We start from the raw sequence: 55,543 nt of genomic DNA, 5'->3' as shown, positions 1-55,543 counted from the left end.
CACGTCCGTGGCCGCCGCCTGCCGGCAGCTCGCCGAGCAGGGCCTGTTCATCGGCACCGCCGGCAACCTCTCGATGCGGGTGGGCGACCTCGTCGCCGTCACCGCCACCGGGCTGGTGCTCGCCCAGGCCACCCCGGACGACATCAGCGTGGTCGACGCGTCCGGCACCGTCGTCGAGGGCGAGCTCGCCCCCACCTCGGAGGTCGACCTGCACCTCGGCGTGCTCGCCCACCACCCAGCCGGGGCTGTCGTGCACACGCACGCCCCGTGGGGCACCGCGCTCTCGCTCGTGCTCGACGAGCTGCCGTGCGTGCACTACCAGCAGCTCGTGCTCGGGGGAGCGGTGCCCGTCGTCCCGTTCGCGGTGTTCGGCAGCCCCGAGCTCGCCGCCTCCGTCGACGCCGCGCTCACCGGGCGGCAGGCGGTGCTCCTGGCCAACCATGGGACGGTGACCACCGGATCGGACCTGTCCGCCGCCGTGCAGAACGCCGTGCTGCTGGAGTGGGTGTGCGCGCTGTACGCCCGGGCCCGCGGCGTCGGCGAGCCCCGGCCGCTGACCCCCGCCGACCAGCAGGCCGTCGTCGTCGCCGCCACCGCGCGCGGCTACGGCCGCACCCACAAGGCGGCCCAGGCATGAACGTCCCCGAGACCGTCGAGGCGCTCGGCGCCCCGATCGCCCTGGGCCGCACCGCCCAGATCTACGGTCTGCCCGACGCCCGGGTGCTCAAGCTCTACGCCGCCGGCGTCCCGCTGGCCGAGGTCGCCACCGAACGCGCCAACTGCGACGAGGCCGTCGCCCTGGGCGCCACCCCCATCGTCTGCCACGGGCAGGTGGAGATCGAGGGGCGGCACGGCCTCGTCTTCGACGCGGCCAGCGGCGGCTCGCTCAACTCCCTCGCCGAGCGCAACATCCTCAAGCTGCGCGAGGCCGGCCGGGTCCTCGCCCGCGAGCACGTGCGCGTGCACCGCTGCCGCACCGACGCCCACGACGACGTCCGCGAGGTCGCCGTCGGGCTGCTCGACAGGCCCGTCTTCGACTTCCTCGGCACCGACGGCCGGGCCCGCACCGCCGACCTGCTGCGGGCGCTGCCCGACGGCGACGTGCTGCTGCACATGGACTTCCACACCCAGAACGTGTTCGCGCAGGGTGCCGGCTGGGCCGTCATCGACTGGCAGACCTCGATGCGCGGGGCCGCCGCGTGCGACGTCGCCTCCACCATGCTGCTGCTGCGCGACGCCGAGCTGTGGCCCGGCACCCCGCGGCTCAAGCAGCTGCTCTACGACACCGTCCGGCGCGCCCTGGCCGCCGCCTACCTGGCGGAGTACCTGCAGCGTTCCGGCATGGACCCCCAGGAGGTCGAGCGCTGGCGCCTGGCCGTCCTGGTGCTGCGGATGGGCACCTGGCAGATCGCCAGCGAGCAGGAGCGGTTCGCCGCCCAGGTGCGTGAGCTGATCGGAGCGAGCTGATGACGACGACGATGCGCCGGGCCGTGCTCGACGAGCTGCCTGCGGTCGACGGGCGCGGGGTCGACGGGCCCGGCCTCGACGTGCTCGTCGTGGGGGCCGGCATCACCGGTTCGGCCGTGGCGTACGAGGCTGCCTCGCGCGGGCTGAGCGTCGCGGTGCTCGACAAGGGCGACGTCGGCGCCGCGACCTCGGCGGCCACCGGCAAGCTCATCCACGGCGGGCTGCGCTACCTCAAGAAGCTCGAGGTGGGCCTGGTCTACGAGTCGCTCGCCGAACGGCGCATCATGGCCGACATCGCCCCGCCGTACGTCTACCCGTGCCCGACGGTGCTGCCCAACACCGGGCTCGTGGAACGGCTCGGCCTCACCGCGTACGACGTGCTCGCCACCAGCTGGCGCAAGCCCTGGGACCCGGACAAGACGCTGCCCCGGCACCGGCACATCCGGGGCGCTGAGGCCGCCCGTCGCTCCGTGCCCGAGGTGAGCGAGGCGCTGCTCTACCACGACGCGATCATGCCCGACCCGGAACGGCTCACCCTGGCCTTCCTGCGCTCGGCCGTCGCGCACGGCGCCCACGTCGCGACGTACGCGCAGGTCAGCGAGCTGCTGGTGGAGGGCGCAGCCGTCGTCGGCGCCCGGGTGCACGATCTGCTCACCGGGACCGAGCACACCGTGCGCGCCCGCGTCGTGGTCAACGCTGCGGGCCCCTGGGTGCACGACCTGCTGTCCGCCTCCGCCGCCACGGCCGGGGTCGCCGGACCGGAACCGCAGGTGCGCTCGGAGGGCATCTACCTGCTCACCCGCCAGCTCACGCCGCAGATGACGCTGTTCTACGGCAAGCACGGGCACTTCAGCTTCGCCCCGTGGCGCGGGCACTCGATGATCGGCCCCACCGAGACGCCCTACCACGGCGCCGTCGACGACTGGCGGCTCACGCAGCGCTCGATCACCGACTTCCTCGACGTCATCAACCGCATCGCGCACCTGCCGCAGCCGCTCACGCTGGCTGATGTGCAGTACGCCTGGGGCGGTCTGCGCCCGCTCACCGAGACCGCCGGGGCTGACACCTACGGCGCGTCACGGGCCAGCGAGACCGTCGACCACGCGCACGACGGGCTGGAGGGCCTCGTCACGGTGGCCGGCGGCAAGTACACGACGAGCCGGGCCTTCGCCCAGCACACCGTCGACCTGCTGAGCCGCAAGCTGCGCACCCCGGTGCGGGCCAGCGCCTCGGCCCGCACCTACCTCGACGCCTGCGCCATCCCGCGGCTGGAGCCGCACGTGCGGGCGATGGTCACCCAGCACCCGCACGTCGACCCGCGCACCGTCGAGCACCTGGTGCGGCACTACGGCACCGATGCACCCGCCCTGCTCGCGCTGGCCGCGACCGACCCGGCGCTCGCCGACCCGCTGGACGAGGACGGCGAGGTGCTCGCCCAGGTGCTGTGGGCCGTGCGGCACGAGATGGCCCCGCACCTGGTGGACGTCTTCCTGCGCCGCACCGGTCTGGGCACCCTGGGGCGTCCGTCCGACGACGTGCTCGCCCGGGCCGCGGCGGTGGCCGCCACCGAGCTGGGCTGGGACGACGCCCGGGTCGACGACGAGGTCGCGGCCGTCGTCGCGGCCACCGAGCTGCCGGTCGACGTGCGGACCCCGGCCGCCGGGTAGGGCCGCCCTGGCGCGGCGCCGCCACCCGATGCCGGCCGCCCGTCCGCAGCGCCGCTCGGGCGGGGCCCCGACCAGTCGGAGCCCCGTCCGAGCTCAGCTCAGGACGGCCGAGTAGCCGTTGATCGCCGGCTGCCCGCCGAGGTGGGCGAACAGCACGGTGGAGTCGGCCGCGATCTCGCCGCTGCGCACCAGCTCGATGACCGCGGCCATCGACTTCCCCTCGTACACCGGGTCGGTGATCATGCCCTCGGTGCGGGCGGCCAGCCGGATCGCGGCGATCGTGGTCTCGTCCGGGATGCCGTAGGTGCCGGCGTGGAACCGCTCGTCCAGCTCGACGTCGTCGAGGGTGAGCTCGCGGCGCAGGCCGATCTTCGCGCCGGTGTCCTGGGCGATGCGCAGCACCTGGTCACGGGTCTGGGCGGGCTTGGCCGAGCCGTCGATGCCGAGCACCCGGCGGGGCCGGGCGCCGTTCTCCTCCGCGCGGGCGAACCCGGCGACCATGCCGGCCTGGGTGGACCCGGTCACCGAGCAGACGACGACGGTGTCGAAGAACACCCCGAGCTCGGCCTCCTGCTGCGCGACCTCATCGGCCCAGCCGGCGAACCCGAGCCCGCCGAGTGGGTGGTCGCTGGCCCCGGCGGGGATCGCGTAGGGCGTGCCGCCCTCGGCCTCGATCTGGGCGAGCGCCTGCTCCCAGGACTCCTTGAACCCGATGCCGAACCCGGCCTTGACCAGCCGCACGTCCGCCCCGGCCAGCCGTGAGATGAGGATGTTGCCGACCTTGTCGTAGATCGAGTCGGGCCAGTCCACCCACGACTCCTGGACCAGCACGCACTTCAGGCCCGCGTGCGCGGCGACCGCGGCCACCTGGCGGGTGTGGTTGGACTGCACCCCGCCGATCGAGACGAGCGTGTCGGCCCCCTTCGCGAGGGCGTCGGCCACCAGGTACTCCAGCTTGCGGGTCTTGTTGCCGCCGAACGCGATGCCGGAGTTGCAGTCCTCGCGCTTGGCCCAGACCGCGGCGCCGCCGAGCTGCGCGGTGAGCCGGTCGAGCCGGTGCACGGGGGAGGGGCCGAAGAGCAGCGGGTAGCGGGGGAAGTCGGCGAGCGAAGTCATGGGATGTCCTGTCGTCTCTGGGATGTCAGTGCAGGGCGATGGGGTGGTTCCGCGGCTCTGGGAGAAGGGAGGACGTGTGGTTCGGGGCGGCCGGCGTCACAGCGCGGACCAGATGCGGCCGGTGATCGCCACGGCCTCGTCGACCCGACCGTCGACGACGGCCTCGATGAGCTCGTCGTGCACCGCCGCGGAGGTCCTGCCCTGGGCCGCGGTGAAGCGCCGACGCTCCAGCCGGCGGATCGTCGGGGTGTAGCGGTCGATGGTCGAGGCCACGGCCCGGTTGCCGTACCGCGCGACGAGCACCGCGTGCAGCGCGTCGTCCGCATCGAGCGCCCGGTCCGTGTCCCCGTCCTCGATCGCTGCTCTGAACTGCGCGTTCGCCGACCTCATCGCCTCGATGTCCGCGCTCGTCGCCAGGGCAGCGCCCTCGCGGGTGGCCAGCTGGTGCATCGCGCCGACCACCGCGAGCGCATCGCGGACGGCCGCGAGGGTGACGGGGGTGACCCTGGTGCGGCTCTGCGGCTTGGACTCGACCAGCCCCTCCTCGACCAGGCGCGCGAGGGCCTGGCGCACCGGCGCGACCGACAGCCCGAGGTCGCTCGCCAGGCGCGTGTCCTTGATGACCTGACCCGGCTCGAGGCGTCCGCTGACGATCGCGTCGCGCAGCAGGTCGGTCGCCTGGTCGCGCAGCAGGACGCGCTCGGTGGTGCTCACGTCTGATATTTCAGTCGTGCGGGAGAGGGGCTGTCAAGAGCCCCGTCGGAGGGTTCAGCCCAGGCAGCCGGCCAGGAACGTGTCGACCGCGGGGGTGACCACCTGGTCGCCGGGTGCGCCGAGCAGCGCGTTGAGGTCCTGGTGGCTGGCGTCGGGCGCGTCCACCAGGGTCGCCTGGTGCGGTCCGGCGGCCGTGACGGCGTGCGCGTACGAGGTCGCGTCGGCGACCCGCGCGGGCATCCCGCGGGTGACCACCAGGGTGGCCGGCACCGGGCCGCCGACGGCCTGCAGCCGCAGCGTCGGCGAGGCCTGGGCGAGGGTCGCCGGGTCGTCGCCGAACGCCGTGCGCACCATCCCGGAGATGCCCGGGTCGGGTGCGGTGAGGTCGTAGGACGCGGCGTCGAGCGTCACGAGGCAGGCCAGGTCGGTGCGCTGCCGGCTGTGCGCGGCCAGGTACACCGGGTCGGCGAGCACCTCGGCGGCCAGGTGCGCCCCTGCCGAGTGGCCGAGCAGCGCGATGTGGGCCGGGTCGATGCCGAGCTGGTCGGTGCGGGCGAGCACCCAGTCGAGCGCCGCGGCCACGTCCTGCGCCGGTTCGGGCCAGGTGGGGGCGTCGGTGGCGAGCCGGTAGTTGACCGAGACCAGGACGCGGTCGTGCTGCGCGGCCCAGGCGGCCTTGGTCGTCATCGTGTCGTTGGCCTTGTCGCCGGTCTGCCAGGCGCCGCCGTGCACCCACACGAGCGCGGCCCGGCCGCCGGTGGGGGCCGGGCCGGCGGGGGTGTAGACGTCGAGGCTGAGCAGATTCGGGTCCACACCCGCGATCTGCTCGTACGGGTAGGTCACCGGTGTGGGTGCGGACACGGTCGGAGCCGGGGCGGCGGGGGCGGCGGGGCTGTCGGCGCGCGCACCGGGGCGCTGGCACCCGCTCAGGGCCAGTGCCGCCACGGTGAGCGCGCAGGCGAGGGCCACGGCGCGGGACGAGCGGGCGGTGCGGTTCGCGTTTCTCATGGCTCCGGGGTGCTCGGTGGCGGGGTTCGTCCGTCGACGGCCGGGTGGTCAGCGACTGCCGGCGGACCTGAGCCTGTCACCCGGGCCCGGCGGTTCGGCCGTGCACCACGTCAGCGTCGTGTAAAGGTCGCCCGGTAGTCGGCAGGGGGCACGCCGACGGCGGCACGGAAGTGATGGCGCAGCAGTGCGGCGGAGCCGAAGCCGCACAGCCCGGCGATCGACTCGAGGTCGCGGTCGGTCTCCTCGAGCAGCGCGCGGGCGTGCTGCACGCGCTGCGCGGTGAGCCAGCGCGCCGGGGTGGTGCCGGTCTGCTCGACGAACCGCCGGGCGAAGGTGCGCGGCGAGGTGTGGGCGCGCCGGGCGAGCGAGCTCACGGTGTGCGGTTCCGCGAGGTTCTCGGTGGTCCAGGCGAGCACGTCGCGCAGGGCGTCGTCGTCGCACGCGGGCACGGGCGCCACGATGTACTGCCGCTGGCCGCCGTCGCGCTGCGGTGGCACCACCATGCGCCGGGCGATCGTGTTGGCCACGGCCGCGCCGTGCTCCTGACGCACCACGTGCAGGCACGCATCGATGCCGGCCGCGGTGCCGGCGCTGGTGACCACCTGCCCGTCGTCGACGAACAGCACGTCGGGGTCGACGTCGAGGTGCGGGTAGAGCCGGGAGAGCGTGTCGGCGTACCGCCAGTGGGTGGTGACCTTGTGCCCGTCGAGGACACCCGCGGCGGCGAGCACGAACACCCCGGAGCACACGGAGAGCAGCCGGGTGCCGCGCGCGTACGCCGCCCGGACGGTGTCGAGCGCGCGCTCGTCGTAGGCGCCGGTGCGGATGGTGGTGGCGGGGACGGTGAGCAGGTCGACGTCCACCAGGTCCGCCAGCGTGTGCCGGGTCTGGAGGGTGAGGCCTACCGCAGCGCTGACCTGCGGCTGCGCCGAGGCGATGCGCAGCTCGACGGGTGGCACGCCCTCATCGGTGCGGTCGATGCCGAACACCTCGCAGACCACGCCGAACTCGAACATGGCGAGGCCGTCGACGAGCAGGGCGCCGACTGTGCGCAACATGGCGGTGAGCCTAGAGGTGTTGGCAGGATCTTGTCGATCGGTGTCGTTGCTGCCGCTGGTCGGCCGTGCCCGGCGCGCCCAGGCTGGTCGCATGTCCTCCTTCCTCGCCCTGGTCGCCGTGGTGCTGCTCGCGGTCCCGTTCGTCGTCCTGCTGCGCCGGCCCGGGTGGGGCGACGTGCGCGAGAGCCACCCGGATGCCGACCGGCTGGCCGCCGAGCAGGCGGCCGCGCGGTCGCGCAGCAGCGACGAGGACGCGGGGCCGCCACCGACCTGGCGGCCGGCGGCGTGAGCCGGTCGGGCGCGCCGGATCAGGCCCGGCCGCCCTCCGCCACCTGCTCGCGCAGCACGCGCGCCTCCCACGGCTCGAGCCGGCCCCACGCAGCGGCGGGGTAGTTCGACAGCACCGGGACGGCGTCCCGCCAGGTGTCGAGCTCCGCCGGCAGGTCGCGCGGCAGCCCCGAGCAGTTGGCCACGACGAGCAGCCGCGGGTGGCCGGCGAGCCGACGTTCGAACACCCACAGGTCCGGGTCGTCGGCCAGCAGCAGGTGGAAGGTCCCGTCGACCACCACGCGGTCCTCGTGCCGCAGCGCGATGAGCGCCCGGTAGTGCTCGAACACCGACCCGGCGACGCCCACCTGCGCGGCCGCGTTGAGCCAGGTGCGGTTCGGGTTGACCGGCAGCCACGGGGTGCCGGTGCTGAACCCGGCCTGCGGTCCGTCGTCCCACTGCATGGGGGTGCGGGCGTTGTCCCGGCCGTGGCTGCGCAGCCCGTCGAGCACGCGCTGCGGGTCGGCACCGGCGGCCTGCGCCTGCGCCGCGTAGTTGATCGACTCGATGTCGCGCATCGCCGTGACGTCCGGCCACGGCGCGTTCGTCATCCCCAGCTCCTCGCCCTGGTAGACGAACGGCGTGCCGCGGTGCAGGTGCAGCACGGTGGCCAGCGCGGTGGCCGACTCGCGCCACCAGCGGCCGTCGTCGCCGAACCGGGAGACGGCACGCGGCTGGTCGTGGTTGGACCAGTAGAGGCTGTTCCAACCGACCTCGCCCAGCCCGTCCTGCCAGCCGGCCAGGCTTGCCTTGAGCCGGGGCAGGGCGAGCGGCACCGGCTCGAACTTGGTGGCGCCGTGGTCCAGCGAGACGTGCTCGAACTGGAACACCATCGACAGCTCCTGGCGTGCCGGGTCGGTGAACAGCCGGGCGTCGGGCACCGTCACCCCGGGCATCTCGCCGACCAGCAGCAGGTCACCGGCCCGGTCGGCGAACACCTCCTGGTACATCTCGTGCAGGAACTCGTGGATGCGCGGACCGCTCGCGTAGTGCGGGAAGCCGTTGCCGTAGACGGCGCCGGGGGACACCTCGCCGTCGGGCAGCGCCGGGTCCTTGGAGATGAGGTTGATGACGTCCATCCGGAAGCCGTCGACGCCGCGGTCGAGCCACCACCGCATCATCGTGTGCACCGCGGCCCGCACCTGCGGGTTCTCCCAGTTGAGGTCGGGCTGCTTGGTCGCGAACAGGTGCAGGTAGTACGCGGCCGTGCGCTCGTCCCAGGTCCAGGTGGGGCCGGAGAAGAACGACTCCCAGTTGGTCGGCTCGGCCCCGGGTTCCCCGCCGGTGGTCCCCGGGCGGGCGGGCCGCCACCAGTACCAGTCGCGCTTCGGGTCGTCGGCCGACGAGCGGGCCGCGACGAACCACGGGTGCTCGTCGGACGTGTGGTTGACCACGAGGTCGAGCACGATGCGGATGCCGCGCGCGTGTGCCTGCTCGAGCAGCCGGTCGAGGTCGGCCGGGGTGCCGAAGGTCGGGTCGACGTCCTGGTAGTCGCTGATGTCGTAGCCGTTGTCGGCGTGCGGCGACCGGTAGACCGGGGACAGCCAGATCGCGTCGATGCCGAGCGCGGCCAGGTGGTCCAGGTGGGCGGTGATGCCGGGCAGGTCACCGATGCCGTCACCGTCGGAGTCGGCGAAGCTGCGCGGGTACACCTGGTAGACGACCGCCGACCGCCACCACGGCGCGGCGCCGGCCTCGGCCTCCGCCGCGTTCACCGCGCACCGTCCAGGTCGACGACGACCAGCTGCCACACGTGCAGCGGCGGCAGCGTGGCGACGGCGTCGAGCCCGTCGAGCCGCACCTCGACCGGCACGAGGTGCCCCTCGGCGTCGGGGTCGGCGACGAGCACCCGGGGCACGGCCGCACCGGCGCGCCGTACCCGCAGCGTGCCCGCACCGGGGTCGCCGACCTCGGCACGCGGGGCGTCCCACTCGGTGTCGGGCTGCCCCGTGAGGTTGACCAGGTGCACGACGAGCCGTCCGTCGACCTCGACGACCCGGCGCCACACCCCGCCCGCCGTCGCGACCTCGGTGGTCGGTGCCTGCGGGTAGGTGACGTCGAGCGCCTCGTTGTACGCCCCGACCCAGGCACCGGTGACGTCGACCGCGCGCGGGTCGAGCAGCAGCTCGTCGTGCGCCAGCAGGAAGTCGTACCAGCGGTGCAGCAGGTCGAGCGTCGAGGGCTCCGCCGCGTGGTTGCGCACGTAGTACGGGTCGACGAGCACGTGCCCGCTCTCGCCGGCGAGCAGCTGGGTGGCCCCGTGCGAGAAGAGGGTCGCCATGGTGAGCGCCGTCGCGGTGTCGGCGGCCTCGACCGGTGCGGTGTCGTAGACGTGCTGGTAGGCGGCGACCACGACGGGACGGCCCTGCCCGGCGGCCCGCGCCCGGGTGACCACCCGGGCGAGCGAGTCGAGCGTGCTGTGCGGCGGCCACACCTCGATGTACACCGCGTCCTGCGGGGCGTCGGCCGTGGCCCAGGTGGGGAAGTCGTTGACGTTGTTGAACACCAGCCGGGAGCCCGGCAGACCGCCGCGGGCGGCCTCGACGACCGATCGGAACGACCGGGCGAGGTCCACCGGGCTGCCGTCGACGAGCTGGGCGCGCCGCGGGTAGCCGTACTGGTCGAGGTGGAACCCGTGCAGCCCGACGGCGGCGACCGAGGCCTGCAGGTCGGCCACGAGGTGCTCCTGCCAGTCCGGGGCCGCCGGGTCGACGAGCTGGAGGAACCCGCCGAGCGACCACGCCGTGCCGTCGGCCGCCACCATCGCCCGGTGCGCCCAGCGCTCCCACTCCTCGTTGCCGACGGCGTACACCGCGGCGTAGCCGAGCGCGTCGGAGCCGAGGCCCGCGAGCCCCTCGACGAGCCGCCGGACGGTGGCCAGCGCGATGGGCTGGTCGAGCGCATCGGTGTACTGCTCGCCGCCGCCCACGAGGTCGGCGTGCCGGTAGGCCCAGTCGTAGAGCTGGACCGCGTCCAGGTGCAGCAGCCTCACCAGGTCGAGCACACCGTCGACGTCCTTGTCCGGGCGGTACGACGCGACGAACCCGTACCGCATCCGGGCCCGCGGTGCGGGGGTGACGAGGGCAGCGGTGCGGGCCGCCGTCGTGCTGTCGGTGCTGGTCAGCTCGATCCCGTAGCCGCCGGGCGGCAGCGTGCCCAGGTCGACGAGACCGGGCCCGTCGACCGGCGCCGAGGCCACCTCCGCGCCGAGGTGACGCACCACGAGCCGGCCCGTCGTACGTCCGCGCACCTCGACGACCACGGGGTGGTCGGGGGCGTACCAGGTCCTCGTGGGCAGGACGAGGACGGACGGCTGGGTGGTCATGGTGCTCCTGCAGGTGGTGGGTGAGGGGGCCGGTGGTCCCGAGGTCAGCTCTTGAGGGCGCCGTTGGTCAGACCGGCGACGAGCTGGCGCTGGAAGACGACGTAGACGATGACGACCGGGACGACGGCGATGACGGAGGCGGCGAACACGAGACCCCACGAGGTGCCGTGCTGGCCGCGGAACAGGGCGATGCCGATCGGCAGGGTGCGCTGCGACACGTCGTTGATGACGGTGAGCGCCCAGACGAACTCGTCCCAGCTGCCGAGGAAGGTGAAGATCGCGCACGTGGCCAGCGCCGGCTTGGACAGCGGCACGGCCAGGTCCCAGTACCGGCGCCACGGCCCGGCGCCGTCGATGAGCATCGCCTCGTCCAGCTCGGCCGGGATCTGCTCGAAGAAGGCCCGCAGCAGGAACGTGGAGAACGCGATCTGGGTGCCGACGTAGAACGGCACCAGACCGGGCAGCGAGTTGAGCAGCCCGAGGTTCTTGGCCAGCAGGAACTGGGGGATGATCAGCAGCATCGTCGGGATGGTGAGCCCCACGACGACCGCCGCGAACAGCACGCCGCGCCCCGGGAACCGGAACCGCGCGAAGCCGTAGGCCATCATCGAGGCGAGCAGCACGGTGCCCACGGTCGTGGCGACGGCGACCATCGAGGAGTTGAGGAAGTACCGGCCGAAGCTGTTCGCCCCCCACGCCTGGGCGTAGTTGTCCAGCGTCGGGTCGCTCGGGATGAGCCGGGGCGGGTACTCCAGCAGCAGGGTGTGCGGTTTGAGCGACGTGGACACCATGAACGCGAACGGCAGGGCGAGGACGAGCGCGCAGCCGATGAGCAGGGCGTAGCGCACCGCCGCGACCGTGACCCGTCGCCGCCGGGAGCCCGCGATCATGCCGCACCGTCCCGGGTGGCGCGCCGGGCCCACCAGTACTGCAGCCCGGAGATCACCAGGACGAGCCCGGTGAGCAGGAACGAGATGGCCGAGCCGTAGCCGAAGTCCAGGTACCCGAAGGCCTGCCGGTACATGTAGGTGAGCGGCACCTGGGTCTGGTCCAGCGGGCCGCCGTCGGTCATGAGCAGCACCGAGGTGAACACGTTGAACCCGCCGATGACCAGCAGGATGACGACGGTCGTCATGGCGCCGCGGATGTGCGGCAGGGACACGTGCCGGAACCGGCGCCAGGCGCCCGCGCCGTCGAGCGCGGCGGCCTCCTCCAGCTCGCGGGGGACCCCGGTGAGCGCGGCGAGGAAGATGAGCATCGACCAGCCGACGCCCTTCCAGATGCCGAGGGCGCTGATGGCGACCATCGCGGTCCAGCGCTGCCCGAGCCAGTCGACCGGCTGGTTGAGCACCCCGAGCACGTCGACGAGCAGGTAGTTGACGATCCCGTTGTCGGTGGCGAACAGGTACTGGAACAGCAGGGAGACGACGACCCAGCTGGTGACCACCGGCAGGTAGAAGAGCACCCGGAACAGCGTGCGTCCCGGCAGTGCGGTGTTGAGCAGGACGGCCAGCCCGAGTCCGATGACGATCTGGGTGGGCACGGTGGCCACCATGTAGACCGCGGCGTTGACGAACGAGCGCAGCAGCACCGGGTCGTGCAGGGCGCGGACGTAGTTGTCCAGCCCGATCCAGGGGCTGATCGCCCCGGGGGTGATCTTGTAGTCGCGCAGGCTGATGAGCAGCGCCTGCACCGCCGGGTAGGCGATGACGAGGGCGTAGAGCGCGAAGCCGGGCACGATGAACGCGAGCCCGGCCCACGCCGCCCGCCGACGGGGCGAGCCGGAGGTGCTCCGGCCCGCCCCGGCGGCGCCGGGGACGATCGACCCGATCGCGGGGGTCGTGGTGGTCATGATCGGTCCGATCGTTCGGCGTTCGGTCAGCCGGCGTACTTCGCCAGCAGGGGGTCGATCTGCGCGGCGGCCTCGTCGAGCGCGGCCTGCACCGTGAGGTCGCCCTGGAGGGCCTTCTGGATCTGCGCCTTCAGGATGTCGTCGATCTTCGGCCAGGCCGGGGTGGGCGTGCGCGGCCGGGCGGTGGCCAGCTGGTCGACGAAGGTCGAGTAGTACGGGTTGATCTTCGTCAGCTGGTCGCCGAGCGAGGTGAGCACCGACATCTGGCCGACCTTGGCCATCTCGGTCTGCGCGTCCTGGGAGAGCAGGAAGCGCAGGAACTCGGTCGCGGCGTCCTTGTTCTTCGAGGACTGCGTGAGCACGACGGACTCGCCGCCGACCACCGAGATGCTGCCGCCGTCACCGGCCGGCACGGGAGCCGCCTTGACCTGGAAGTTCGGGTACTGCGAGGCGAAGATCGGGTACATCCACGGACCGTCGAGGATGGTCGCGTAGGCGCCGGTGGCCAGCCCGTCGGACGTCGCGGTGCCGCCGGTGCCACCGAGGATGGTGTCCGGGATCGCCTTCTCCTTGTACAGGTCGACGAGCAGCTGGACCCCGGCCACCGAGGCGGGCGAGTTGAGGTAGCCGGTCGCCTTGGTCACCTTGTCGTCGGTGACCGACCCGCCGGCGCTCCAGATCCAGGGCAGCACGTTCCAGCCCGAGGTGCTGTTGTCGGCGAAGGTGGACACGCCTGCGGCGGTGAGCGCCGGGGCGTCGGCGCGCAGGTCGGCGAACGTGGCCGGGGGCTTGGTCAGACCGGCCTTGGCCAGCGCGTCGGAGTTGTAGAGCATGACGCGGGTGTTCGTGTCGAGCGGGAGCCCGTAGTAGTGGCCCTTCCAGGCGTTGGTCGCCAGCGCGCCGGGGTACACCTGGTTCGAGTAGCTGGTGAAGTCGGGCATCTGCTGGTCGAGGGGGACGAGCACGCCGAGGTCCGCGAGCTCGGGGACCCACATGATGTCGGACCGCACGAGGTCGGGCAGCGTGTCGCCGGCGACGGCGGTGACGAGCTTCTGGTGCAGGTCGTCGTAGGGGACGGCGACCGCGTTGACGGTCACCCCGGGGTGCTCCGACTCGAACTTGGGGATGAGCACGGTGTCGAGCGTCTTCGCCTCGTTGGAGTCGGCGGAGTACGCGTGCCAGAAGGTGACGGTGCCCGAGATCGAGGCGCCGGGGGTGGACAGGGCGCTCTGGGTGCTGCCGGCGTTGCCGGAGCTGCAGGCGGACAGCGCCAGGGCAGCGACGGCGCAGGCGCCGAGTGCGCTGAGGGTGGTCCTTCGGGTGAGGAACATCAGTGGGCCTCCGAGGGTCGGACGTCATCGTCTCTCGCGCTCCAGGGTGCCGGACGTCTCCTCGTGGGAGCGGGGCCGTGAGCGCGTTTTCTTTGTCGCGACATAAACTCGCATGCGGTGCGGATGGCGTCAAGCCAGATGAAGGTCACAGTCGTGTCACGGCCGACTTCGCCTGATGGTTCCGTCCCGGCATAATCGACGCAGTCGTCCGAGGGGGTACCCATGTCCGCCGTCCCGTCCAGGTGGTCCGAGCTGTCGCCGTCGGGGCGCCGGGTCGCGCTCGAGGTGCTCGTGCACGGTCCGCTCGCCCGCACCGAGCTGGCACAACGCCTCGACCTGTCGACCCCCAGCCTCACCCGGCTCACCCGCCCGCTCATCGACCTCGGTGTGCTGCACGAGGTCGACGACCCCGGTGACCAGGCCGTGCGCCCCGGCGGACGCCCGCCCCAGCCGCTCGACGTCGACCCCGGGCTCGAGCACTTCATCGGCGTCAAGCTCACCGGGTCGCACGCCTACGCCGTGCTCACCGACCTGCGCGCGCAGATCGTCCGCACCGCCCAGAGCCAGGTCGACGACCACCGGCCCGAGGCCGTCGTCGCGCTGCTCGCCCGGCTCGTCGACGAGGTGCGGGGGGAGCGGCCCGCCCTCGTGTCGGCCGTCGGCATCGGCCTGGGCGGCATCGTCAACGACGGGCTGCGGGTGGGGCGGGCGCCCTTCCTCGGCTGGCGCGACGTGCCGCTGGGCGACCTGCTGCGCACGGCCACCGGGCTGCCCGTCGTGCTGGCCAACGACCTGGACGCGCTCATGGAGGCCGAGCACTGGTTCGGTGCCGGGCGCGACGTGAGCGACTTCGTCGCGCTCACCATCGGTGCCGCCGTCGGCTGCGGGCTCGTGGTGCACGACCGGCTCGTGCACTCGGTCGACTCCGGGCTCGGCCTGCTCGGGCACTTCCCGCTCGACCCGCTCGGACCGGCCTGCCCCGACGGGCACCGCGGCTGCGCGAACGCCCTGCTGTCCATGGACTCCATCCAGGCGCAGGCCTCGCTCGCCGTCGGGCGGGCGCTCAGCTACGACGAGGTGCTCGACCTGGCGCTCGCGGCCGACCCCATCGCCGACCAGGTGGTCGGTAACGCCGCCCGCGCGTTCGGCGTCCTCGTGGCCGACGTGGTCAACATCGCCCAGCCGCAGCGCGTCGTGCTCACCGGTGAGGGGATCCGGCTGGCCGAGGTGGGCTGGGACCGGCTCGTCGCGAGCATCCGGGCGCACCGCAACCCCGAGGCCGGTGAGGTGGACCTGCACCTGGTCAAGGACGACCCGATGCTGTGGGCCCGGGGCGCGGCGGCGGTCGCCATCCAGCGGACCGTGCTCGACACGCTGCCCTGACGCGGGCCGCGCCGTCGCTGAGCCCCGGCCTCACCCGGCCGGCAGGCGCAGGACGAAGCGCGCCCCGCACCCCGGCCCCGCGCTGCTCGCCGTGAGCGTCCCGTCCTGGGCGCTCACGAGGGCGCGCGCGATCGTCAGCCCCACGCCGCTGCCGGCGGGCGACGGCACCGCACCGCGGGCGAACCGGACGAACAGCTCCTCGGCCGTCGCGGGGTCGAAGCCCAGCCCGTCGTCGGTCACCGCGACCTCGACCTGACCGTCCACCCGCTGCGAGCTCACCTGCACCGAGCCGCCGGGGGAGCAGTGCCGCAGGGCGTTGTCGAGCAGCTGGTCGAGCACCTCCACCACCCGGTCCGGGTCGGCGTAGGCGTGGCACGGAGCGGCGGGCTCGGCACCCAGCCGCACCTGGGCCGCGGCGTACCGCGCGGTGTGACCGGCCACGACCTGCTGCACGAGCGGCGCCAGGTCGACCCGGCGCCGCCGCACGGTGAACGCGTGCTCCTCGGAGCGCGAGGCCGCCGCCAGGTCGTGGGTGAGCCGGGTCAGCCGCCGGGTCTGCGCGGTGAGCGAGGCCAGCGTGGCGGGATCGGCCGGCAGCACACCGTCGGCCAGGGCCTCGACAGTCGCCTCGATCGCGGTCAGCGGGGTGCGCAGCTCGTGCGCGACGTCGGTGAGCAGCCGTTCACGGCGCCGCTCCGCCTGCTCCAGCCGGGCCCCCAGGGTGTTGACCGCGCGGGCCAGCTCGGCGAGCTCCGGTCCCATCCCCGGCTGCGGCACCCGGGCGCCGAGGTCCCCGTCGGCCAGCCGGGTGGCCGTCTCGGCGGCCAGCGCGAGCGGCCCGGTGAGCCGGCGCGCGACGAAGGCCCCGGCGATCACGGCCACGAGGACGGCCGCGCTCACCCCGGCAGCGATCGAGGTGACGACGGCGTCGGTGAAGCCGTCGCGCAGGCTGTCGGTCTGCGCCGGGTCGAGCCGCAGGCCGGCCTGCTCCAGCCGCGCGTCGAACACCTGGGGTGCCACCAGCAGCGCCACCAGCAAGAACGTGCCGGCACCCGCGACGATGACGAGCGCGATGGTGAGGAAGATCCGGGCAGACAGGCCCAGCCGTGCCACGGGCCGCCTCATCCCGGACCGGTCCGGAAGCCCACGCCGCGCACCGTGACCACGTACCGGCGGCCGGCGTCGGGCCCGAGCTTGGCGCGCAGGTGCGCCACGTGCACGTCCACCAGCCGCTCGTCGCCCACCCAGCCGCCGCCCCACACCTGCTCGACGAGCTGGGCCCGGGTGAGCACCTGCCCCGGCCGGGCCGTGAGCGCGGCGAGCACGTCGAACTCGGTGCGGGTGAGGTCCACGTCGACGCCGGCCACGCTCACCAGCCGTGCATCCGGGTCGAGCACGAGGTCACCGAGCACCCGCCGCCCGGCGCCCTCGGTCCGGGGCCGGCGCAGCAGCGTCGCGACCCGGGCCAGCAGCACCTTGGGGCTGAACGGTTTGGTGAGGTAGTCGTCGGCCCCGACCGACAGCCCGATGAGCGTGTCGACCTCCTCAGCGCGGGCCGTGAGCATGAGCACGTAGGCGTCGGTGAACGTACGCAGCCGGCGGCACACCTCGACCCCGTCGAGGTCGGGCAGCGCGAGGTCGAGCACGACGACGTCGGGCCGCCGGTCGCGGGCCAGCTCGAGCGCCCGCGTGCCGTCGCCCGCCTCGAGCGTCTGGTACCCGGCCTGGTCGAGGTAGGCGACGACGACCCGACGGATGTCGGACTCGTCGTCGACCACCAGCACGGTGCTGTGCGGCACGGGCCTCCTCAGCTGCTCGGCGCCGGGCTCGCGGCGCTCACCAGGTGCGCGACGAGCGTGCCGTCGTCGTGCACCACGATGATGGCGGCGTCCTCGCCGTGCAGCGTGGCGGTGAACCGGTAGCCGCCGCTCATCGGCACCCCCTGGTCGAGGACCGCACCCGCCAGGTGCGCGTCGACCCAGGTGAGGGCCTTGTCCCGCGCCTCGTCGAGCGTGATGAGGCCCGCGGCGGGGTTCCCGGCGCCGGTCCCACGGCCCATGCCGGCGCCCCGGTGCCCGCCGGGGCCGGCCATCATGCCCCGCCCGGGGCCGGTGCCCTCGAGGGTGCGGCTCAGCGCGCGTTCGACCGTGGCCTCCCGTCGCGGCGCCCAGGTGACCGCGGCGGCCACCGAGCCCACGAGCACGACGACGGCCACGACGAGGGCGACCACGTACCCGGTGCGGTGCCGGGTCATGAGGACCGCCGCATCTCGCCCAGGGCGGTGCGCCGGGCGCGGTAGGTGGCCTCGTCGATCTCACCGAGCGCGAACATGCGGTCGAGGATCTCCTCGGGGCTCTCCTGCGGTGCGCCCGGTGGTGGCTGGTGGCTCGGCGGGCGGCTGCCCGACCGCGGCAGCAGCTTGACCACGAGGAACACGATGAGGGCGATGAGCGCCACCCAGAACAGCACGAGCAGCGGCCAGAACGCCATCCCGCCGCCCATCATCGTGCGACTTGCCAGGGTCATGGTGGTCATGGGTCACCTTCGTCGACTCGCCCGGGCACGGCGTCCGGGACGGTCCGAGCCTGACGTCCCAGTGTGGCGCCCACCCGTGCCGGATCGTGAAGATCGTGTTGAGCCTGCGGCCGCGCGCCGGTCTCAGGGCACGTGCCGCAGCGCTGGCCCGTCGTACTCCGACAGAGGTCTGATGAGGGCGTTCGCCGCGCGCTGCTCGGCGATGTGCGCCGTCCAGCCGACCACCCGCGAGGCGACGAACAGCGGGGTGAACGCCCCCACGTCGAAGCCGAGCAGGTGGTACGCCGGTCCGGACGGGTAGTCCAGGTTGGGCAGGATGCCGGTGCGTCGCTCCATCGCCGCGGCCAGCGCGTCGTAGAGCTCGGCGAGCCGGTCGGCGCCGCGGTCGGCCACGAGCAGGTCCAGCGCGGCCTTCATGGTGGGCACCCGGGAGTCGCCGTGCTTGTAGACGCGGTGGCCGAACCCCATGATCTTGCGCTTGGCGGCCAGCGCCGTCTCCAGCCACGGCTCGGCGTTCGCGGCCGAGCCCACCTCGTCGAGCACCCCCATGACGGCCTCGTTGGCCCCGCCGTGCAGCGGCCCCTTGAGCGCGCCGATCGCCGCGACGACGGCCGAGTACTGGTCGGACAGCGTCGAGGTGACGACCCGGGCGGTGAACGTCGAGGCGTTGAACGAGTGCTCGGCGTACAGCACCATCGAGATGCCGAGCACCTGGGCGTCCAGCGTGCTCGGCACGGTGCCGAACGTCTGGTGCAGCACGGAGGCGGCGTAGTCGAGGTCGTCGCGCGGCGGCACCGGGTCCAGCCCGCGGCGGCGGCGCTGGTCGTAGCCGACGATCGCCGGCAGTGCCGCGAACAGTCGCACCGCGGCGTCCTGCGCGGTGGCCTCGTCGGCGTCCAGCGCGGCGCCCGCACCGTCGAGCGTGCCCAGCACGCTCACGGCGGTGCGCACCACGTCCATCGGGTGGGTGCCCGACGGCAGCAGGTCGATCACCTGGCGGACGGCCGGGTGCAGCCCGCGGTGCGCGCGCTCGACCTCCTGCAGGCCGGCCAGCTGCGCCGCCGTCGGCAGGTCGCCGTGCCACAGCAGCCAGGCGACCTGCTCCATCGAGCAGCGGGCGGCGAGTTCCTGCACGGGGTAGCCGCGGCACAGCAGGGAGTTGGACTGCGGGTCGACCTTCGAGAGGGCGGTGGTGTCGACGACGACACCGGCCAGGCCTCGGTGGATCTGCTGGGCGGTCACGGGCGCTCCTTTGCGGTCGTGGTGCAGCTGCGTGGTGTGCCGGGTGCTGTCCTTCGTGGGTGCGTGCGGGGGTGCGGTTCGTCGGTGGAGCGGCGGGTCAGTCGTCGTGCGCGGCGGCCACACCGGCGTCGAACTGCGTGTAGCCGGCGTAGTCGAGCAGCTCGTAGAGCCGGGCGCGGGTCTGCATCCGCCCGACCTGCCCGGCGAGCGTGCCGGTCGCGGCCAGCTCGTCGAGGGCGCGCTCGACGGCACCGAGGGCGACCCGCAGCAACGAGACCGGGAAGATCACCACGTCCACCCCGACGTCGGCGAGCTGGGCGCAGGTGAACAGCTCGGTCTTCCCGAACTCGGTCATGTTGGCCAGGATCGGCACGTCGACGGCCGCCCGGACGGCCTCGTACTCGGCCAGGCTCGTGAGGGCCTCGGGGAACAGGGCGTCGGCGCCCGCGTCGACGAGCGCCTTGGACCGGCGGATCGCGGCGTCCAGCCCCTCGACGCCGCGCACGTCGGTGCGGGCCATGATGAGCAGGTCGCCGTCCCGACGGGCACCGACCGCGGCGGCCACCCGGCGCACGGCCGTGGTCTCGTCCACCACCTGCTTGCCGTCCAGGTGCCCGCAGCGCTTGGGGTTCACCTGGTCCTCGAGGTGCAGCCCGGCGACCCCGGCGTCCTCGAGCGCCTGCACGGTGCGGGCCACGTTCATCGGTTCGCCGAACCCGGTGTCGGCGTCCACCAGCACGGGCAGGTCGGTCATCGCGGCCACCTGGGCGGCGCGGCCGGCGACCTCGCTGAGCGTCGTCAGCCCGATGTCCGGCAGGCCCAGCTCGGCGCTCATCACGGCCCCGGACAGGTACACGCCCTCGAAGCCCTTGTCCTGGATGAGCCGGGCGGACAGCGGGGTGAACGCCCCGGGCATCCGCACCAGGTCCGGCCCGGCGAGCGCGGCGCGCAGCGCGACCCGCTTGTCATGGGCCGGGACGGTCGAGCCGAGCATCAGAACAGTCCCTCGGGGGCGCCGGCGAGCGGCCGGGCGGCCAGCACGGTGAGCCCGCACAGCTCGTCCGGACCGGCCGACCCCAGCCGGCGCGCCAGGTCGAGGAACCGGTCCACCTCGCCCGGCGCGATCCGCGGTGTGGCCAGCGTGCGGAGCTTGCGCTCGTAGTCGGGGCGGGCGAACGGTCTGGCACCGGCGGGGTGGGCGTCGGCGACCGCGATCTGGTGGGCGAGCGTGCTGCCGTCGGTGAAGGTGACGAGGATCGACCCGCCGAACGCCTTCTGCCGCGGGTCGGCCGCGTGGTAGCGGGCGGTCCAGGCCGGGTCCTCGACGGTGCTGATCGAGCGCCACAGCGCGACGGTGTCCGGGCGGGCCGCACGCGCCGGTGCGTAGGAGTCCACGTGGTGCCACGCACCGTCCTGCAGCGCGACGGCCAGGATGTACGGCAGCGAGTGGTCGAGGGTCTCCCGGCTGGCCGTCGGGTCGAACTTCTGCGGGTCGTTCGCCCCGGTGCCGATGACGGCGTGCGTGTGGTGGCTGGTCGCCAGCACGATCGAGGCCACCTGGGCCGGGTCTCCCACCCTGGGGTCCAGCGCGCGCAGCCGGCGGGCCAGGTCGATCCAGGCCTGCGCCTGGTACTCGGCCGAGTGCTCCTTGGTGAACGAGTCGAGGATCGCACGCTTGGGCTCACCGGGTTCGGGCAGCCACACGTCGTACACGGCGTCGGGGCCGTCGAGCAGCCAGGCGATGACGCCGTCCTCGCCCTCGTAGATCGGCTCGGGGCTGGTCTGGCCCCGCATCGCCCGGTCCACGGCCTCGACCGCGAGCTTGCCGGCCAGTGCGGGCGCGTAGGCCTTCCAGGTGGAGATCTCGCCCTTGCGGGACTGCCGGGTGGCGGTCGTGGTGTGCAGCGCCTGGCCGATGGCCTGGAACGTCACCTCGACGGGCAGGTCGAGCAGCGTGCCCAGACCGGCTGCGACGGCGGGCCCGAGGTGCGCGACGTGGTCGATCTTGTGCGCGTGCAGGCTGATGGTGCGGGCCAGGTCGATCTGCACCTCGTAGGCCGTGGCGATCGCGGCGACCAGGCGCTCGCCGCTCGCGCCGACGTGCTGGGCGACGGCGAGCAGCGGCGGGATGGTGTCGCCGGGGTGGGCGTACTCGGCAGCGAGGTAGGTGTCGTGGAAGTCGAGCTCGCGCACGGCCACACCGTTGGCCCAGGCGGCCCACTCGGGGGCCACCCGGCCGGGCACGCCGAGCACCGTCGAGCCGCGGCCCGACGGGTGGGCCAGGGCCTGCGCCCGTGCGGCGGCCACCGGTGCCCGGTCCAGCGAGGCGGCGGCCACGGCGGTGTCGTCGATGATCCGGTTGACCACCATCTCGGCGACGTCGGGCTCGACCGGCACGGGGTCGGCCGCGACCTGGGCGAGGGCCCAGGCGAGCTGGTCGGGACGCGGCAGGCGGTCGGCACTGGGGTGCGTGCGGACGGTGTGCTGACGCACGGCGGCTCCCGGATCGTCGTCGATGCTGGTCAGGTCACCCTAGACGGACGTCCAGCCCTCGTCGCGGTCGGCCGCCGAGCAGGTTCGCCGATCTTCTGCGCCGCGGGGTCAGAACTTCTCCATCGCCGCCCGGACCTTGCGCAGGAACGCGCTCAGCTCCTTCTCGCCGTTGGTGTTCATCGAGTAGAGCGGCAGGTACTGCACGGGGCGCACCGACTTGGCGGTGGTGCGCAGCCACCGGGTGCTCACCTTGCGCGGCGGGTCGCCCATCGCCCGGGCCTCCCACTGGTGGGCGCCGTAGGTGCAGACCACCGCCATCTTCTTCATGTTCTCCAGGATGGGGAACACGCCGTGGTCGGTCTTGGCGAAGGAGACGCCGGTGATGAAGACCCGGTCGAAGAAGCCCTTGAGGATCGCCGGGTAACCGAAGTTCCACACCGGGTGCACCAGGACGAGCGCCTCGGTGGCCAGCACCCGGTCCACCCACTGCTGCACGGGAGCGGTGTTGACGGACGTGTCGTGGTAGTCGATCCGTTCCTGCGTCGACATCACGGCCTCGAAGCCCTCGGCGTACAGGTCGAGGTCGTCGACCTCGTGCCCGGCGGCGAGCAGCCCGGCCACGACCTCTTGGTGCAGGGCGGCGTTGTAGCTGGTGGGGACGGGGTGGGCGTAGACGACGAGGACCTTCACGGGTGGGCTCCGTTCGCGGGCGGGTCGAGGGCGGCTGGTGGGGTGACGGCGGAAGGGTGGGGGGTGACGACGGCCGGGGGAGGGGTCAGGCGGTGACGGGGGCCAGGGCGGGGTGCAGCGTCGTGCGCACCGTGGTCTCGGCGACGACGGCACCGGCCCGCAGCACGATCCGCTGCGCCGGCCCGGCGGCGATCGCCTCGACGAGCGAGCCGGCCTGCACGGCGAGCAGGTGCGCGGGGGAGCCGGCAGCCACCTGGACGGGTTCGTAGCCCATGGCCACGCGCACGGCGTCGGACACGCTGCGGTAGGCGGCGTCGGGCAGCAGGTGTCCGGCGCTCACCATGAGCGAGGCGGTCTCCAGGGCGTCGATCCGGCTCATCGGGTTGAACGGGTCGCGCCAGTTGTCGCTGCCGGCGGCCACCGTGGCACCGGCGTTGAGCAGCACCTGGACGGCGGTCAGGCCGCGCGGCTTGCACGTGACGTCGTCGCGGGCCTGCAGGTAGAGGTTGGTCTGGGGGTTGGCGATGACGACGATGCCGGCGGCGGCGACCTGCTCGGCGGTGCGTCGGGCGGTGGCCTCGTCCTGCACGCCGAGGCTCACGCAGTGCCCGGCCGAGACCAGGTGCGGGAAGCCGGTGGACAGCACGATGCGGGCCATCTCGGCCAGGCCGGCGGTGCTGGCGACGGTCTCCTCGTCGGTGTGCAGGTCGACGTCGCGGCCGAGCTCGCCGGCCACGTCGAAGAACTGGGCGATGGCACGCATCGGGTCGGGCTCGAGGTGCGGTGCGCCGCCGACCAGGTCGGCCCCGCAGGCGAGCGCGTCGCGCAGCATGGCGAGCTGGTTCGCGCCGTCGGGTCCGGTGGTGCTGGCTCGCATGAGCGCGACGATCTGCAGGTCGACGAGGCCGCCGAGCTCCTCGCGCACCTGGGCCAGGGCCTGCACCGAGCGCAGCCCGTGGGTCTCACCGCAGTCGGCGTGGCTGCGGATCTGGGTGTAGCCGTGCGCGATGGCGATGGCCACGGCGCGCCGGGCGCGGTCGAGGATGTCGTCGTCGGTCATCGAGGGGTAGATGGCCTCGATCGCCTCGATGGCCCCGGCGAGGTCGCCCGTGCGGTTGGGCACGCGGTCGGCGAGCAGCGCCTTGTCGACGTGGGCGTGCGGTTCGGCCGGGGCGGGCAGCAGCACGTAGCCGGTGAGGTCGCGGGTGGCGGTGCCGGGTGCGGGGTGCAGCGTCCCGGCGGCGCTGACCTGCGTGATCCGTCCGTCGGCGAGGGCCACGTCGACCTGCTCGCCGGTGGCGGTGCGCGCGCCGAGCAGGGCGAGGGGTGCAGCGGTCATCCGGGCCTCCAGGGTCGCCAACTGGCAAGATGTAAGATAAGTTATCAGTTGTCCGGAGGCGACGGCAGGGACCGTCGCACCGGCCCACAGGACTGACGCAGGTCACAGGGCGGAGGACCGCATGAACGGGCTCGACCAGCTCCCGGTGCTCGTCACCGGTGCCGCCGGTGGGATCGGTGCCGCCGTCGTCGCACGTCTGGTCGCCGAGGGGGCCCGGGTCGCCGCGCTCGACCTGCACGCCCCCGACCTGCCCGGTGTGGCCTACGCCGGTGCGGTCGACGTCACCGACGAGGACTCGGTGGCCGCCGCCGTGGCCGCGAGCACCGCCGCCCTGGGCGACCTGGCCGGGGTCGTCGCCGTCGCCGGCATCCACGTGACCAGCCCCACGCACGAGCTCTCGCTCGCCGACTTCCGCCGCACCCTCGACGTGTCCGCCGTCGGCACCTTCCTCACGCTGCGCGCCACGCTGCCCACGCTCGTGGCCCGCGGCGACGGGCGCATCGTCACGTTCGGCTCGACCGCCGCCGTGTGCGCCGCCCCGGGCCTGTCCGCCTACGCCGCCGCCAAGGGGGCCGTGCTCCAGCTCACCCGCTCGGTCGCCGTCGAGTACGCGGGCGCCGGGGTGCGCGCCAACTGCCTGTGCCCCGGCGGCACCGCGACCCCGCTGCTCGCCGCGATCAACGCCGAGCGCACCACACGCGACCACTTCCTCGAGGCGCACCCCATCGGCCGCTACGCCCGCCCCGACGAGGTGGCCGCCACCACGGCCTACCTGCTGTCCGACGACTCGTCCTTCGTGCTCGGCGCGGCCGTGATGGCCGACGGCGGGTTCTCCGCGCTCTGACCGAACCACCGACTCACCGGCACCACCGACTCACTGGCACCACCCGGGCCCGGCCCGGCACGTACGGAAGGCACCCAGATGACGGACCTCATCGAGGCACCCACGACGGGGGAGCTGGTCGAGCTCCTGCGCCGCATGGTCCTCATCCGCATGTTCGAGGAGAAGGCCGCCCGGCTGCGGAGCAAGGGCCTCGTGCCCGGCTTCCTGCACCCGTACATCGGCCAGGAGGCGGTGGCGGTCGGCGTGGCCGCCGCGCTCGGCCCGGACGACGTGCTCATGTCCACCCACCGCGGCCACGGCCACCTGCTCGGCCGCGGCGCCGACCCGGCCCGGATGTACGCCGAGCTGTTCGCCCGGTCCGAGGGCTACAACCACGGCAAGGGTGGGTCCCTGCACATGATCGCCCCCGAGCTGGGGTTCCTCGGCGCCAACGGCATCGTCGGCGGCGGCATCCCGCTGGCCACCGGTGCCGGGCTGCAGCTCAAGCGGCGCGGGCTCGGCCAGGTCTCGGTGAGCTACTTCGGGGACGGCGCCGCCAATGAGGGCACCTTCCACGAGAGCCTCAACCTCGCCTCGCTGTTCGACCTGCCGGTGCTCTACGTCGTCGAGAACAACCTGTACGGCGAGTTCACCCGGATCAACGAGCACATGCGGATCGCCGACATCGCCGACCGCGCCGCGTCGTACGGCATGGCCGGGGTGAGCGTCGACGGCAACGACGTGCTCGCCGTGCGGGAGGCCGCCGCGGTCGCCGTGGCGCGCGCCCGGGCCGGCGAGGGCCCGACGCTGCTGGAGGCCAAGACCTACCGGCACCGCGGCCACTACGAGGGCGACATGTGCACCTACCGCCCGGCCGGTGAGCTCGAGCAGTGGCTCGAGGTCGACCCGATCGACCTGTTCACCGCCGCGCTGCTCGGCGACGGCGTGCTCGACGAGGACGGGGTGGCGGCGCTGCGTGCGGAGGTGGACGCCCAGCTCGACAAGGCCGCGGAGTGGGCGGCCGAGCAGCCGCACCCGGACCCGAGCGAGGCGACCACGGACGTGTATGTCGACACCTGCGGCGGGGAGGCCCTGCGATGACCCGGTACAGCTACGCCACCGCGATCCGCGAGGCGCTGCGCGAGGAGATGGAGCTCGACCCGGAGGTCTTCCTGCTGGGCGAGGACATCGGCAAGACGAACGGCTCGTTCGGCGTGACCCAGGGCCTGTACGCCCAGTTCGGGCCGGAACGGGTGTGGGACACCCCGATCAGCGAGGCCGCGATCGCCGGTGCCGCCGTCGGTGCCGCGCTCGTCGGCGGGCGCCCGGTCGCCGAGATCATGTTCGGCGACTTCGCGACGCTGGCGATGGACCAGATCGTCAACCAGGGCGCCAAGATCCGGTACATGACGGGCGGTGCGATGTCCGCCCCCGTCGTCGTCCGCATGGTCACGGGTGCCAAGGGCGCCACGGCCGCGCAGCACTCGCAGTCCCTCGAGTCGTGGTTCGTGCACGCCCCCGGGGTCAAGGTCTACGCACCCTCGAACGCCCGTGACGCCAAGGGCCTGATGAAGACCGCGATCCGGGACCCCGACCCGGTGATGTTCTTCGAGCACAAGGGCCTGTACGAGACGAAGGTGGCGGCCGAGTTCGCCGACTCCTTCGACGTCGAGCCGATCCCGGCCGGGGTGGGTCGTGTGCTGCGCGAGGGCACCGACGTCACGATCGTCTCGTACCTCAAGACCGTGTACTTCGCGCTCGAGGCGGCCGAGCAGCTGGCCGCCGAGGGCATCTCGTGCGAGGTGTTCGACCCGCGCACCCTGGTGCCGTTCGACCGGGCGGGGATGGGCCGGTCGCTGGCCCGCACCGGCCGGCTGGTGGTCGCGCACGAGGCGCCGCTGCGCGGTGGCTTCGGTGCGGAGATCGCCGCCATCGCGGCCCAGGACTTCTTCGGCTCGCTCGTCGCGCCGATCCAGCGGGTCGGGGCCAAGAACACCCCCATCCCGTACGCCCCTGAGCTGGAGAACGACGTGGTCCCGGGGACCGCGGACATCGTCGCCGCGGTCCGCGCGGCACTGGCCTGAGCCCACCCACCACGCAGACAAGGACCCCGATGGCCACGACGTACCCGATGCCGATGTGGGGCATCACGATGGAAGAGGGCATCATCCACCAGTGGCTCGTCGCCGTCGGCGACGAGGTCACCGAGGGCCAGCCGCTCGCGAGCGTCGGGACCACGAAGGCGGAGATCGAGTTCGAGTCCCCGGCATCCGGTGTCGTCGCTGCGCTTCTCGCAGCGGAGGGTGAGACCGTGGACGTCGGGGCCGACCTCATCGTGCTGGCCGACGATGCGGCGGATGCGGCGCAGTACCTCGCCGACGCAGGCTGACGACGACGGCCCGCGCCCGCGGGAACGAGACAGGACAGGGGAACCATGGCAGGCAGGACCAAGGCCGCTGAGCCGGCACTCACCAGCATCAAGCGGGTGGGGCCGACCCAGCTCGTGCGCGAGCAGCTGCTGGTCGCGATCGAGTCCGGCGCGTACGAGCCCGGCTCGGCGCTGCCGTCCGAGCGGGTGCTCTGCGAGACGTTCGGCGTGAGCCGGGTCTCGTTGCGCGAAGCCATCGCCGGGCTGGAGGCCACCGGGCTGCTCACCGTGCAGCACGGTCGCGGGGTCTTCGTCCGGGAGAACGTCGCCGACCAGGTCTCCGGCCCGTTCGGCAAGTACCTGGAGCTGCACCGCGAGGAGATCCTCGAGCTGCTCAAGGTGCGCGGTGCGCTGGACGCCCTGGCCGCCGCCGAGGCCGCCGAGCACGCCGACGACGCCGGGCTGGACGCCGTCGCGGATGCCGCTGCGGCGTTCGAGACGGCGGTCGAGCACGGGGCCGACACCACCGAGCTCGCGGCCCTCGACGTGGCGTTCCACATGTCCATCGCGCATGCCGTGCCGGGGGAGCTGCTGCCCAGCCTGCTCGGTGAGCTCAACGGTCAGATGCAGGAGTCGCGGCGCATCGGCCTGACCCGGGAGGGCAAGTCCGGGGTCTCGGTGCGCCAGCACCGGGCGATCGTCGAGGCGATCCGGTCCCACGACCCCGAGGCCGCCCGGCGCGCGGTCGACGTGCACATCAAGGGCACCATCTCGTGGTTCCGGATGAGCGGTCAGGTGCCGGCCAGCGCGAGCTGAGCGGCCGTCAGGCGCGGCTGGTCGACTCGCGCACGACGAGGGACACGGGCAGGGTCCGGACGCCCGGCTGCCCGTCGCCGGCGACCATCGAGGCGAGCATCTCGAAACCGGTGCGGGCCATCCCGGCGATGTCCTGCTGCACGGTGCTCAGGGTGGGCCGGGTCCGGTCAGACCAGCCGATCCCGTCGAAACCGCAGATGAGCAGGTCGTCGGGCACCTTGCGGCCGCGGTCGGCCGCCTCGAACAGGGCCCCGATGGCCTGCATGTCGGTCGAGGCCAGCACCCCGTCGAGCGGGCAGTCCCGGGCCAGCAGCCGGCGGATACCCTCGCGCCCGCCGTCGAGCGAGTAGGACACCGCGACGCATGCGTCGGGGTCCAGCCGGTGGCCCCGTTCGGCCAGGCCCTGCTCGAACCCGCGGCGTCGTTCACCGGCGCTGGGCAGCGTCGCCGGCCCGGAGATGAGGCCGAACGAGGTGGCGCCCGCGTCGACCAGGTGGTGCGCTGCGAGCCGGCCGCCGGCCGCGTTGTCGGAGTGCACCGTGCCGGCGCCGGCGACGACGAGGGGCTCGTCGCACATGACGAGCGGCAGCCCCATCTCGACGAGCGGGCGCACGGTGCGCTCGGACGGCGCGGTGGAGAACAGCAGGACGCCGTCGGCGGAGGTCACCAGCCGGGCGAGGTAGGCGGCCTCACGCTCGGGGTCGAACCCCGTGTTGCACAGGGTGAGGGACAGCCCGGCCTCGTGCGCGCACTCCTCGACGACGCTGACGATCTCGGCGAAGAACGGGTTGGTGACGTCGGGGATGACCAGGCCGATCGCGTGCCGGCGGCCGGTGCGCAGGGAGTGCGCGAGCTCGTTGCGCCGGTAGCCGAGCTCGGCCGCCGAGGCGAGCACGCGTTCGATGAGGGGTGCGCTCACCGCGCGGTTCCCGGTGAGCGCGTTGCTCGCGGTCGAGACGCTCACCCCGGCGTGCCGGGCGACGTCGGCGAGGCGGACGGGGCCGGAGGGGTCGTCGGGAGCCGGCACACCCGCAGGAGACTTCACCACCGGTTGCACCACCCCACGTTCGCCGACCGCGGTCGGCACACGCCCGACTGGACCGTCAGATTCTAGGGTGCCGCGCTGGGTGCGGCCGGGGACGTCCGACGGTAGCGGGCGAGCAGCACGGCACCAGCGAGGTTGACCAGGGTGAGCACCACGAGCAGCGCGGCCATCGCGACCCCGTAGGCGGACCGGGCATCGAACGGCACGTCCCCGGCGACCATCGCGGCCAGCTCGTCGTGGTCGCGCGCCACCGACGTCAGGGCGAGGCGGACGCCGACCGAGGTGAGGGCGGCCCCGATGATCATGCCGAGCTGACGGGCGACGTTGTAGACGGCCGAGCCCGCCCCGCCGAGGTCGTGCGGCAGCGAGCGCAGCGACAGCACGGACGTGGGCGACCAGCTCGCCGAGCTGGCGAGGCCGTAGACGGTGGCGCCGACGAGCACGAGGGGGACGGAGCGCAGCAGCAGCGCCACGGCGAGCAGGGCGGTGGCCGCGACAGCGAGCGCGAGACCGCGGGCGGCGAGCCGTTCGGGCCCCACCCGGTCGACCAGCCGGCCGATCGGTGCCCCGGCGAACGCGCCGACCAGGCCGATGGGCAGCAGCAGCAGCCCGGCCTGCGAGGACGACATCCCCGCGGCGTTCTGCGCCCAGAGCATGACGGGGAACGGCAGCGCCGTGACGACGAGCGCCAGCACGAGCACGACGGCGACCGCCACGGCGAACGGCCGGATCGACAGCAGCCGGGCCGGGATCAGGGCCGCCTCGCCGAGCCGGGCCTGGCTGCGCCAGAACACGACGCCGAGCCCGGCCCCGAGCGCGAGGAGGCCGGCCGAGGCCCAGGTCGGCAGGGTCGCCTGGACGCCGAGTGTGAGTGCGCCGAGCGCGGCCGCGGACAGCACCGTGCCGCCGACGGGCAGCCGCACGTCGCGGCCGGGCAGCACGGGCACCTGGCGGGCGACGAGGAGCAGCACCACCAGGCCCAGCGGCACGTTGACCCAGAACACCCAGCGCCAGCCGACCGTGGCCGCCAGCACACCGCCGAGCGGCGGGGCGACGAGGTTGGCGAGCGCACCCACCGTGCTCCACACGCCCATCGCGGCCCCGCGCCAGCTCGTGTCGACGATGCGCAGGATGATCGCCATGGACTGGGGTGCGGTGAGGGCGGCGCCCAGACCCTGCACCACGCGCGCGGCGACGAGCTGGCCGACCGTGCCGGACAGCGCGCAGCCCACCGAGGCCACGACGAACACCGCGGTGCCCACCAGGTAGACGCGGCGCGGCCCGTACCGGTCGCCGAGCCGCCCGGCCAGCAGCAGCGGGGCCGCGTAGGCCAGCAGGTAGGCGCTGGTCACCCACAGCACCGCATCGGTGGTGGCGTGCAGATCGCGCATGACCGGTGGGGTCACCACAGCGACGATGGACCCGTCGAGGGAGTTGAGGAAGAACCCCAGGCACAGGCTGAGGACCGGCGCCCAGCGCCGACCCGGCGGGCTGGTCACCACCGGATGACCATGCGCTCCGCGACGGCGACCAGCCCCAGCAGGGCCAGGGAGGTGAGGGCGGACAGGAAGATCATGGACCACATCTGGGCGAGGTTGAGGTAGGAGGTGGCCAGCATGATCGAGGCGCCCATCCCCTTGGACGTCCCGGTGAACTCGGAGATGATCGCGCCGAGCATCGCCGTCGAGGCCGACAGCCGCAGCCCCGCGAACACGAACGGCAGGCTGCTGGGCAGCCGCAGTCGCAGCAGCACGTCGCCCTTGGTGGCCGACAGGGTTCGGAACACGTCCATGGCCTGCGGGTCGACGGAGGACAGCCCGACGGTGGCGTTGATGAGCATGGGGAAGAACACGACGATCGCGACGACGATGATGTGCGGCGTCCTGGTGAAGCCGAACGCCACGATGAGGGCGGGCGAGATCGCCACGATCGGGGTCACGTTGATGAGCAGCGCCACGGGCATGACGGCCGTGCGCAGCGCCCGCACGTGCACGATCCCGACGGCCAGCGCGAACGCGATGCTCACCCCGATGACCAGGCCGATGAGCGCCGACTGCAGGGTCTCCCAGAGCTGGGCCAGGTAGTAGTCGGGCCGGCTGCTCAGGTCGGTGACCATGGCCTGGATCGGCGGGATGAGGCTGCGGTTGTGGTACGCGGTCCACTGCCAGGCCAGCGCCAGCAGCACGAAGAAGACGAGGGGTGCCGCGAGCTCGCCGAGCCGTCGGCCGGTGCTCGTGCGGTCGGCCCGGCGGGGGGTGGTCGTCGTGAGGGCGCTCATTCGGCTGCCTGCCATCCGGATCGCAGGGTGTGCTTGACGTGGGTCACGAGCGCGGCGAACTCGTCGGTCTCTTCCAGCCGTGAGCTGCGCGGACGCGGCAGGTCGATGTCGACGACGGCGTGGATGCGCCCGGGCCGGGGGGTCATGACGACCACCTGGTCGGACAGCAGCACCGCCTCGGCCGCCGAGTGGGTGACGAACACGACGGTCTTGCGGTACCTCTCCCACAGCTCGACGAGCGTGAGCTGGGCGGCCTCGCGGGACAGCTCGTCGAGCGCGGAGAACGGTTCGTCCATGAGCATGAGCGGGGCGCCCTGGGCGAAGCCGCGGGCGATCGAGGCGCGTTGGCGCATCCCGCCGGAGAGCTGGTCGGGCCGGGCGTCGGCGAACGCCTCGAGACCGAGGGCCGCGAGCAGCTCGTCGGGGTCGAGGGGCACCCGTTGGCTCCCGCCGAGCCGGTCCGCCGTGCGGTTGACGTCGGCGGACAGCCGAGCGTTCTCCCGCACCGTCCGCCAGGGGAGCAGGGCCGGGGTCTGCGGGATCCAGGCGATCTCCTTGCGCGCGGAGGCCGCGGCCGGGGGCTGCCCGTAGAGCTCGACCTCGCCGGCGTCGGACGCCTCGAGCCCGGCCAGGATGCGCAGCAGCGTCGACTTGCCGCAGCCTGACGGGCCGAAGAGTGTGACGAAGCGGCCTTCGGGCACGTCCAGGTCGATCCCGGAGAGCGCATGCAACGACGACCCTCGGGTGGTGAAGTGCTTCTCGACCCCGCGGACCGCCACGGCGATGCCGTGACGGTCCGCGGGCGACGTGGTCACTGGCGGCACACGACGACCTTTCCGCTGAACTCGCCCGACTCCAGCCGTGCCTCGGCCTGGTCGAGCTCGTCGAAGGAGTGGACGGAGTCGATGACCGGCTTGAGCGCGCCGCGCTCGTACTCGCCGATCACCTCCCGCATCTCGGCGGGTGAGTAGCCGCCGTGGGCGAGGATGTTCTTTCCCCAGTGGAAGAGGCTGGTCGAGCGGATCGTGGAGTGGTCGCTCGCCGTGGTGCCGGACATGACGACCCGGCCCTCGATCCGCAGCGCATCGATCGCCTCCTGCAGGAACGGCCCGCCGACGTGGTCGAAGACGACGTCGACGCCCTTGCCCCCGGTGGCGGCGCGGGCTGCCTGGACCCAGTCGGTCGCGGAGCGGTCGATGACGACGTCCGCACCCGTCTGGTAGGCCCGGTCGACCTTGGCGGCCGAGCCGACCGTCGTGATGACGGTGCAGCCGGCGTTCTTGGCGACCTGGATGCCGGCGGAGCCGACCCCCGACCCTGCGGCGGGGACGACGACGGTCTCACCGGGCTGCAGCCTGGCGACCCCGACGAGCCCGTGCCATGCCGTGACCGAGGCCACCGGGATGGAGGCGTACTCGGCCAGGGACAGCGTGCTCGGGTCGATCGGGATGGCGTTGACGGCGGGCATGAGCACCTTCTCGGCGAACCCGCCGTGCCGGGTCGACCCGGCCGTGCGCAGCCCCCGGCAGTAGTACGTCTTGCCGGCGACGCACATGTCGCAGGTCTGGCAGACGACCACCGGGTCGAGGGCCACGTGCCGGCCGAGGAGACCCGCGTCGACCCCCTCGCCGATCTCGGCGACGGTCCCGACGATGTCCATCCCCGCGATGTGCGGGAGTGCGAACACCGGGATCACGGGTGCCTTGCGCTGCAGGATGTCGAGCCGGTTGAGGCCGCAGGCCAGGACGTCGACCACCACCTCGCCCGGTCCGGGCTGCGGGTCGGGCAGCTCGGTGAGCCGGCGCACCTCGGGGCCGCCGAAGGCGACCTGGAGCCAGGCCCTCACGGCGCGGGCCAGATGAGCGTGCCGTCGCTGCCGTAGATCGCGTCGATGAAGCTGTTGTTCTGCGAGTCCGTGATCGAGGGTGCGGACGGGACGAGCTTGTAGGTGACGAGGGCGTCGGCCTCGGGCTTCCACTGGTCCTCGCTCTGCTGGCCGAGGGCGAGGCCGGCGGGCTGGCTGTCCTTGACGAGCTTGACCTCGGTCTGCCAGCGCAGCTTGCTCATGGCCAGGTCGTAGCCGGCCTCGGAGCGGTCCTTGGCCCAGCCGAGCGCGGTGTCCAGGTTGGCGTCGCTCGCGTTGATCCAGTCGTAGGCCTTGAACGAGGCGCGCAGGAAGTCCTCGACCGCGGTCGGGTGGGCCTTGCCCCACTCGGTGTTGACCACCTGGGTGTTGAACGTCGAGCGGACGCCGTAGTCCTCGGGGTCCCACTCCTTGACGTCGTACCCGCGGTTGCGCAGCACGTTGGGCTCGTTGGACTTGAACGCGCCGAGGGCCTGGACCTGGCCGTCGGGCAGGATCTGCGGGTCGAACCCGACCGAGACCCAGTTGATGGTCGACGGGTCGACGCCGTTGTCCTTGAACATGGCGGAGAACTGGGCGGAGATGGCGACCTTGTAGCCGACCGTCTTGCCGGCGAAGTCGGCGAGGGAGTTGATGCCGCTGTCGCCCATGGTGAGGATCTCGATCGCGCCCTGGTTGCCGTAGGTGGCGATCGACTGCAGGTTCTTGGCGTCGGAGGCGCGGGCGACCATGACGTCGCTGGCCGAGCCGAGCCCGGCGATCTGGGCCGTCCCGGCGCTCACGAGCTGGGCGTTGGTGGAGCCGGGCTGCAGCTCGACGTCGAGGCACAGGGCCTTGAGGTAGCCGAGCTGGTCGGCCGCGACGACGTCGAGGATGCCGACGGAGGCGGCGAAGACGTACGACGTGAGGAAGGTGATCTTCCCCGCGGCGCGGTTCTGCTGGCAGCGCTCGGCACTGATGAGCGTGCTGCCGTCGGCGGCGGTGGGGACCGCGGAGGACGTCGTGCTGCTCGTGCCGGTGGACGAGCAGGCGACGAGGGCCAGCGCTGCGGTGGCCGCGAGCAGGGCGGCGACCGTGCGGCGTGCGGAGGTCTTCATGGGGCTCCTTGGGTGGCAAGGGCGGGCATCCGGGGGAGGGCGGCCGATGGTCGTGGACCTTCGGTTCGCCGGGATGCTAACGAGCCGTTCTTCCCATCGGAACGTCCCTCTGTAACATCTGCGTAAATCGTTTTTACCTGCCTCGACGCAGTGCGAGAGCCGCGCCAGGATGGGCCTGCGCCCGCACCGGCGGGCCGGAGAGGACAGTGATGAGCGAGCCCCAGGACGACTTCCTGCTCGACGCCGCGACGGCCCCGGAGAGCCCGCTGGCGCTGCTGGCCGCGTGGGCGGCGGCAGCCGTCGCCGCCACCGGCGGGGAGCCGAGCTTCGGCACCCTCGCGACCGTCGGTCCGGCCGGCGCACCCTCGACCCGGGTGATCCAGCTCCTCGAGGTCGAGCCCGAGACGCTCCTGTTCACCACCAACTTCGGCAGCCGCAAGGGCGTCGAGATGGCGGCCAACCCGCACGTGGCCTACAGCCTGTGGTGGCCGGCCATCGCCCGGTCGGTCAACCTCACCGGAACCGTCGAGTACGCCGACGAGGCGGAGAACGACGCGCGCTTCGCCGCCGACCCGCTGCTCGTGCAGGCCGCCCGGACGGTCTCCTTCCATGGCCGCCCGCTCACCGACGAACCGGGTCAGCAGCGCCGCCTCGACGCGCTCGTCGCCGCCGGTGAGCCGCTGCCCCGGCCGGACTACTGGGGCTGGTTCCGGCTGCGCCCCGACTCGGCGACCTTCTGGCAGGCCAACCCCGAGGGCGTCAACCGGCGCGTGCACTACGCGTGGGCCGGCGACGCCTGGTCCCACGGCGCCGTCCAGGCCTGATCCGCCCACCCGCACGACGAACGGACCGCACCCCCGATGAGCAGCCAGACTCCTTCCTCCGCCGTGACCGCCTCGACTGCCCGACGGGTCGTGGTCACCGGCGGCGCCCGCGGCATCGGCGCGGGGGTCGCGCGCCGGTTCGCGGCCGACGGCGCCCAGGTCGTCGTGGCCGATGTGCTCGTCGAGCCCGGTGCCGCGCTCGCGGCGGAGATCGGCGGGCGGTTCGTCGAGCTCGACCTGCTGGCGCCGGACGCCGCGGACCTGCTGCAGCACTGCGTGGACCTGCTCGGCGGCATCGACGTGCTCGTCACCTCGGCCGGGGTGCTGCACCTGGGCACGCTGCTGGAGACCGACCGTGCGCTGTGGGACCGGGTGTTCGCGATCAACACGACGGGCACGTTCCTGGCCATGCAGGTCGCGGCGCGCTCGATGATCGCGGCCGGCACCGGCGGCTCGATCGTCGCGATCGCCTCGATGGCCGCCAAGAAGGGCGGCGGGGGTGAGGGTGCCTACGCCGCGTCCAAGCACGCAGTCGTCGGCCTCACCCGGGCCGGGGCGTTGGAGTGGGGGCAGCACGGCGTCCGGGTCAACGCCGTGTGCCCGGGGTACGTGCTCACCGAGATGGGCGCCGACACCCGCACACCGGAGGACGTCGCGCTGTGGTCCAGCTACTCCCCGCTGGGCCGGCTCGGCCAGCCGGAGGACGTCGCCGGGGTCGTCGCCTTCCTGGCCTCGCCGGACGGGTCCTACCTCACCGGCCAGGCGCTCAACGTGACCGGCGGGATGGTCATGCACTGAACCGGGTCGGCCCGGCGACGCACGCCCGCCCGCGACCGTGAGGTGGCGGGCGGGCGTCGTCATGTCGGCTGCGTCCTGGTCGGCTCAGTCGTAGAGCGTCGTGGTCGTCGGGACGTCGGCGCCCAGCCCGGCGGCGGCCACGATCGCCGCCGCGCGTTGCCGGGCCTCGGCCCGCAGCGGGCCCTCGTCGAGCGTGGTCACCCGCCCGTCGACGAACAGCTGGCGGCCGGCCACCCAGGTCTGGGCGATCGAGGCCGGGGTGGCCGACCAGACGAGCGCCTGCAGCGGGTCGCCGTAGGGCGTCCACTCGTGGTGGTCGAGGTCGACGAGCACGAGGTCGGCCTGCTTGCCGACCTCCAGCGACCCGATCTCGTCGTCCCAGCCCAGCGCCCGGGCACCCTCGACGGTGGCCATCCGCAGCGCCACGCGGGCGCCGACGACGGTGGCGTCCATGAGGTGGTCCTTGAACAGCCCGGCCATGAGGTGCACCTGCCGGTGCAGGTTGAGGTTGCCGCCGGCCGAGACCCCGTCGGTGCCCAGCCCCACGGTGACCCCGGCGTCGCGCAGCTGCGGGTAGCGGCCGATCGCGGTGGCCCCCTTGGCGAGCTTGAGCGAGGAGGACGGGCAGAACGCGACGGACGTGCCGGCGCTCGCGAGCAGCTCGACCTCGTGCTCGGCGACCGCGACGGCGTGCGCGAGGACCAGGTTGGAGCCGAGCCCGCCGGCCTGGGCGATGCGCGTGATGGGCCACATGCCGTAGTTGCGCTCGCTGGCCTGGGCCTCCTCGACCGAGGTGGTGAGGTGGTACGTGGTGCCGACGCCGAGCCGTTCGGCCAGGTCGCGCGCGCCGACGTGCAGCTCGAGGCTGCACGGCTCCTTGCCCTCGATGTTGACCCAGCAGCGGATCCGCCCGTCGGCGTACCCGTTCCAGGTGCGCACCCCGTCCTCGAGCACGTCGAGCGCGGTCGCGGCGTCGGGGAAGAAGTGGTGGTCCACCATCTCGGCCGACCAGCCGGGCGGGATCTGCGCGGGTTTACGGTCGGCGGCGTGCCGCCCGACGATGCCGCGCAGCCCCACCTGCTCGATGGCGCGCGCGGTGAGGCCGGGGTCGTTCTGGGCGCCCATGTCGAGGAAGCACGTGGTGCCCGAGCGCAGCATCTCCGCACCGCCGAGCAGCACCGAGACCGTCTCGTCGGCGTCGCCCACGTGTGCGTAGAACGGTTTGGCCCAGTGGAACACCCAGGCGCGGGTGGCCAGCACGTCGGGGAACACGGCCCGCGAGAGCGTCTCGGACAGGTGCACGTGCGTGTCGACCAGTCCGGGGAACACGCCGAGGCGCCGCCCGTCGATGACGCGGTCCACGTGCCCGGCGCGGGCGCGGACGGCGTCGGCCGGGCCGATGTCGGCGATGACGGACCCGTCGATGAGCAGGCCGGCGTCGTGCAGCACGGTGTCGTGCGCATCGACCGTGAGCGCGAACTCGAGGTGGTCGATGAGCGTGCGACCGGTCGTGATGGGGGGCATCAGGGTCCTCTGCTGGGCGATCGGACACCCCTATGATATCTGTTGTAAGACCAGTTGAGCGAGGGAGTGGGCCGTGCGACGTGAAGTGACCACCCGCCTACGTGCGGTCCTGGCTGAGACGGGGCTCGACGCCCTGGTGAGCCTCTCGCCCGACGGCTTCGCCTACGCGGCCGGGTTCGTCGTGCCGTCCCAGCCGCTCATGCGCTGGCGGATCGCCGCGCACGTGCTGCGCGCCGACGGGGCCGAGGCGATCGTCGCGGTCGACATGGAGGAGACCACGGTGCGCACGCTGCGCCCGGACGTCGACCTGCACGTGTGGGCCGAGTTCGGCGGTGATGCCATGACGACGCTGGCCGCCGCGCTGCGCGGGCTCGGCCTGGCCGCCGGCCGCATCGGCATCGAGCTGGACTACCTGCCGGTGGCCGACCACACCCGGCTCGTCGCCGCGCTCCCGCTGGCCGACCTGGTGCCCGCCGGTCCGCTGCTCGAACGCACCCGCCAGGTGAAGACCGCGACCGAGATCGAGCTGCTGCACCGGCTGTCCCGCGTGGCCGACGGTGCGATCCGGGCCAGCTTCGACGCCGTGCGCGCCGGCGACACCGAGATGGACCTGGCCGCGGCCCTCACTCGCAGCGTCTACGAGCAGGGCGTCGGGGCGTACAAGCTCATGATCGTCGCGACGGGGGAGCGCAGCGAGCTGCCCAACGTCGGCCCGTCCCCGCGGGTGCTGGTCCCCGGCGACGTGTGCCGGGTGGAGATCTTCACCGTCGCCGAGGGCTACCAGGCCGGGGTCTGCCGCACCGCCGTCGTCGGTGAGCCGTCCGCGCAGGCCACGCGCGTGTACGCGAACCTCGCCGAGTGCCGCGCGCTGCTGCTCGACTCGATGGCACCCGGTGTGAGCGCCGATGCGGTCTACCGCACCTTCCGGGCCCGGTTCGACGAGCTCGGCATGCCGGCGATCGGGTTCGTCGGCCACTCCATCGGGGTGAACCTGCACGAGACGCCGTACCTCGCGGCGGGTGTCGAGCAGCCGTTGGAGGCCGGCATGGTGCTCGGCATCGAGCCGCTGGTCTACCGCAGCGGCCACGGCTTCGGCATGCAGATCAAGGACATGGTTGCGATCACCGAGGACGGCGTGCAGGTGCTCTCCGACGTCACGCCCACCGCCGAGCCGTACCCCATCCGGGCATGAGCGGCCTCGACCACATCGGCCTCAACGTCCCCGACGTGCCGGCGGCCGCGGCGTTCCTGACCGAGGCGTTCGGCGCCCGCGAGCTGTTCTCGATGGACCCGTTCGCCGACCCCGCCGCCATGACCCGCATCGGCGGACCTTCAGGCGCCAGCTTGCGGCTGACGATGCTCGAGCTGGGCGGCGGGCGCGTCGAGCTGCTGGGCTGGGCGGGCCAGGGGGTGTCCGCCGACGCGGTCCCTCCCGACTCGTCGCTGCCCGGCGGGGCGCACCTGGCGGTCGAGGTCGACGACGTGGCCGCGACCCTCGCCCGGGTCGGTGCGATGCCCGGCGTCGAGGTGCTGTCCGACCCGGTGACCTTCACCGAGGGCCCGACGCCGGGGCTGACGAACGCCTTCCTGCGCACCGGGTGGGGGCTGCTCGTGGAGCTCGTCAGCTGGGGGTGAGGGGCGGCAACCCGGCCTCGCCACAGCGATGCCCGGTGCGGAGCTCGGCGCCCGGATGCAGCCCGAGTCCGACGACTCGACCCGCGTCGTCAGCCACCCAGGAGCGGACGCACCTCGACCCTGCGGCCGCAGGCCTTCGACCCCTCGGCGGCGAGCGCGAGCGCGGCGTCGGGCCCGGGGGCCTCGAGGATCCAGAAGCCGGAGACGTACTCCGGCGAGGCCAGGAACGACCCCTGGGAGAGCACCGGCTGCGCGCCCCGGCCGTCGACGACGGTCGCGGTGCCGGGAGCGCCGAGGCCGCAGGCCAGGACCCAGTGGCCGTCGGCCCGCAGGCGGTCGTTGTACGCGTCGATGGCCGCCATCTCGGCGGGTGTCGCGGTTCCTGTCGCGCTGTCGATCACGGACACCAGGTAGCGCATCGTCGGTCCCTCCAGGAGGTTCTCGTGCCCCCATCCGACAGGGCCGGGGGCGAGGACTCAACCGCAGCCGGACGCCAGTGGCGCCGGCACCAGGTCCCGGTGCGCCCGGTCCCGCCGCGGGAAAGCCCTCGCCTGCGGCGCAGACCCGGCCCTAGCCTCGCCCCGGGCTCGCACGGAGCCCCGCCCGGTCGCGTGCTTCGAGCCGGGCGCGCACAGAGGGTCTGATGCCAGATGACGGTGCCGGTGCCGGTGAGCGGGTCTGCCCGCTCCCACGTGAACCACTATCGGAACCCGTGCAAGGAGCACCGTCATGTTCGACCTTCGTCTCTTCTCCATCCGTGAGTCCGGTCACCGGATCCACAACCCGCTGACAGAGCATCAGCTCGCCGACCTCGGGGCCAGGCTCGCCCTGCCCGCCGGGGCGCGCATCCTCGACCTGGCCTGCGGGTCCGGTGAGCTGCTGGCGACCTGGGCCCGTGACCACCAGGTCACCGGCCTCGGCGTCGACCTCAACCCCGACTTCCTCGCCCACGCCCGGGCCCGTGCTGCCGAGCTCGGTGTGACCGACGCCGTCCGGTTCGTCGAGGCCGACGCCGCCGGCTACGTCGCCGACGAGCCCGTCGACCTCGCGGCCTGCGTGGGTGCCACCTGGATCGGTGGCGGGGTGCCCGGCACGCTCGACCTGCTGCGCGCCAGCCTGCGGCCCGGCGGGATGCTGCTGGTGGGCGAGCCGTACTGGCGCACCGTCCCGACCAGCCCGGAGGTCCTGGCCGGGTGCGGGGTGCAGTCGGTCGAGGACTACCTCACGCTGCCGGGTCTGCTCGCCTCGTTCGGCGCGCTGGGCTACGACGTGGTCGAGATGGTCTGCGCGACCGAGGAGTCCTGGGACCGGTACGCCGCCCCGCAGTGGCTGACGATGCGCCGCTGGGCGGACGCCCACCCGGACCACGAGCTGCACGACGAGGTCCGTCGGCTGCTCCAGGTCGAGCCGCAGCAGTACGCGGCGTTCACGCGGGTGCACGTCGGCTGGGGCGTGTTCGCGCTGGTCGAGCGCTAGCGGGGTCCGGTGCGGTGGTGGGCAGGGTCGCCGACCTGCCCACCACCGCACCGCCGTCGTGCGCGGTCGCGCCCCGGCGAGCCCCACGCCCGCGGGCCCCGCTAGTCCTCGATGACGTCGAGCCCCTGCTCGCGCAGCCGCGCGAGGCTGTCGAGCATGCCCTGCAGCACCTCGGGCGGATGGCCCTCCCACGAGTCCAGCTCGGCGACGACCCGCAGCGGGTGGCGGGTGCGGTACGACTGGGTGGGGTTCCCCGGGAACCGCTTGTCGGTGACGTTGGGGTCGTCCTCGAACGGGCCGGTGGGTTCCACGACGTAGATGTGCCCGCGCTCGTCGAGCCCGGCCAACGCGGTGGCCAGCTCGGCACCCCAGGCGGCCGTCTCGACGAGCGCGGCGAAGTAGAGATGGTTCGAGATCCGCCCCGCCTGGTAGTTGGAGCCGTACCCCGGCAGGAGCTCGGCGCCGACGTCCAGCGCCGACCTGGTGCCGTGGAAGAACGGGCCCTCGACGTGCGCGCAGTGGTCGAAGGTGACCGGTGTGCGGGGGGCGTCGCCCATGGCGTCATCTCCTCGGTCGTCGGGGTGCGTCGGCGCCGGTTCCCCGTCGCGCCGGTGGGCCAGGTCGTCGGCGTCCCCATGATGCCCGGCGACGGGGACGGCCACCCGCGGGGCGCGGCGCGGCGCGCGGCCGCACCGCGACCGACGGTCCGGCGGGTTCACCCTGGTCGTTCCTCCTCCGGCGTCCGGCCGCTCCGCTAGCGTCAGCGACGCAGGATTCGTGACCTCGGGGGGCTGCGTCGTGTTCTTGCTCGTCACCGTCCTGGGCGTGGGGCTGGGTTTCGCCTACGCCACCACCGTCGGCCGTCGGCTCGGCCTCGACGACTGGCGCCGGTGGGCGCTCCTGGTGCCGGTCTGGTGCCTCTACGTCGTCGTGCTGGTCAGCGCCGACATGAAGAACCTCGTCGCCGAGGCCTACCAGTCGTTCGCCATCGGGTGCGCCGGTCAGACGTTGATGGACGTGCTCGGTGCGTTCCGCCAGCGGCGCCTCGACCGGCCCACCCGGCGTGGCGGCGGCGTGACACCCCCGCTCTGACCGCAGACGTTCGACCCGGGGCTGCTGGACCCGGGGCTGCTCGACTCGTCTGAGGCGGCCCCGCGCCTGGTCAGCCGGCGCACGCCTCCCGGCGCAGCAGCACGCCGGTGCCGCCGGAGAACGTGATCCCGGCGAACGTCGCCGCGCGGGCGACCTCGGCGAACCCGTGCCGGGCGTGCAGGTCGAGCGAGGCGCCGTTCCGGGCGTTGACCAGGCTCCACGTCGGCTCGCCCAGCCGGTCGACGTCCGCCAGCTCGAGCGCGAGCATCCGGTCGCCGATCCGTCGTCGCCGCCAGCCCGGCACCACGGTGATCCCCGACACGTACCACCCCGCGGGGGCGTCGGACGGGGCGGGCCAGACCTTGACGGCGGTGGCCCCCACGACCGTCTCGCCGCAGTGCGCGACGACGTGGAACGCGTCCGCCCGCGCCAGCTGCGCGCTCACCCAGTCGAGGTGGGAGGCGGCGCGCGGCTGACGTGTCGCGTCCACCGCGACGATCGCCGCCGCGTCGTCGGGTCCGGCATGCCGCACGACGACGGCGCTGTCCTCGACCCCGTGGGCCAGGGGGACGTACTCGGCGAACTGGGGCACGTGCGCCCACGGTAGCGACCGCCGGTGGCCGGAGGACGCCGCGGGGCGTCGAGGCGGGCGACCCGGGCCCGCCGGCGGCGGGGCGGCGCACACCGATCGGGCAGCAGGCCGAGCACCACGGACAGGTCGCAGAACCTGGTGCACCAACCGCCCCACCTGGCACCGCCCTGTGCGTTAGCGTGGCGCCGAACTGGGCAGATGCGGGGCGTGGTCGCCACGTCCCTCGCGCGGAACACGCGGCGCGTGCCCGTTCGCGGGTACGGCCTCCGGGGCGGTACCGATCGATCGATGGGTCCGACGAGGCTGCGGTCCGTCGAGGCGGCGGGGCCCGGCGGTCAGGGCCGCCGGGCGGGCGAGGACGAAGGTGGGCGGAATGACGGGTGTGCCGAACGGTCTGGACCGGGAGGTCGCCCCGCGCGACCTGTTCTTCTCGACCACCGACCGCAAGGGGGTCATCGACGGCGCGAACCACGTCTTCAGCCGCTACTCGCGGATGGAGATGGACGAGCTGCTCGACGCGCCGCACAACGTCGTGCGCCACCCCGACATCCCGGGCGGTCTGTTCCGCATCACGTGGGACCTGCTCCGGTCCGGGTACCCGATGGCCGGCTACATCAAGAGCCTGGCCAGCGACGGGGTCGGCTACTGGGTGTTCGCGACGATGACGCCGCTCGGGGACGGGTACCTGTCGGTGCGCCAGCGGCCGTGCCGTACCGACCTGTTCGCCGCCGCCACCGGGCTGTACCAGACGGTGGCGCCGAAGGAGAAGGCGTGGCGCGCGGCCGGCAGCTCACGTGCGCAGGCCGCCAAGAGCGGTGCCGACGAGCTGACCGCGGGGATCGCCTCGCTCGGGGCGGCCAGCTACCAGGACTTCATCCGGGAGGTCGTGCCCGCGGAGGTCGCGGCACGTCGGGCGCTCACCAGCTGGACGGGGCCCGACCCGCGGGACCCGGGCAGCGGCCTCACGCAGGACCTGGTCGACGCGGCGATCGCGGTGGACCGCGCGCTCGACGCCCGGATGGCCAGCCTCGACGAGCTCGGTGCGCTCTCCGGTGAGCTGGCGCGGACCCAGGCCGAGACCGGCGAGGTGCTCGACCGGCTGCGGGACGCGGTGAGCTCGGCGGCCGCCGCCTCGCACGCCGTCTCGGACACGTGGCCGGTGCTCGGCCGGGTGGTCGAGCCGCTCACCGAGATCAGCCAGTGGCTGTGCGACGCGATCGAGCAGCTCGACGCGCGCCTGGGGGAGGTCCGCGAGGCGATCGCCGAGCTGCGGCTGCGCACCGCACTGGCCCGGCTGCACGACGAGATGCTCGCCGAGTTCGCCCGTGAGGTCGCGGCCGGTGACGCCCCCGACCGCGCGCCGCTCTACGTGCACCAGCTGTGCCGGGCGCTGGAGGAGGCGGCCACGACGGCCGGCCGCGGGCTCACCCTCACGCACGAGGGGCTGCGCACGCTCGCGCGCGACCTCGGCGAGGTGCAGACCCAGACGCGCACCTTCCAGCGCCAGCTCGCGACCTGGCGGCTGCTCATCCCGCGGTACGGGCTGTCGCGTCAGCTCGACCCGTTCACCCGCCCCATCGACGGGCAGCTCAACTCCGGGCTGCGCCAGATCGGCGCGCTGCGCGAGATCGTCGCGCAGTGCCAGGCCGTCGCCCAGCCCGTGGACGACGCGCCCATGACGGCCGCCATCGGCGCGGTGACGGCGGCGCGGATCCAGGTCGAGCAGCTCTCCCGCTGAGCGAGGTCGGGACGGCCGCGCGCCGTCCCGCAGGACGGCGCGCGGCGCCTCAGAACAGCGTCGGCGCGTGGTCGAAGTTGAGGTGCTTGGTCTCGGTGAACTCCAGCAGCCCCTCGACGCCCTGCTGACGGCCGAGGCCGGACTGGCCGAAACCGCCGACCTCCATCTCGGCGTAGAAGTGGTGGTAGGTGTTGATCCAGATGGTGCCGGAGCGGATCGCCCGCCCGACCCGCCAGGCGCGGTCGACGTCGGCGGTCCACAGACCTGCGGCCAGGCCGAAGCTCGTCGAGTTGGCGAGGGCGATCGCCTCGTCCTCGTCGGCGAAGGTCTGCACGGCCAGCACCGGGCCGAACACCTCCTCGGACAGCAGCCGGGAGCTCGGGTCGAGGTCGGTGACGATGGTCGGGGCGACGAAGTTGCCGTCGGCCAGGCCGTCGCTGGTGAGGCGCTCGCCGCCGACGAGCACCGTGCCGTCGGCCTTGGCGATGTCGACGTACTCCAGCACGGTGCGCAGCTGACCGGCCGAGACCAGCGGGCCCATCGCGACCGACGGGTCGAGCCCGTCGCCGACCCGCATCGCGGTCGTCCGCTCGGCCAGCTCGGCGACGAACCTCTCGGCGATCGACTCGGCGACGAGCAGCCGGCTGCCGGCGGTGCAGATCTGCCCGGCGGCGGAGAACACCGCGTTCGCGGCTCCCGCCAGGGCCTTGTCCCACGGTGCGTCGGCGAACACGACGTTCGGCGACTTGCCGCCGAGCTCGAGCGAGACCTTCTTGAGGTCGTCGGCGGCGCGCTTCATGATCCGGATGCCGGTCACCGAGTCGCCGGTGAAGGCGATCATGTCGACGTCGGGGTGGGTGACCAGCCGGTCGCCGACCGAGGAGCCCGGTCCGGCCACGGCGGTGAGGATGCCCTCGGGCAGCTCGGGGTCGGCAGCCAGCAGGTGCAGGGCGGCGACCACGATGGCCGGGGTGAGGCTGGCGGGCTTGACCACGACGGCGTTGCCCGCGGCCAGGGCCGGCGCGACGGCGCGGATGGTGAGGTTGAGCGGGTAGTTCCACGGCGTGATCGCCGCGACCACCCCGACCGGTTCACGCAGCACCACACCGTGCGCGGTGGGGGACAGGGCCAGCGAGCGGCCGTACAGCGCGCGGGCCTGGCCGGCGTTGTAGTCGATCATGTTGATCGCGCCGGCGACCTCGCCGTGCGCCTGGCCGAGGGTCTTGCCCTGCTCGCGGGTGAGCAGCTCGGCGAGCCGGCCGGATGCGGCGCGCATCGACTCGGTCCAGCGGTGCAGCACCCGGGCGCGCAGCGCACCGTCGTTGCGCCACCGGCTGGTCTCGAACGCGTGGCGGGCGGCCGCCACGGCGGCGTCGGCGTCGGCGGTGCTGGCCTCGCTCACGGTGGCGACCACCTCGCCGGTCGCCGGGTCGAGCGAGGTGAGCGTGCCCGCCGAGCCGTGCAGCAGCCCGTCGAGGGGTGCGGTGAGCTCGAGCGGGGTCCACGGTCCACGGACGAAGGACGTCGTCGCCATGCTGGTCTCCAGGTGCTCCGGGCGGTGTGAGGGGCCGGTGTCCTTGACATCGGGGACGCCGTCCACCAGGCTGTAAGTTATCAGACCTCTTACCACGTGGACCAGTCAACGGCGCTTGGTGCTCGGGCGGGGACGGTGCGGTGAAGGAGGACCGTTGAGCTCGGACAAGGCCGTGATGCTCCAGTTCGAGGGCGTCGGCATGACGTTCCCGGACGGGACCGTCGCCCTCGAGGATGTCGACATCTCCATCGGACGTGGCGAGTTCGTCGCGTTGCTCGGCCCCTCCGGCTGCGGCAAGTCGACGCTGCTGCGGATCGCCTCCGGTCTGCAGCCGGAGACCTCCGGTCGCGTCGAGACGACGACCGACCAGGTCGGCTACGTGTTCCAGGACGCGACCCTGCTGCCGTGGCGCACCGTCGAGCGCAACGTCGGCCTGTTCGCCGAGCTGGAGGGGATGGGCAAGACCCAGACGAAGAACGAGGTCGCCAAGACCCTCGAGATCGTCGGCCTGTCCGCCTTCGCCGGCCACTACCCGCGCCAGCTGTCCGGCGGCATGAAGATGCGCGTCTCGCTGGCCCGTTCGCTCGTGCTGCACCCCGAGCTGTTCATGTTCGACGAGCCGTTCGCGGCGCTCGACGAGATCACCCGGCAGTCGCTCAACGACGAGGTGCTGCGGCTGTACGGCGCCGAGCAGTTCACCGGCGTCTTCGTCACGCACTCGGTCGCCGAGGCGGTGTACCTGTCCAGCCGGGTGGTCGTCATGGCCGCCCGCCCCGGCCGCGTCAAGGAGGTCTTCGACGTGCCCTTCGGCTATCCGCGCACCGCCGAGCTGCGCTACGACCCGGCCTTCGCCGAGCTCACCGGGCTCGTCTCGCAGTCGCTGCGGGGAGCCCACTGATGGCCGCCGCGACGCCCGGGCGCCAGTCCCCGTCGAAGGCCCGCGCGCGCTCGGGCTGGTTCGCCTCCCGCACGGCGGAGATCGTGCTGCCGATCGCGGTCGGCCTCTCCGTCATCGGCCTGTGGTACTTCGTCAGCTACGTCGTGCTGTCCGAGCGGCGGCGGTTCGTGCTGCCGCCCCCGCACAAGGTGGTGGCGGTGGGCTTCCTCGACGGGCACAACCTCATGTCCGAGCTCGAGGGGCTGTGGACCACGACGCGGGTCGCGGTGGCCGGGCTGCTCATCGCGATGGTCATCGGGTTCCTCGTCGCGATCCTCATGAGCCAGGCGAAGTGGATCGAGACCAGCCTCTACCCGTACGCCGTCGTGCTGCAGACCATCCCGATCCTGGCGCTCGTGCCGCTCATCGCGTTCGCGCTCGGGTACTCCTTCTGGAGCCGGGTGGTGGTCTGTGTGCTCATCGCGGTGTTCCCGATCATCACGAACACGTTCTTCGGGCTGCAGTCGGCCGAACCGGCGATGCACGACCTGTTCACGCTGCACCGGGCCGACAGGTACACCCGTCTGGTCAAGCTCCAGGTGCCGGCCTCGCTGCCGGCGGTGTTCACGGGGCTGCGCATCTCGGCGGGGCTGTCGGTGATCGGTGCGATCGTCGGCGACTTCTTCTTCCGCCAGGGCGACCCGGGGATCGGTCTGCTCATCGACACCTACCGCAACAGCCTCCAGGGCGAGCGGCTGTACGCCTCGATCATCTTGTCCTCGCTGCTCGGCCTGGCGGTGTTCTGGCTGTTCGGCGCCCTGGGCAAGGCCGTCACGGGCAGCTGGTACCGGCCCACGTCCGGCTGAGCGCGGTCCCGACCGCGCCGGGTGTTTCCGGCCGGTAAACCTTCGTCCCGCAGCCTTGACCACAGAGAGGAGCCACAGAAAAGATGTCACATGTCATACCAGTAGAGCGCTCCTCAGGAGGACCTGTGCGCAAGCAACCACTCATCGCCGGAACGGCCGGAGCGGTCTCGATGCTGCTGCTGGCTGCGTGCAGCTCCGGCGGCAGCTCGGACGCCTCGTCCGCGTCGGGACCGGCGGGCCCGCTGGCCGCCTGCCCGTCGACGGTCGTCATCCAGACCGACTGGTACCCCGAGCCGGAGCACGGCGGCCTCTACGAGGCGATCGACCAGTCCAAGGCCACGATCGACGCGAAGAAGGGGCACTACTCCGGCCCCCTCAAGGCCGACCCGAACATCACGCTCGAGATCCGCGCCGGCGGCCCCTTCGTCGGCTACCAGGACGACACCTCGCTCATCTACCAGGACACCTCGATCCTGCTCGGCTACGTCAACACCGACGAGCAGGTCAAGCTCTCCAACACCCAGCCGACGATCGCGGTGATGGCCCCCCTCGCCAAGTCCCCGCAGGTCCTCATGTGGGACCCGACCAAGTACGACTTCAAGACCTTCGCCGACATCGGCAAGTCCGACGCCAAGGTCCTGTACTTCCAGGGCGCCTCCTACGTCGACTGGATGGTCAACAAGGGCTGGCTGCGCAAGGACCAGCTCGACTCCGGCTACGACGGCTCGCCCACCCGGTTCGTCTCGGGTGAGGGCATCGTCCAGCAGGGCTTCGTCACCTCCGAGCCCTACCAGTACGAGAAGGAGCTGGACGCCTGGAAGAAGCCGGTGTCCTACCTCATGATCGCCGACGCCGGGTTCACCGGGTACTCCCAGCCGCTCGTCGGCATCCCCTCGGTGGTCAAGGAGAACGAGGCCTGCCTCAAGAAGCTCGTCCCGGCCCTGCAGCAGGCCCAGGCCGACTTCATCAAGGACCCGGTGGCCACCAACGCGGCGATCACCGACTACCTCAAGCAGATCGACCAGTTCTGGCAGATCTCGCCCGAGCGGGCCGCCAACGCGGTGTCGCTCATGAAGTCGCTGAAGATCGTCGACAACGGCACCGACGGTGTCCTCGGCTCCTTCGACGACAAGCGTCAGCAGGAGAACCTCACGCTGTTCAGCGACATCTACAAGGCGCAGAACATCGAGGTGAAGCCCGGCCTGACCACGGCGGACCTGTCCACCAACGAGTTCCTGGACACGTCCATCCACTACTAGCCCGACGCGGGTCCGCCGCCGGTCCCTCGGGGCCGGCGGCGGCCTGTCCGCCCCAGCCGGGGCAACGACGAAGGAGGAGCAGATGCCGTTCGTGACGGTGCACATGTGGGAGGGCCGCTCGGTCGCGCAGAAGCGCGCGCTGGTGGCCGCGATCACCCAGGCGATGGTCGACCACGCCGGTGCGCGCCCGGACGCTCTGCACGTCGCGATCAGCGAGTACCCCAAGGAGAACTGGGGGCGGGCCGGGGTGCTCGGCATCGACATGGACCACGAGCCGGCCGCCGCGACGAGCGACGAGGAGGCCCAAGCGTGAGCGCCATCGACGCGATCTCCGCGAGCAAGGCGGCCCTGCTGGTCATCGACCTGCAGAACGCCTTCGCCCACGACGAGGGCACGCTCGGCGTCTCCGGCGTCGACGTCAAGCCCGCCCAGGCCACCATCCCCGTCGTGCGCACGCTGGTCGAGGGCTTCAGGGCCGCCGGGCTGCCGGTCATCTGGACCCAGCAGGTGCACCTGGCCAAGGACGCCGCCCGCGACGCCAAGCAGCTCGCCTCGCACACCGCCAAGCGCAAGCAGGTCTCGGCCGTCTCCGGCTCGTGGGACGCGGCCTTCGTCGACGAGCTCGCCGACCTGGTCGACGACCCGACGTTCGTCGTCACCAAGCACCGGTTCGGCGCGTTCTACCAGACCCGGCTGCAGGCCCTGTGCGACATGCTCGGCGTCAACGCGCTGTTCGTCGTCGGGCTCACCGCCAACGCGTGCGTCGAGACCACGCTGCGCGAGGCCTACCTGCGCGACTTCGACGTGGTCGCCGTCACCGACGCCATCGCCGCGGTGCGCCCGGCCTGGATCGACACCGCCCAGGCCGTCTGGAACCAGTACCTCGGCGTGCTCGCCACCAGCACCGACGTGCTCGGCTGGCTCGAGGCGGCCACCGCACCGAAGGCCCTGAGCCTGCACCACCTGCTGCTGGAGACCAGCGACCTGGACGCCTCGCTCGCGTTCTACACGCGGCTGCTCGGCTTCACGGTCCGCGTCGACGAGCAGTTCCGCGACGGGCGCCGGTTCGTCTCGACCCACCAGGGCCTCGGCCTGGTCGAGGCCGGCAGCCCGGCCCCCGGCACCGTGCAGCACGTGTGCTTCCGCGCCCAGGACGTCGACGGCCTGGCCGCCCGGGTCGCCGAGGCCGGGTTCGAGGTGGTCCGCGGCCCGGCCCCCGGCCCCTACGGCTGGACCGTCTACGTCCGTGACCCCGACGGGCACGAGATCGAGCTCGTCGAGGAGGCACGCGCATGAAGATCACCGACGCCGTCGTCCACCTGGTGCACCTGCCCGCGCGGCGGGACCACAACTGGGCCTCCAAGATGACCAGCCCCATCGGGTACCACGCCATCGTCGAGCTCGTCACCGACGACGGCGTCACCGGCTGGGGCGAGGCCCCGGCCGGCGCCACCTGGGGCGGCGCCGCGATGCGCTACTACGGCGAGACGCCGCAGACCGTCGCGCACGTCATCGCCGACTACCTGGTCCCGGCCGTGCGCGGGCTCGACCCGCTCGACATCGCCCTCGTGCACAAGGCCATGGACCGGGCCATCAAGGGGCACCCCTACGCCAAGGCCGCCCTCGACATGGCCTGCTACGACGCGGCCGGCAAGGGTCTGGGCGTCTCGGTCGCCGACCTGCTCGGCGGCCGGTTCCGGGACGGCATCGAGGTCGCGCACTCCCTGGGCATCATGGAGCTGGGCGCCGCGCTCGCCGAGGCCGAGCAGGCCGTCGCCGAGGGCGCCCGCACCATCAAGTGCAAGACCGGCATCGACCCCGTGTACGACGTCGCGCTCGTGCGGGAGCTGCGCGCCCTCGTCGGCGACGACGTGAAGATCCGGGTCGACGCGAACGAGGGCTACACCACGGTGGACCAGGCCGTGCGCATCACGTTGCAGCAGGAGGAGTACGACCTGCTGCTGTGCGAGCAGCCCGTCGCCGGCACGGCCGCCCTGGCCCGCGTCGCCGCCCGCATCTCCGCCCCCGTGATGGCCGACGAGTCCGCCTGGACGGTGCACGACATCCTCGAGCTCGACGCCGCCGACGCCGCCGCCTGCTTCTCCTGCTACGTCACCAAGCCCGGCGGGCTCTACCGGGCGCGCCGGCAGGCCGAGATCGGCGAGTCGCTCGGCATGACCTACGACATCGGCGGGTCCATCGAGACCGGCATCGGCAACGCGGCCAATCTCGCCCTCGGCGTGGCGATGCCGAACGCCGTGCTGCCCAGCGTGTGCCCGGTGTCCCAGCCGGCCGGTTCGGGCGGCCCGGCCGTCGCCGGGGTCTACTACCTCGACGACCTGGTCACCGAGCCGTTCGTCTTCGTCGACGGCGTCGTGCAGGCGCCCACCGGTCCCGGGCTCGGCATCGAGGTCGACCGGGCCAAGCTGGCGCGGTACGCGGCGTGAGCGTCGTCGCCGTCCTCGGGGCCGGCGCCGGGGGGCTCTCGGCGCTCGTCGAGCTGCAGGGCGCCGGGCACCGGGTCCAGCTGTGGAACCGCAGCGCGGACACCCTGGCCGTGCACGTGCCCGACGGCGAGGTGCGGTACGCCGGTGTGCTCGGCACCGGGACCGTGCGCCCCGACCTCGTGACCACCGACCTGCCCACCGCGCTGGCGGGGGCCGACCTCGTGCTCGTCACGCTGCCCGCCCCCGTGCACGAGGCCGTGTTCACCGCGCTCGCCGCGGCCGGCTGCGCGCGGCCGGTGGTGCTCAACCCCGGTCACCCCGGCGGAGCCCTGCACGCACGCACCGTGTTCGTGCAGGCCGGGGTGCCGGTCCCACCGATCGCCGAGCTGTCCACGCTCACCTACGTCGGCCGGGTGGACCCGGACGGCCTGGTCCGCACCACAGGGCGGGCCGCCGGCGTGCGCGGTGCGGCGCTGCCCGGCGGCCAGGTCGCCCTCGACGGCGCACGCGAGCTGTTCGCGCAGGTCGACCCGGTGGCCGATGTGCTCGTCACCTCGCTCAGCGACGTCAACCTCGTGCTGCACCCGCCGGGTGCGGTGCTCGGGGCAGCGTGGGTGCAGGCCACCGGCGGCCGGTTCACCTTCTACCGCGAGGGCATGACCGACGGTGTGGTGCGCGTGCTGGCGGCCCTCGACGAGGAACGGATCGCGGTCGGTGCCGCGTTCGGCCACACCCTGCTGCCGCTCGTGGACGAGATGGCCCTCGTCGGCACGGTCGACGCGGCCACCGCGGCGACCGGCGACCTCGGCGGGGCCATCCGGCAGGGTGAGGCGAACGCCACCATCGCGGCCCCGGGCTCGTTCGCCCACCGCTACTACCGCGAGGACATGCCCTTCGGCCTCGTGCCGTTCCTGGCGCTGGCCCGGGTCGGCGGGGTCGATGTGCCGGTGGCCCGCTCGCTCCTCACGTTGGCCCGCACCGCGGTCGGCGACCTGCCCGCGGGTCGGACGGCGGCCCGGATGGGCATCGAGCACCTCGGGGTGCCCGAGGTGCTCGACCTGGTCGGCGGGGTGCCGGCATGAGCGGGCAGAGCGCCGGCGGTCGCCCGTTGGCCGGTCTCGTCGTGGCCGTCGTCGCAGGTGACGAACGCGAGCAGGAGATCGCCCGGCTCGCCGCCGCCGCCGGGGCGAACGTGCGCGCGCACGGGTTCACCCCGCCGGCCGCCCCCCTCCCCGGCGTGCAGTGGTGCGACGACCCGGCCACCGCGCTCGCCGGTGCGCACTACGCGCTGTTCCCGATCCCCGGCATCGCCGCCGACGGCTCGCTGTTCGCCCCCGACGCCCCGGCGCCGATCGTGCCCGATGCGGCGCTGCTGCAGCTGCTGGCCCCCGGCGCCCAGATCGTGCTCGGCCGCGCCGATGCGGGTCTACGTGCCGCCGCCGCGGCCACCGGCGTCGGGCTCGTGGAGTACGAGGACGACGTCGAGCTCATGCTGGACCGCGGCCCGGCCGTCGTCGAGGGTGTGCTCGCCCAGGTCATCGCGCACACCGACGTGACCATCCACGGTGCGTCCGTGGTGCTCGTCGGGCACGGCACCATCGGCCGGCTGCTGGCCCGCACCCTCGTGCTGCTCGGTGCGCACGTCACCGTCGCGGCCCGCAACGGGGTGCAGCGGGCCGACGCCCGGACCGCGGGTGCGGCCACCGTCGACCTCGACCACCTGGCCGAGGTGCTGCCCGGCGCCGACGTGGTGCTGTCCACCGTGCCGGCCGCCGTGCTCAGCGCACCGCTGCTCGCGCTGCTGCCGCCCGGGGCGCTCGTCGTCGACGTGGCGGCCCCGCCCGGCGGCGTCGACCTTGCGGCCGCACGGGCCCGCGGGCTGCGCGCGGTGTGGGCGCGGGGGATGGGGCGGCGGGCGCCGGTCACCGTCGGCGGCAGTCAGTGGGCCGGCATCGTCCGGCGCATCGAGGCGATCGAGGAGCGACGACGTGCAGGCTGACCTGGTCATCACGGGAGCCCGGGTGGTCACCCACGACGGGGAGTTCGCCGGTGGCGTGGCGGTCAAGGACGGTCGCATCGTGGCCGTCGGGGCCGATGACGCGCTGCCGCCCGCCGACCGGCACATCGACGCCGGTGGCAAGGTGCTCATGCCGGGCGTCATCGACCCGCACTGCCACCTCGGCGTCAACTACTCCTACGACGAGGACATGCGCACCGAGACCGCCGCGGCCGCCCGCGGCGGGGTGACGACGATCCTGCTGTTCACCCGCAACAAGGACGGCGGCTACGTCGACTTCTACGCCGAGCGGCGGGCCCGCGGGGAGGCCCAGGCGCTCATCGACTTCGGCTTCCACTTCGGCATCCAGCGCGAGGAGCACGTCGCCGGCATCCCCGAGACGGTCGCCGCCACCGGGGTGCGCTCGTTCAAGTGCCACATGGGCTACGAGCCGGGCAACCCGATCGGCATCACCTCGTCCACCGACGCCTGGATCTTCGGCGCGATGCGCGAGGCGGCGAAGATCCCCGGCGGCATCGTGTGCGTGCACTGCGAGAACACCGAGCTCACCATGCTCGGCAAGGCCGAGATGATCGCCGCCGGCCGCGACGACCTTCCCGCGTACACCCAGTCCCGTCCGGTGTTCATGGAGGAGGAGGCCATCGCGCGGATGATCCGGTTCGCCGAGATCACCGGCTGCCCCCTCTACATCGTGCACAACACGGCGGCCAACGGGCCGCGGATGGCCGCCGAGGCCCGCGCCCGCGGGGTCGACGTCACGGTCGAGACCTGCGCGCACTACCTCACCCGCTCGGCCTGGGACCCAGACCTGGGCAAGGACGCCAAGATCTCGCCGCCGCTGCGCGACCGGGCCGAGATCGAGGGCCTGTGGGAGTCGGTGCTCGACGGCAAGGTCGGCACGCTGGGCACGGACCACGTGCCGTTCGCCAAGATCGGCGGCGACATCTGGCACGAGAAGCCCGGTGTCGTCACCTTCGACTGGGAGCTGCCGCTCCTGCTGCACTTCGGGGTGCACGAGCGCGGGATGTCGCTGTCGCGGCTCGTCGAGCTCAACTCCTACAACCCGGCCCGCCGGTTCGGGCTGTACCCGCGCAAGGGCTCGCTCACGGTGGGCGCCGACGCGGACCTCGTGCTCGTCGACCTCGACCTGGTCAAGACGGTGCACCACACCGGCAAGGGCACCTGCCTGTACGAGGGTTGGGACCTGCGCGGCTGGCCGGTGCTCACGATCTCGCGCGGCGAGGTGGTGGCCGCTGACGGCGTCGAGGTGGCGGCCGGGCACGGGCGCGGGCGCTGCGTGTCGATCCCGGACTCGGAGAAGGCGGCCCTGGCATGAGCATCGACCGCGCGATCTCGCTGCAGTTCATGTGGACGGACCTGGAGTTCCCCGACCGGACGGTGCAGGCCGCCCGCGCCGGGTTCGACCTCGTCGACCTGTGGGACTGGCGGGTGCTCGACATGGACGCCATCGCCGCGACGGCGGCCGACCACGGCATCGCGATCAACGGCTTCTTCGGCAACCGCGACGTGGGCCTGGCCGACCCGGACCAGCGTCCCGCGCTGCTCGAGGCGGTCAAGCGCTCGGTCGACACCGCGGTGCGCGTCGGCGCCCGTCAGGTGCACATGTTCTCCAACGCGATCCGCACCGGCGGCATCGTCGCCCCGTTGCCGCCGGTCACCCGGGAGGAGTGGCACGCCACCGCGATCGAGAACCTGCAGGCCGCGATCGGGGTGGTCGAGGGCACCGGCATCACGCTCATGCTCGAGCACATGAACACCGTCTACCTGCCCGGCTACCTGTGGGACGACGCCGCGGTGGTCACCTCGATCGCCCGCGAGCTCGACCACCCGCAGGTGCGCATGGTCTACGACGCGTTCCACCAGCAGCTGTCCGTGGGCCGCCTCACCGACCACCTGCGGGCCGCCCTGCCGTGGATGGGCCGGCTCGACGTCGGCAACGTCCCCGGCCGGGCCGAGCCGGACCACGGCGAGATCGACTACCGGTTCCTGCGCGAGGTGCTCGACGCCGGGGGCTGGGACGGGACCATCACCTTCGAGGTGGTGCCCAGCGACGGTGAGCCGGCGACCGCGGTGGCCGGGATCGACGCCGTCTTCCCCGCGGACTGGGCCAGGCACCGGTCCGCGGCTTACCACAGCGCACGAGGAGAGGTCTGATGGGTCAGCTGGACGGCAAGGTCGCGATCATCACCGGCGGCGGGTCGAGCCTCGGGCAGGGCGGCGCGGAGGCGCGGCTGTTCGCCGAGCAGGGCGCGGCGGGCATCGTGCTCATCGACCTGCCCGGGTCGCAGGGGGCGCAGATCGCCGCCGAGATCGGCGACCGCGCGCTCTACATCGAGCACGACGTGCGCGACGACGCCGCCTGGCCGGCCGTGATCGCGCAGGTGCTGGAGCGCTTCGGGCGGATCGACGTGCTGGTGAACAACGCCGGGGTGTGGTTCGACGAGCCGCTGGTCGACACCACGCCGGCCGACTACCGCGCGGTCGTGGAGACCAACCAGGTCGGGGTCTTCCTCGGCACCTACTTCGTGGCCCCGGTGATGATCGCCGCGGGCAAGGGCTCGATCATCAACACGTGCTCCTCGGCCGGCATGATCGGCCGTGGGCAGCCCCACGCGTACGCGGCCAGCAAGTGGGCGGTGCGCGGCATGACGATCGCCGCCGCCGCCGAGCTCGCGAGCAAGGGCGTGCGGGTGAACGCCGTCTCGCCCGGTGTGGTCGACACCCCGATGATCGCCGGCGGCGCCCCCGAGGTGGAGCGCCTGTCGCACTTCGTCCCGCAGGGCCGCGTCGCCCAGCCGCAGGAGGTCGCCGCGCTCGTGGCCTTCCTGGCCTCGGACGCCTCGGACTACATCAACGGCGCGGTCATCCCGATCGACGGGGCCATCACCGCCTGAACGGACCGGTCCGGGCGGGCGCCCCCGATCCGCCCGCCCGGGCCTCCGCGCGTCCGGGCCTTCGTGCGTTCGCGGACGACCGCCGAGCTCAGCGGGCGGTGAGCGCCCGCA

General features: G+C 73.2%; 57 protein-coding genes (1 of these 57 cut by a window edge). 28 read left to right on the top strand and 29 right to left on the bottom strand.

From position 1 onward, the window contains the following. The 3 genes in view from F2B26_RS00990 to F2B26_RS00980 are tightly spaced (each overlapping or abutting the next) and all read left to right on the top strand, a layout consistent with a single transcriptional unit that may run on beyond the window. Positions 1–637, top strand: partial view of a class II aldolase/adducin family protein gene (locus tag F2B26_RS00990; RefSeq protein WP_159805468.1) — the 3' portion only. The gene continues 32 nt to the left of window position 1, outside the view; only the last 637 of its 669 coding nucleotides appear in the window; the start codon falls outside the window, past its left edge; the stop codon is at positions 635–637. Continuing rightward, positions 634–1,467: an aminoglycoside phosphotransferase family protein gene (locus tag F2B26_RS00985; protein ID WP_159805466.1), complete on the top strand. Its 834-nt coding sequence runs from the start codon at positions 634–636 to the stop codon at positions 1,465–1,467. Before F2B26_RS00990 ends, F2B26_RS00985 begins: the two co-directional genes overlap by 4 nt. Then, positions 1,467–3,134 (top strand): glycerol-3-phosphate dehydrogenase/oxidase, encoded by a 1,668-nt coding sequence (locus tag F2B26_RS00980; RefSeq protein ID WP_201292547.1) that lies wholly within the window; start codon positions 1,467–1,469, stop codon positions 3,132–3,134. Before F2B26_RS00985 ends, F2B26_RS00980 begins: the two co-directional genes overlap by 1 nt. Before the next feature lie 93 nt (positions 3,135–3,227). Here F2B26_RS00980 and F2B26_RS00975 read toward each other — a convergent pair whose 3' ends face one another. The 4 genes from F2B26_RS00975 to F2B26_RS00960 form a co-directional block, all read right to left on the bottom strand. Then, positions 3,228–4,250: a 1-aminocyclopropane-1-carboxylate deaminase gene (locus tag F2B26_RS00975; RefSeq protein ID WP_159805464.1), complete on the bottom strand. Its 1,023-nt coding sequence runs from the start codon at positions 4,248–4,250 to the stop codon at positions 3,228–3,230. Between the two features lie 96 nt (positions 4,251–4,346). Then, on the bottom strand, positions 4,347–4,964 hold the full coding sequence (locus tag F2B26_RS00970; RefSeq protein WP_201292546.1) for a GntR family transcriptional regulator: 618 nt from the start codon (positions 4,962–4,964) through the stop codon (positions 4,347–4,349). Positions 4,965–5,018: 54 nt separating this feature from the next. Beyond that, on the bottom strand, positions 5,019–5,972 hold the full coding sequence (locus F2B26_RS00965; protein ID WP_159805462.1) for an alpha/beta hydrolase: 954 nt from the start codon (positions 5,970–5,972) through the stop codon (positions 5,019–5,021). A gap of 110 nt (positions 5,973–6,082) precedes the next feature. After that, a complete protein-coding gene (locus tag F2B26_RS00960; RefSeq protein WP_159805460.1) occupies positions 6,083–7,030 on the bottom strand; it encodes a helix-turn-helix domain-containing protein in 948 nt (315 codons plus the stop codon). A gap of 91 nt (positions 7,031–7,121) precedes the next feature. On the opposite strand from F2B26_RS00960, the gene F2B26_RS00955 reads away from it, so the two are divergent. Then, positions 7,122–7,319 (top strand): hypothetical protein, encoded by a 198-nt coding sequence (locus F2B26_RS00955; RefSeq protein ID WP_159805458.1) that lies wholly within the window; start codon positions 7,122–7,124, stop codon positions 7,317–7,319. A gap of 19 nt (positions 7,320–7,338) precedes the next feature. Here F2B26_RS00955 and F2B26_RS00950 read toward each other — a convergent pair whose 3' ends face one another. Genes F2B26_RS00950 through F2B26_RS00930 form a run of 5 tightly spaced genes read right to left on the bottom strand, consistent with a single transcriptional unit; the run spans position 7,339 to position 13,865 of the window. Beyond that, a complete protein-coding gene (locus F2B26_RS00950; protein ID WP_159805456.1) occupies positions 7,339–9,072 on the bottom strand; it encodes an alpha-glucosidase in 1,734 nt (577 codons plus the stop codon). After that, the gene (locus F2B26_RS00945) at positions 9,069–10,682 is read right to left on the bottom strand and encodes a glycoside hydrolase family 66 protein (protein ID WP_159805454.1); all 1,614 of its coding nucleotides are present in this window, start codon (positions 10,680–10,682) and stop codon (positions 9,069–9,071) included. The genes F2B26_RS00950 and F2B26_RS00945 overlap by 4 nt, the downstream gene beginning before the upstream one ends. 44 nt (positions 10,683–10,726) lie before the next feature. Next, positions 10,727–11,572 (bottom strand): carbohydrate ABC transporter permease, encoded by an 846-nt coding sequence (locus F2B26_RS00940; RefSeq protein ID WP_159805452.1) that lies wholly within the window; start codon positions 11,570–11,572, stop codon positions 10,727–10,729. Next, positions 11,569–12,534 (bottom strand): carbohydrate ABC transporter permease, encoded by a 966-nt coding sequence (locus tag F2B26_RS00935; protein ID WP_159805450.1) that lies wholly within the window; start codon positions 12,532–12,534, stop codon positions 11,569–11,571. The genes F2B26_RS00940 and F2B26_RS00935 overlap by 4 nt, the downstream gene beginning before the upstream one ends. A gap of 26 nt (positions 12,535–12,560) precedes the next feature. Next, a complete protein-coding gene (locus F2B26_RS00930) occupies positions 12,561–13,865 on the bottom strand; it encodes an extracellular solute-binding protein (protein ID WP_159805448.1) in 1,305 nt (434 codons plus the stop codon). Between the two features lie 222 nt (positions 13,866–14,087). On the opposite strand from F2B26_RS00930, the gene F2B26_RS00925 reads away from it, so the two are divergent. Then, on the top strand, positions 14,088–15,248 hold the full coding sequence (locus F2B26_RS00925; RefSeq protein WP_159805446.1) for an ROK family transcriptional regulator: 1,161 nt from the start codon (positions 14,088–14,090) through the stop codon (positions 15,246–15,248). A gap of 30 nt (positions 15,249–15,278) precedes the next feature. Here F2B26_RS00925 and F2B26_RS00920 read toward each other — a convergent pair whose 3' ends face one another. The 9 genes from F2B26_RS00920 to F2B26_RS00880 form a co-directional block, all read right to left on the bottom strand. After that, entirely contained in the window at positions 15,279–16,361 is a 1,083-nt protein-coding gene (locus F2B26_RS00920) for a sensor histidine kinase (protein ID WP_159805445.1), read from the bottom strand. An 8-nt stretch (positions 16,362–16,369) separates the two neighbouring features. Further along, entirely contained in the window at positions 16,370–17,047 is a 678-nt protein-coding gene (locus F2B26_RS00915) for a response regulator transcription factor (RefSeq protein ID WP_235929423.1), read from the bottom strand. 8 nt (positions 17,048–17,055) lie between these two features. Further along, a complete protein-coding gene (locus F2B26_RS00910; RefSeq protein WP_159805444.1) occupies positions 17,056–17,502 on the bottom strand; it encodes a hypothetical protein in 447 nt (148 codons plus the stop codon). Beyond that, the gene (locus F2B26_RS00905; RefSeq protein WP_201292545.1) at positions 17,499–17,783 is read right to left on the bottom strand and encodes an SHOCT domain-containing protein; all 285 of its coding nucleotides are present in this window, start codon (positions 17,781–17,783) and stop codon (positions 17,499–17,501) included. Before F2B26_RS00905 ends, F2B26_RS00910 begins: the two co-directional genes overlap by 4 nt. Positions 17,784–17,906: 123 nt before the next feature. Further along, positions 17,907–19,025 (bottom strand): bifunctional 2-methylcitrate synthase/citrate synthase, encoded by a 1,119-nt coding sequence (locus F2B26_RS00900; RefSeq protein WP_159805443.1) that lies wholly within the window; start codon positions 19,023–19,025, stop codon positions 17,907–17,909. A 97-nt stretch (positions 19,026–19,122) separates the two neighbouring features. Then, complete coding sequence (gene prpB / locus F2B26_RS00895) at positions 19,123–20,019, bottom strand: methylisocitrate lyase (RefSeq protein WP_159805442.1); 897 nt, start codon at positions 20,017–20,019, stop codon at positions 19,123–19,125. Then, on the bottom strand, positions 20,019–21,518 hold the full coding sequence (locus tag F2B26_RS00890) for an MmgE/PrpD family protein (protein ID WP_159805441.1): 1,500 nt from the start codon (positions 21,516–21,518) through the stop codon (positions 20,019–20,021). The genes prpB and F2B26_RS00890 overlap by 1 nt, the downstream gene beginning before the upstream one ends. A gap of 108 nt (positions 21,519–21,626) precedes the next feature. Continuing rightward, a complete protein-coding gene (locus F2B26_RS00885) occupies positions 21,627–22,208 on the bottom strand; it encodes an NAD(P)H-dependent oxidoreductase (RefSeq protein WP_159805439.1) in 582 nt (193 codons plus the stop codon). Positions 22,209–22,293: 85 nt separating this feature from the next. Beyond that, positions 22,294–23,547, bottom strand: coding sequence for an amidohydrolase family protein (locus tag F2B26_RS00880; protein ID WP_159805437.1), 1,254 nt, complete (start codon positions 23,545–23,547; stop codon positions 22,294–22,296). 121 nt (positions 23,548–23,668) lie between these two features. Between F2B26_RS00880 and F2B26_RS00875 the strand changes: the two genes are divergently transcribed. From F2B26_RS00875 to F2B26_RS00855, 5 genes are all read left to right on the top strand, one after another. After that, positions 23,669–24,391 (top strand): SDR family NAD(P)-dependent oxidoreductase, encoded by a 723-nt coding sequence (locus tag F2B26_RS00875; protein ID WP_159805435.1) that lies wholly within the window; start codon positions 23,669–23,671, stop codon positions 24,389–24,391. Positions 24,392–24,469: 78 nt separating this feature from the next. Then, the gene (locus F2B26_RS00870) at positions 24,470–25,471 is read left to right on the top strand and encodes a thiamine pyrophosphate-dependent dehydrogenase E1 component subunit alpha (RefSeq protein WP_159805433.1); all 1,002 of its coding nucleotides are present in this window, start codon (positions 24,470–24,472) and stop codon (positions 25,469–25,471) included. Then, on the top strand, positions 25,468–26,454 hold the full coding sequence (locus tag F2B26_RS00865) for an alpha-ketoacid dehydrogenase subunit beta (RefSeq protein ID WP_159805431.1): 987 nt from the start codon (positions 25,468–25,470) through the stop codon (positions 26,452–26,454). Before F2B26_RS00870 ends, F2B26_RS00865 begins: the two co-directional genes overlap by 4 nt. A 29-nt stretch (positions 26,455–26,483) precedes the next feature. Further along, entirely contained in the window at positions 26,484–26,759 is a 276-nt protein-coding gene (locus F2B26_RS00860) for a DUF2118 domain-containing protein (RefSeq protein ID WP_201292544.1), read from the top strand. 45 nt (positions 26,760–26,804) lie between these two features. Continuing rightward, the gene (locus tag F2B26_RS00855; RefSeq protein WP_159805429.1) at positions 26,805–27,554 is read left to right on the top strand and encodes a FadR/GntR family transcriptional regulator; all 750 of its coding nucleotides are present in this window, start codon (positions 26,805–26,807) and stop codon (positions 27,552–27,554) included. Positions 27,555–27,561: 7 nt separating this feature from the next. On the opposite strand, the gene F2B26_RS00850 is transcribed toward F2B26_RS00855, so the two are convergent. The 6 genes from F2B26_RS00850 to F2B26_RS00825 all read right to left on the bottom strand — a co-directional run bounded on the left by F2B26_RS00850 (position 27,562) and on the right by F2B26_RS00825 (position 33,838). Continuing rightward, complete coding sequence (locus F2B26_RS00850) at positions 27,562–28,581, bottom strand: LacI family DNA-binding transcriptional regulator (RefSeq protein WP_159805427.1); 1,020 nt, start codon at positions 28,579–28,581, stop codon at positions 27,562–27,564. 83 nt (positions 28,582–28,664) lie between these two features. Next, positions 28,665–30,098, bottom strand: a complete 1,434-nt coding sequence (locus F2B26_RS00845; RefSeq protein WP_159805425.1) for an MFS transporter — start codon at positions 30,096–30,098, stop codon at positions 28,665–28,667. Further along, complete coding sequence (locus F2B26_RS00840) at positions 30,095–30,877, bottom strand: ABC transporter permease (protein ID WP_159805423.1); 783 nt, start codon at positions 30,875–30,877, stop codon at positions 30,095–30,097. Before F2B26_RS00840 ends, F2B26_RS00845 begins: the two co-directional genes overlap by 4 nt. Further along, on the bottom strand, positions 30,874–31,692 hold the full coding sequence (locus tag F2B26_RS00835; protein ID WP_201292543.1) for an ABC transporter ATP-binding protein: 819 nt from the start codon (positions 31,690–31,692) through the stop codon (positions 30,874–30,876). The genes F2B26_RS00840 and F2B26_RS00835 overlap by 4 nt, the downstream gene beginning before the upstream one ends. Then, positions 31,689–32,723, bottom strand: a complete 1,035-nt coding sequence (locus F2B26_RS00830) for a zinc-binding dehydrogenase (protein ID WP_159805421.1) — start codon at positions 32,721–32,723, stop codon at positions 31,689–31,691. The genes F2B26_RS00835 and F2B26_RS00830 overlap by 4 nt, the downstream gene beginning before the upstream one ends. Next, positions 32,720–33,838 carry an ABC transporter substrate-binding protein gene (locus tag F2B26_RS00825; protein WP_159805419.1) on the bottom strand — a complete coding sequence of 373 codons (1,119 nt, stop codon included), beginning with the start codon at positions 33,836–33,838 and terminating at the stop codon, positions 32,720–32,722. Before F2B26_RS00825 ends, F2B26_RS00830 begins: the two co-directional genes overlap by 4 nt. Positions 33,839–34,047: 209 nt before the next feature. Between F2B26_RS00825 and F2B26_RS00820 the strand changes: the two genes are divergently transcribed. Together F2B26_RS00820 and F2B26_RS00815 are read left to right on the top strand one after the other, a co-directional pair. Next, complete coding sequence (locus tag F2B26_RS00820) at positions 34,048–34,662, top strand: pyridoxine/pyridoxamine 5'-phosphate oxidase (protein WP_159805417.1); 615 nt, start codon at positions 34,048–34,050, stop codon at positions 34,660–34,662. 63 nt (positions 34,663–34,725) lie between these two features. Then, entirely contained in the window at positions 34,726–35,460 is a 735-nt protein-coding gene (locus F2B26_RS00815) for an SDR family NAD(P)-dependent oxidoreductase (RefSeq protein WP_235929422.1), read from the top strand. A gap of 84 nt (positions 35,461–35,544) precedes the next feature. On the opposite strand, the gene F2B26_RS00810 is transcribed toward F2B26_RS00815, so the two are convergent. Next, positions 35,545–36,984: an amidohydrolase family protein gene (locus tag F2B26_RS00810; RefSeq protein ID WP_159805413.1), complete on the bottom strand. Its 1,440-nt coding sequence runs from the start codon at positions 36,982–36,984 to the stop codon at positions 35,545–35,547. Between the two features lie 73 nt (positions 36,985–37,057). On the opposite strand from F2B26_RS00810, the gene F2B26_RS00805 reads away from it, so the two are divergent. Continuing rightward, positions 37,058–38,176: a M24 family metallopeptidase gene (locus F2B26_RS00805; RefSeq protein ID WP_159805411.1), complete on the top strand. Its 1,119-nt coding sequence runs from the start codon at positions 37,058–37,060 to the stop codon at positions 38,174–38,176. Further along, entirely contained in the window at positions 38,173–38,619 is a 447-nt protein-coding gene (locus tag F2B26_RS00800; RefSeq protein WP_159805409.1) for a VOC family protein, read from the top strand. The genes F2B26_RS00805 and F2B26_RS00800 overlap by 4 nt, the downstream gene beginning before the upstream one ends. A gap of 89 nt (positions 38,620–38,708) precedes the next feature. Here F2B26_RS00800 and F2B26_RS00795 read toward each other — a convergent pair whose 3' ends face one another. After that, the gene (locus tag F2B26_RS00795; protein WP_159805407.1) at positions 38,709–39,038 is read right to left on the bottom strand and encodes a YciI family protein; all 330 of its coding nucleotides are present in this window, start codon (positions 39,036–39,038) and stop codon (positions 38,709–38,711) included. Positions 39,039–39,348: 310 nt separating this feature from the next. Here F2B26_RS00795 and F2B26_RS00790 point away from each other — a divergent pair, with 310 nt between their 5' ends. After that, positions 39,349–40,095 (top strand): SAM-dependent methyltransferase, encoded by a 747-nt coding sequence (locus tag F2B26_RS00790; RefSeq protein WP_159805405.1) that lies wholly within the window; start codon positions 39,349–39,351, stop codon positions 40,093–40,095. A gap of 101 nt (positions 40,096–40,196) precedes the next feature. On the opposite strand, the gene arr is transcribed toward F2B26_RS00790, so the two are convergent. Then, positions 40,197–40,652, bottom strand: coding sequence for an NAD(+)--rifampin ADP-ribosyltransferase (arr, locus tag F2B26_RS00785; protein ID WP_159805403.1), 456 nt, complete (start codon positions 40,650–40,652; stop codon positions 40,197–40,199). Positions 40,653–40,872: 220 nt separating this feature from the next. On the opposite strand from arr, the gene F2B26_RS00780 reads away from it, so the two are divergent. Next, positions 40,873–41,187, top strand: coding sequence for a hypothetical protein (locus F2B26_RS00780; RefSeq protein ID WP_159805401.1), 315 nt, complete (start codon positions 40,873–40,875; stop codon positions 41,185–41,187). A gap of 70 nt (positions 41,188–41,257) precedes the next feature. On the opposite strand, the gene F2B26_RS00775 is transcribed toward F2B26_RS00780, so the two are convergent. Then, positions 41,258–41,779 (bottom strand): GNAT family N-acetyltransferase, encoded by a 522-nt coding sequence (locus F2B26_RS00775; RefSeq protein ID WP_159805399.1) that lies wholly within the window; start codon positions 41,777–41,779, stop codon positions 41,258–41,260. Between the two features lie 373 nt (positions 41,780–42,152). Between F2B26_RS00775 and F2B26_RS00770 the strand changes: the two genes are divergently transcribed. After that, the gene (locus F2B26_RS00770) at positions 42,153–43,517 is read left to right on the top strand and encodes a PAS domain-containing protein (RefSeq protein ID WP_159805397.1); all 1,365 of its coding nucleotides are present in this window, start codon (positions 42,153–42,155) and stop codon (positions 43,515–43,517) included. 49 nt (positions 43,518–43,566) lie between these two features. On the opposite strand, the gene F2B26_RS00765 is transcribed toward F2B26_RS00770, so the two are convergent. After that, a complete protein-coding gene (locus tag F2B26_RS00765) occupies positions 43,567–45,147 on the bottom strand; it encodes an aldehyde dehydrogenase family protein (RefSeq protein ID WP_159805395.1) in 1,581 nt (526 codons plus the stop codon). A 58-nt stretch (positions 45,148–45,205) separates the two neighbouring features. Between F2B26_RS00765 and F2B26_RS00760 the strand changes: the two genes are divergently transcribed. From F2B26_RS00760 to F2B26_RS00710, 11 genes are all read left to right on the top strand, one after another. Further along, entirely contained in the window at positions 45,206–45,949 is a 744-nt protein-coding gene (locus F2B26_RS00760; protein WP_235929421.1) for an ABC transporter ATP-binding protein, read from the top strand. After that, complete coding sequence (locus F2B26_RS00755; RefSeq protein ID WP_159805393.1) at positions 45,949–46,794, top strand: ABC transporter permease; 846 nt, start codon at positions 45,949–45,951, stop codon at positions 46,792–46,794. Before F2B26_RS00760 ends, F2B26_RS00755 begins: the two co-directional genes overlap by 1 nt. Positions 46,795–46,919: 125 nt before the next feature. Further along, positions 46,920–48,053: a substrate-binding domain-containing protein gene (locus F2B26_RS00750; protein WP_159805391.1), complete on the top strand. Its 1,134-nt coding sequence runs from the start codon at positions 46,920–46,922 to the stop codon at positions 48,051–48,053. 43 nt (positions 48,054–48,096) lie between these two features. Further along, on the top strand, positions 48,097–48,366 hold the full coding sequence (locus tag F2B26_RS00745; protein ID WP_268891086.1) for a tautomerase family protein: 270 nt from the start codon (positions 48,097–48,099) through the stop codon (positions 48,364–48,366). Then, positions 48,363–49,349, top strand: coding sequence for an isochorismatase family protein (locus tag F2B26_RS00740; protein WP_159805387.1), 987 nt, complete (start codon positions 48,363–48,365; stop codon positions 49,347–49,349). The genes F2B26_RS00745 and F2B26_RS00740 overlap by 4 nt, the downstream gene beginning before the upstream one ends. Continuing rightward, positions 49,346–50,500 carry a mandelate racemase/muconate lactonizing enzyme family protein gene (locus F2B26_RS00735; RefSeq protein WP_201292542.1) on the top strand — a complete coding sequence of 385 codons (1,155 nt, stop codon included), beginning with the start codon at positions 49,346–49,348 and terminating at the stop codon, positions 50,498–50,500. The genes F2B26_RS00740 and F2B26_RS00735 overlap by 4 nt, the downstream gene beginning before the upstream one ends. Continuing rightward, positions 50,497–51,582 carry an NAD/NADP-dependent octopine/nopaline dehydrogenase family protein gene (locus tag F2B26_RS00730; RefSeq protein ID WP_159805385.1) on the top strand — a complete coding sequence of 362 codons (1,086 nt, stop codon included), beginning with the start codon at positions 50,497–50,499 and terminating at the stop codon, positions 51,580–51,582. The genes F2B26_RS00735 and F2B26_RS00730 overlap by 4 nt, the downstream gene beginning before the upstream one ends. Beyond that, complete coding sequence (locus tag F2B26_RS00725; RefSeq protein WP_159805383.1) at positions 51,579–52,499, top strand: dipicolinate synthase subunit DpsA; 921 nt, start codon at positions 51,579–51,581, stop codon at positions 52,497–52,499. Before F2B26_RS00730 ends, F2B26_RS00725 begins: the two co-directional genes overlap by 4 nt. Next, complete coding sequence (locus F2B26_RS00720; RefSeq protein ID WP_159805381.1) at positions 52,489–53,853, top strand: dihydroorotase; 1,365 nt, start codon at positions 52,489–52,491, stop codon at positions 53,851–53,853. Before F2B26_RS00725 ends, F2B26_RS00720 begins: the two co-directional genes overlap by 11 nt. Next, on the top strand, positions 53,850–54,692 hold the full coding sequence (locus F2B26_RS00715; RefSeq protein ID WP_159805379.1) for a TIM barrel protein: 843 nt from the start codon (positions 53,850–53,852) through the stop codon (positions 54,690–54,692). Before F2B26_RS00720 ends, F2B26_RS00715 begins: the two co-directional genes overlap by 4 nt. Continuing rightward, positions 54,692–55,432 carry an SDR family NAD(P)-dependent oxidoreductase gene (locus F2B26_RS00710; protein WP_159805377.1) on the top strand — a complete coding sequence of 247 codons (741 nt, stop codon included), beginning with the start codon at positions 54,692–54,694 and terminating at the stop codon, positions 55,430–55,432. The genes F2B26_RS00715 and F2B26_RS00710 overlap by 1 nt, the downstream gene beginning before the upstream one ends. Positions 55,433–55,543: the final 111 nt, after the last annotated feature.

The organism is Cellulomonas citrea (assembly GCF_009829685.1).
GTDB lineage: Bacteria > Actinomycetota > Actinomycetes > Actinomycetales > Cellulomonadaceae > Cellulomonas > Cellulomonas citrea.
Note: the sequence above shows the minus strand (reverse complement) of the source record. Positions and strands in the feature narration are given on the sequence as shown.

Coding starts and splice junctions, on each gene's coding strand:
- F2B26_RS00985 (WP_159805466.1), top strand. CDS start 634: ATGAACGTCCCCGAGACCGTCGAGGCGCTCGGCGCCCCGATCGCCCTG.
- F2B26_RS00980 (WP_201292547.1), top strand. CDS start 1,467: ATGACGACGACGATGCGCCGGGCCGTGCTCGACGAGCTGCCTGCGGTC.
- F2B26_RS00975 (WP_159805464.1), bottom strand. CDS start 4,250: ATGACTTCGCTCGCCGACTTCCCCCGCTACCCGCTGCTCTTCGGCCCC.
- F2B26_RS00965 (WP_159805462.1), bottom strand. CDS start 5,972: ATGAGAAACGCGAACCGCACCGCCCGCTCGTCCCGCGCCGTGGCCCTC.
- F2B26_RS00960 (WP_159805460.1), bottom strand. CDS start 7,030: ATGTTGCGCACAGTCGGCGCCCTGCTCGTCGACGGCCTCGCCATGTTC.
- F2B26_RS00955 (WP_159805458.1), top strand. CDS start 7,122: ATGTCCTCCTTCCTCGCCCTGGTCGCCGTGGTGCTGCTCGCGGTCCCG.
- F2B26_RS00945 (WP_159805454.1), bottom strand. CDS start 10,682: ATGACCACCCAGCCGTCCGTCCTCGTCCTGCCCACGAGGACCTGGTAC.
- F2B26_RS00940 (WP_159805452.1), bottom strand. CDS start 11,572: ATGATCGCGGGCTCCCGGCGGCGACGGGTCACGGTCGCGGCGGTGCGC.
- F2B26_RS00935 (WP_159805450.1), bottom strand. CDS start 12,534: ATGACCACCACGACCCCCGCGATCGGGTCGATCGTCCCCGGCGCCGCC.
- F2B26_RS00930 (WP_159805448.1), bottom strand. CDS start 13,865: ATGTTCCTCACCCGAAGGACCACCCTCAGCGCACTCGGCGCCTGCGCC.
- F2B26_RS00925 (WP_159805446.1), top strand. CDS start 14,088: ATGTCCGCCGTCCCGTCCAGGTGGTCCGAGCTGTCGCCGTCGGGGCGC.
- F2B26_RS00910 (WP_159805444.1), bottom strand. CDS start 17,502: ATGACCCGGCACCGCACCGGGTACGTGGTCGCCCTCGTCGTGGCCGTC.
- F2B26_RS00905 (WP_201292545.1), bottom strand. CDS start 17,783: ATGACCACCATGACCCTGGCAAGTCGCACGATGATGGGCGGCGGGATG.
- prpB (WP_159805442.1), bottom strand. CDS start 20,019: ATGCTCGGCTCGACCGTCCCGGCCCATGACAAGCGGGTCGCGCTGCGC.
- F2B26_RS00880 (WP_159805437.1), bottom strand. CDS start 23,547: ATGACCGCTGCACCCCTCGCCCTGCTCGGCGCGCGCACCGCCACCGGC.
- F2B26_RS00875 (WP_159805435.1), top strand. CDS start 23,669: ATGAACGGGCTCGACCAGCTCCCGGTGCTCGTCACCGGTGCCGCCGGT.
- F2B26_RS00870 (WP_159805433.1), top strand. CDS start 24,470: ATGACGGACCTCATCGAGGCACCCACGACGGGGGAGCTGGTCGAGCTC.
- F2B26_RS00865 (WP_159805431.1), top strand. CDS start 25,468: ATGACCCGGTACAGCTACGCCACCGCGATCCGCGAGGCGCTGCGCGAG.
- F2B26_RS00860 (WP_201292544.1), top strand. CDS start 26,484: ATGGCCACGACGTACCCGATGCCGATGTGGGGCATCACGATGGAAGAG.
- F2B26_RS00855 (WP_159805429.1), top strand. CDS start 26,805: ATGGCAGGCAGGACCAAGGCCGCTGAGCCGGCACTCACCAGCATCAAG.
- F2B26_RS00840 (WP_159805423.1), bottom strand. CDS start 30,877: ATGAGCGCCCTCACGACGACCACCCCCCGCCGGGCCGACCGCACGAGC.
- F2B26_RS00825 (WP_159805419.1), bottom strand. CDS start 33,838: ATGAAGACCTCCGCACGCCGCACGGTCGCCGCCCTGCTCGCGGCCACC.
- F2B26_RS00820 (WP_159805417.1), top strand. CDS start 34,048: ATGAGCGAGCCCCAGGACGACTTCCTGCTCGACGCCGCGACGGCCCCG.
- F2B26_RS00810 (WP_159805413.1), bottom strand. CDS start 36,984: ATGCCCCCCATCACGACCGGTCGCACGCTCATCGACCACCTCGAGTTC.
- F2B26_RS00800 (WP_159805409.1), top strand. CDS start 38,173: ATGAGCGGCCTCGACCACATCGGCCTCAACGTCCCCGACGTGCCGGCG.
- F2B26_RS00795 (WP_159805407.1), bottom strand. CDS start 39,038: ATGCGCTACCTGGTGTCCGTGATCGACAGCGCGACAGGAACCGCGACA.
- F2B26_RS00790 (WP_159805405.1), top strand. CDS start 39,349: ATGTTCGACCTTCGTCTCTTCTCCATCCGTGAGTCCGGTCACCGGATC.
- arr (WP_159805403.1), bottom strand. CDS start 40,652: ATGGGCGACGCCCCCCGCACACCGGTCACCTTCGACCACTGCGCGCAC.
- F2B26_RS00770 (WP_159805397.1), top strand. CDS start 42,153: ATGACGGGTGTGCCGAACGGTCTGGACCGGGAGGTCGCCCCGCGCGAC.
- F2B26_RS00755 (WP_159805393.1), top strand. CDS start 45,949: ATGGCCGCCGCGACGCCCGGGCGCCAGTCCCCGTCGAAGGCCCGCGCG.
- F2B26_RS00735 (WP_201292542.1), top strand. CDS start 49,346: ATGAAGATCACCGACGCCGTCGTCCACCTGGTGCACCTGCCCGCGCGG.
- F2B26_RS00725 (WP_159805383.1), top strand. CDS start 51,579: ATGAGCGGGCAGAGCGCCGGCGGTCGCCCGTTGGCCGGTCTCGTCGTG.
- F2B26_RS00715 (WP_159805379.1), top strand. CDS start 53,850: ATGAGCATCGACCGCGCGATCTCGCTGCAGTTCATGTGGACGGACCTG.
- F2B26_RS00710 (WP_159805377.1), top strand. CDS start 54,692: ATGGGTCAGCTGGACGGCAAGGTCGCGATCATCACCGGCGGCGGGTCG.